57 protein-coding genes, 3 tRNA genes and 6 pseudogenes (1 of these 66 cut by a window edge) are annotated in these 55,504 nt (G+C 46.2%); 26 read left to right on the top strand and 40 right to left on the bottom strand.

The annotated features are described in order from the left end of the window. From cbiT to METMK1DRAFT_RS08840, 4 genes are all read left to right on the top strand, one after another. Positions 1-455, top strand: partial view of a precorrin-6Y C5,15-methyltransferase (decarboxylating) subunit CbiT gene (gene cbiT, locus METMK1DRAFT_RS08855; protein WP_009073123.1) — the 3' portion only. Its footprint begins 142 nt before the window's first position; the window shows 455 of its 597 coding nt (coding positions 143-597); its start codon lies off the left edge, out of view; its stop codon occupies positions 453-455. Then, positions 452-1,114 (top strand): cobalt-factor II C(20)-methyltransferase, encoded by a 663-nt coding sequence (locus METMK1DRAFT_RS08850; protein ID WP_009073121.1) that lies wholly within the window; start codon positions 452-454, stop codon positions 1,112-1,114. The genes cbiT and METMK1DRAFT_RS08850 overlap by 4 nt, the downstream gene beginning before the upstream one ends. Continuing rightward, positions 1,101-1,892, top strand: a complete 792-nt coding sequence (cobM, locus tag METMK1DRAFT_RS08845; RefSeq protein WP_009073119.1) for a precorrin-4 C(11)-methyltransferase — start codon at positions 1,101-1,103, stop codon at positions 1,890-1,892. Before METMK1DRAFT_RS08850 ends, cobM begins: the two co-directional genes overlap by 14 nt. A gap of 79 nt (positions 1,893-1,971) precedes the next feature. After that, complete coding sequence (locus METMK1DRAFT_RS08840; protein WP_009073118.1) at positions 1,972-2,163, top strand: hypothetical protein; 192 nt, start codon at positions 1,972-1,974, stop codon at positions 2,161-2,163. Between the two features lie 257 nt (positions 2,164-2,420). Here METMK1DRAFT_RS08840 and METMK1DRAFT_RS08835 read toward each other — a convergent pair. From METMK1DRAFT_RS08835 to METMK1DRAFT_RS08820, 3 genes and pseudogenes are all read right to left on the bottom strand, one after another. Then, positions 2,421-3,704, bottom strand: a pseudogene (locus tag METMK1DRAFT_RS08835) (RNA-guided endonuclease InsQ/TnpB family protein). Next, positions 3,685-4,245: pseudogene (locus METMK1DRAFT_RS16550) on the bottom strand (IS607 family transposase). The pseudogenes METMK1DRAFT_RS08835 and METMK1DRAFT_RS16550 overlap by 20 nt, the downstream one beginning before the upstream one ends. A 161-nt stretch (positions 4,246-4,406) precedes the next feature. Continuing rightward, a tRNA-Lys gene (locus METMK1DRAFT_RS08820) sits at positions 4,407-4,483 on the bottom strand. 105 nt (positions 4,484-4,588) lie between these two features. Here METMK1DRAFT_RS08820 and METMK1DRAFT_RS08815 point away from each other — a divergent pair. After that, positions 4,589-5,512 carry an NAD-dependent epimerase/dehydratase family protein gene (locus tag METMK1DRAFT_RS08815; RefSeq protein WP_009073106.1) on the top strand — a complete coding sequence of 308 codons (924 nt, stop codon included), beginning with the start codon at positions 4,589-4,591 and terminating at the stop codon, positions 5,510-5,512. Between the two features lie 19 nt (positions 5,513-5,531). Next, positions 5,532-5,720 carry a hypothetical protein gene (locus tag METMK1DRAFT_RS08810; protein ID WP_009073102.1) on the top strand — a complete coding sequence of 63 codons (189 nt, stop codon included), beginning with the start codon at positions 5,532-5,534 and terminating at the stop codon, positions 5,718-5,720. Positions 5,721-5,722: 2 nt separating this feature from the next. Here METMK1DRAFT_RS08810 and METMK1DRAFT_RS08805 read toward each other — a convergent pair. The 11 genes from METMK1DRAFT_RS08805 to argC all read right to left on the bottom strand — a co-directional run bounded on the left by METMK1DRAFT_RS08805 (position 5,723) and on the right by argC (position 13,417). Continuing rightward, positions 5,723-5,814: transfer RNA gene (locus METMK1DRAFT_RS08805), tRNA-Lys, on the bottom strand. A gap of 658 nt (positions 5,815-6,472) precedes the next feature. Continuing rightward, positions 6,473-6,745, bottom strand: a complete 273-nt coding sequence (locus METMK1DRAFT_RS08800; protein ID WP_009073100.1) for a hypothetical protein — start codon at positions 6,743-6,745, stop codon at positions 6,473-6,475. Further along, positions 6,742-7,128 (bottom strand): 30S ribosomal protein S8e, encoded by a 387-nt coding sequence (locus tag METMK1DRAFT_RS08795; RefSeq protein WP_009073097.1) that lies wholly within the window; start codon positions 7,126-7,128, stop codon positions 6,742-6,744. Before METMK1DRAFT_RS08795 ends, METMK1DRAFT_RS08800 begins: the two co-directional genes overlap by 4 nt. A gap of 39 nt (positions 7,129-7,167) precedes the next feature. Beyond that, complete coding sequence (gene uppS, locus METMK1DRAFT_RS08790) at positions 7,168-7,929, bottom strand: polyprenyl diphosphate synthase (RefSeq protein WP_009073095.1); 762 nt, start codon at positions 7,927-7,929, stop codon at positions 7,168-7,170. Then, positions 7,914-8,954, bottom strand: coding sequence for an N-acetyl-lysine deacetylase (locus METMK1DRAFT_RS08785; RefSeq protein WP_009073093.1), 1,041 nt, complete (start codon positions 8,952-8,954; stop codon positions 7,914-7,916). Before METMK1DRAFT_RS08785 ends, uppS begins: the two co-directional genes overlap by 16 nt. Beyond that, positions 8,905-10,065 carry a [LysW]-aminoadipate semialdehyde/glutamate semialdehyde transaminase gene (gene lysJ, locus METMK1DRAFT_RS08780; protein ID WP_009073091.1) on the bottom strand — a complete coding sequence of 387 codons (1,161 nt, stop codon included), beginning with the start codon at positions 10,063-10,065 and terminating at the stop codon, positions 8,905-8,907. The genes METMK1DRAFT_RS08785 and lysJ overlap by 50 nt, the downstream gene beginning before the upstream one ends. Continuing rightward, entirely contained in the window at positions 10,062-10,913 is an 852-nt protein-coding gene (gene lysX / locus METMK1DRAFT_RS08775) for a lysine biosynthesis protein LysX (RefSeq protein ID WP_009073089.1), read from the bottom strand. The genes lysJ and lysX overlap by 4 nt, the downstream gene beginning before the upstream one ends. After that, positions 10,910-11,080, bottom strand: a complete 171-nt coding sequence (gene lysW/argW, locus METMK1DRAFT_RS08770; protein ID WP_009073086.1) for an alpha-aminoadipate/glutamate carrier protein LysW — start codon at positions 11,078-11,080, stop codon at positions 10,910-10,912. The genes lysX and lysW/argW overlap by 4 nt, the downstream gene beginning before the upstream one ends. Before the next feature lie 66 nt (positions 11,081-11,146). Next, on the bottom strand, positions 11,147-11,572 hold the full coding sequence (gene lysM, locus METMK1DRAFT_RS08765) for an HTH-type transcriptional regulator LysM (protein WP_048087896.1): 426 nt from the start codon (positions 11,570-11,572) through the stop codon (positions 11,147-11,149). Between the two features lie 5 nt (positions 11,573-11,577). After that, positions 11,578-12,366 carry a [LysW]-aminoadipate/[LysW]-glutamate kinase gene (locus tag METMK1DRAFT_RS08760; RefSeq protein ID WP_009073083.1) on the bottom strand — a complete coding sequence of 263 codons (789 nt, stop codon included), beginning with the start codon at positions 12,364-12,366 and terminating at the stop codon, positions 11,578-11,580. A 1-nt stretch (position 12,367) separates the two neighbouring features. After that, positions 12,368-13,417: an N-acetyl-gamma-glutamyl-phosphate reductase gene (gene argC / locus METMK1DRAFT_RS08755; RefSeq protein WP_009073080.1), complete on the bottom strand. Its 1,050-nt coding sequence runs from the start codon at positions 13,415-13,417 to the stop codon at positions 12,368-12,370. Positions 13,418-13,473: 56 nt separating this feature from the next. Here argC and METMK1DRAFT_RS08750 point away from each other — a divergent pair, with 56 nt between their 5' ends. Further along, positions 13,474-13,899, top strand: a complete 426-nt coding sequence (locus tag METMK1DRAFT_RS08750; RefSeq protein WP_009073079.1) for a hypothetical protein — start codon at positions 13,474-13,476, stop codon at positions 13,897-13,899. On the opposite strand, the gene cedB is transcribed toward METMK1DRAFT_RS08750, so the two are convergent. The 3 genes and pseudogenes from cedB to METMK1DRAFT_RS19670 form a co-directional block, all read right to left on the bottom strand. Next, complete coding sequence (gene cedB / locus METMK1DRAFT_RS08745; protein ID WP_009073077.1) at positions 13,873-15,663, bottom strand: DNA import protein CedB; 1,791 nt, start codon at positions 15,661-15,663, stop codon at positions 13,873-13,875. The genes METMK1DRAFT_RS08750 and cedB overlap by 27 nt on opposite strands. 82 nt (positions 15,664-15,745) lie before the next feature. After that, a complete protein-coding gene (gene hxlB / locus METMK1DRAFT_RS08740) occupies positions 15,746-16,393 on the bottom strand; it encodes a 6-phospho-3-hexuloisomerase (RefSeq protein ID WP_009073076.1) in 648 nt (215 codons plus the stop codon). A gap of 109 nt (positions 16,394-16,502) precedes the next feature. Beyond that, positions 16,503-16,698 (bottom strand): annotated as a pseudogene (locus METMK1DRAFT_RS19670) (hypothetical protein). Positions 16,699-17,048: 350 nt separating this feature from the next. On the opposite strand from METMK1DRAFT_RS19670, the gene METMK1DRAFT_RS08735 reads away from it, so the two are divergent. Further along, positions 17,049-17,330 carry a hypothetical protein gene (locus METMK1DRAFT_RS08735; protein WP_009073073.1) on the top strand — a complete coding sequence of 94 codons (282 nt, stop codon included), beginning with the start codon at positions 17,049-17,051 and terminating at the stop codon, positions 17,328-17,330. After that, positions 17,320-18,117, top strand: a complete 798-nt coding sequence (locus METMK1DRAFT_RS08730; RefSeq protein ID WP_009073071.1) for a carbohydrate kinase family protein — start codon at positions 17,320-17,322, stop codon at positions 18,115-18,117. The genes METMK1DRAFT_RS08735 and METMK1DRAFT_RS08730 overlap by 11 nt, the downstream gene beginning before the upstream one ends. Here METMK1DRAFT_RS08730 and METMK1DRAFT_RS08725 read toward each other — a convergent pair. Both METMK1DRAFT_RS08725 and METMK1DRAFT_RS08720 read right to left on the bottom strand, forming a co-directional pair. Then, complete coding sequence (locus METMK1DRAFT_RS08725; RefSeq protein ID WP_009073069.1) at positions 18,077-18,952, bottom strand: NAD(P)-binding protein; 876 nt, start codon at positions 18,950-18,952, stop codon at positions 18,077-18,079. The two genes, METMK1DRAFT_RS08730 and METMK1DRAFT_RS08725, sit on opposite strands and share 41 nt — an antisense overlap. A 296-nt stretch (positions 18,953-19,248) precedes the next feature. Further along, entirely contained in the window at positions 19,249-19,557 is a 309-nt protein-coding gene (locus tag METMK1DRAFT_RS08720; RefSeq protein WP_009073067.1) for a hypothetical protein, read from the bottom strand. Between the two features lie 65 nt (positions 19,558-19,622). Between METMK1DRAFT_RS08720 and METMK1DRAFT_RS08715 the strand changes: the two genes are divergently transcribed. Together METMK1DRAFT_RS08715 and METMK1DRAFT_RS08710 are read left to right on the top strand one after the other, a co-directional pair. Continuing rightward, positions 19,623-19,850, top strand: coding sequence for a hypothetical protein (locus METMK1DRAFT_RS08715; RefSeq protein ID WP_155812386.1), 228 nt, complete (start codon positions 19,623-19,625; stop codon positions 19,848-19,850). 69 nt (positions 19,851-19,919) lie between these two features. Next, positions 19,920-19,994: transfer RNA gene (locus METMK1DRAFT_RS08710), tRNA-Val, on the top strand. Positions 19,995-20,193: 199 nt separating this feature from the next. Here METMK1DRAFT_RS08710 and METMK1DRAFT_RS08705 read toward each other — a convergent pair. The 3 genes from METMK1DRAFT_RS08705 to METMK1DRAFT_RS18220 form a co-directional block, all read right to left on the bottom strand. Continuing rightward, positions 20,194-21,009, bottom strand: a complete 816-nt coding sequence (locus METMK1DRAFT_RS08705) for a class I fructose-bisphosphate aldolase (protein WP_009073062.1) — start codon at positions 21,007-21,009, stop codon at positions 20,194-20,196. Between the two features lie 25 nt (positions 21,010-21,034). Next, the gene (locus tag METMK1DRAFT_RS08700) at positions 21,035-22,555 is read right to left on the bottom strand and encodes a hypothetical protein (protein WP_009073060.1); all 1,521 of its coding nucleotides are present in this window, start codon (positions 22,553-22,555) and stop codon (positions 21,035-21,037) included. Between the two features lie 63 nt (positions 22,556-22,618). Next, entirely contained in the window at positions 22,619-22,783 is a 165-nt protein-coding gene (locus METMK1DRAFT_RS18220; RefSeq protein ID WP_009073058.1) for a hypothetical protein, read from the bottom strand. Between the two features lie 745 nt (positions 22,784-23,528). Between METMK1DRAFT_RS18220 and METMK1DRAFT_RS08695 the strand changes: the two genes are divergently transcribed. Together METMK1DRAFT_RS08695 and METMK1DRAFT_RS08690 are read left to right on the top strand one after the other, a co-directional pair. Next, the gene (locus tag METMK1DRAFT_RS08695; protein ID WP_009073057.1) at positions 23,529-23,945 is read left to right on the top strand and encodes a CBS domain-containing protein; all 417 of its coding nucleotides are present in this window, start codon (positions 23,529-23,531) and stop codon (positions 23,943-23,945) included. 183 nt (positions 23,946-24,128) lie between these two features. After that, on the top strand, positions 24,129-24,893 hold the full coding sequence (locus METMK1DRAFT_RS08690) for a sugar phosphate nucleotidyltransferase (protein ID WP_048087769.1): 765 nt from the start codon (positions 24,129-24,131) through the stop codon (positions 24,891-24,893). Between the two features lie 110 nt (positions 24,894-25,003). On the opposite strand, the gene agl3 is transcribed toward METMK1DRAFT_RS08690, so the two are convergent. The 3 genes from agl3 to METMK1DRAFT_RS08675 form a co-directional block, all read right to left on the bottom strand. Then, positions 25,004-26,158 (bottom strand): UDP-sulfoquinovose synthase, encoded by a 1,155-nt coding sequence (gene agl3, locus METMK1DRAFT_RS08685; protein WP_048087894.1) that lies wholly within the window; start codon positions 26,156-26,158, stop codon positions 25,004-25,006. 100 nt (positions 26,159-26,258) lie between these two features. Beyond that, on the bottom strand, positions 26,259-27,206 hold the full coding sequence (gene htpX / locus METMK1DRAFT_RS08680; RefSeq protein ID WP_009073051.1) for a zinc metalloprotease HtpX: 948 nt from the start codon (positions 27,204-27,206) through the stop codon (positions 26,259-26,261). 288 nt (positions 27,207-27,494) lie between these two features. After that, on the bottom strand, positions 27,495-28,928 hold the full coding sequence (locus tag METMK1DRAFT_RS08675) for a gamma-glutamyltransferase family protein (RefSeq protein ID WP_009073050.1): 1,434 nt from the start codon (positions 28,926-28,928) through the stop codon (positions 27,495-27,497). A 36-nt stretch (positions 28,929-28,964) separates the two neighbouring features. Between METMK1DRAFT_RS08675 and METMK1DRAFT_RS08670 the strand changes: the two genes are divergently transcribed. Genes METMK1DRAFT_RS08670 through METMK1DRAFT_RS08660 form a run of 3 tightly spaced genes read left to right on the top strand, consistent with a single transcriptional unit; the run spans position 28,965 to position 31,864 of the window. Beyond that, positions 28,965-29,324 (top strand): hypothetical protein, encoded by a 360-nt coding sequence (locus METMK1DRAFT_RS08670; protein WP_048087767.1) that lies wholly within the window; start codon positions 28,965-28,967, stop codon positions 29,322-29,324. Beyond that, positions 29,314-29,574, top strand: coding sequence for a MazG nucleotide pyrophosphohydrolase domain-containing protein (locus METMK1DRAFT_RS08665; protein ID WP_009073047.1), 261 nt, complete (start codon positions 29,314-29,316; stop codon positions 29,572-29,574). Before METMK1DRAFT_RS08670 ends, METMK1DRAFT_RS08665 begins: the two co-directional genes overlap by 11 nt. Further along, entirely contained in the window at positions 29,564-31,864 is a 2,301-nt protein-coding gene (locus METMK1DRAFT_RS08660) for a tRNA(Met) cytidine acetyltransferase TmcA domain-containing protein (RefSeq protein ID WP_155812385.1), read from the top strand. The genes METMK1DRAFT_RS08665 and METMK1DRAFT_RS08660 overlap by 11 nt, the downstream gene beginning before the upstream one ends. A gap of 29 nt (positions 31,865-31,893) precedes the next feature. Here the strand turns inward: METMK1DRAFT_RS08660 and METMK1DRAFT_RS08655 are convergent, their stop codons facing one another. The 3 genes from METMK1DRAFT_RS08655 to METMK1DRAFT_RS16545 all read right to left on the bottom strand — a co-directional run bounded on the left by METMK1DRAFT_RS08655 (position 31,894) and on the right by METMK1DRAFT_RS16545 (position 33,926). Continuing rightward, a complete protein-coding gene (locus tag METMK1DRAFT_RS08655) occupies positions 31,894-32,670 on the bottom strand; it encodes a hypothetical protein (protein ID WP_009073043.1) in 777 nt (258 codons plus the stop codon). Between the two features lie 76 nt (positions 32,671-32,746). Next, a complete protein-coding gene (locus METMK1DRAFT_RS08650) occupies positions 32,747-33,331 on the bottom strand; it encodes a CpaE/TadZ family protein (RefSeq protein ID WP_009073040.1) in 585 nt (194 codons plus the stop codon). Positions 33,332-33,704: 373 nt separating this feature from the next. Beyond that, positions 33,705-33,926: a hypothetical protein gene (locus tag METMK1DRAFT_RS16545; RefSeq protein ID WP_009073039.1), complete on the bottom strand. Its 222-nt coding sequence runs from the start codon at positions 33,924-33,926 to the stop codon at positions 33,705-33,707. Between the two features lie 253 nt (positions 33,927-34,179). On the opposite strand from METMK1DRAFT_RS16545, the gene METMK1DRAFT_RS08645 reads away from it, so the two are divergent. After that, positions 34,180-34,503 carry a hypothetical protein gene (locus tag METMK1DRAFT_RS08645; protein ID WP_009073037.1) on the top strand — a complete coding sequence of 108 codons (324 nt, stop codon included), beginning with the start codon at positions 34,180-34,182 and terminating at the stop codon, positions 34,501-34,503. A gap of 191 nt (positions 34,504-34,694) precedes the next feature. After that, complete coding sequence (locus METMK1DRAFT_RS08640) at positions 34,695-36,095, top strand: APC family permease (RefSeq protein WP_009073035.1); 1,401 nt, start codon at positions 34,695-34,697, stop codon at positions 36,093-36,095. A gap of 44 nt (positions 36,096-36,139) precedes the next feature. Here the strand turns inward: METMK1DRAFT_RS08640 and METMK1DRAFT_RS08635 are convergent, their stop codons facing one another. Genes METMK1DRAFT_RS08635 through METMK1DRAFT_RS08620 form a run of 4 tightly spaced genes read right to left on the bottom strand, consistent with a single transcriptional unit; the run spans position 36,140 to position 39,667 of the window. Further along, on the bottom strand, positions 36,140-36,907 hold the full coding sequence (locus METMK1DRAFT_RS08635; RefSeq protein ID WP_009073033.1) for an ABC transporter permease: 768 nt from the start codon (positions 36,905-36,907) through the stop codon (positions 36,140-36,142). Further along, a complete protein-coding gene (locus METMK1DRAFT_RS08630; RefSeq protein ID WP_009073031.1) occupies positions 36,904-37,857 on the bottom strand; it encodes a daunorubicin resistance protein DrrA family ABC transporter ATP-binding protein in 954 nt (317 codons plus the stop codon). Before METMK1DRAFT_RS08630 ends, METMK1DRAFT_RS08635 begins: the two co-directional genes overlap by 4 nt. A gap of 39 nt (positions 37,858-37,896) precedes the next feature. After that, positions 37,897-38,289, bottom strand: a complete 393-nt coding sequence (locus METMK1DRAFT_RS08625) for a universal stress protein (protein ID WP_009073028.1) — start codon at positions 38,287-38,289, stop codon at positions 37,897-37,899. A gap of 58 nt (positions 38,290-38,347) precedes the next feature. Continuing rightward, a complete protein-coding gene (locus tag METMK1DRAFT_RS08620; protein ID WP_009073027.1) occupies positions 38,348-39,667 on the bottom strand; it encodes an MFS transporter in 1,320 nt (439 codons plus the stop codon). Positions 39,668-39,893: 226 nt separating this feature from the next. Between METMK1DRAFT_RS08620 and METMK1DRAFT_RS16540 the strand changes: the two are divergent. The 5 genes and pseudogenes from METMK1DRAFT_RS16540 to METMK1DRAFT_RS08600 all read left to right on the top strand — a co-directional run. Further along, positions 39,894-40,148: pseudogene (locus tag METMK1DRAFT_RS16540) on the top strand (transposase family protein); the annotation flags it as partial. Positions 40,149-40,287: 139 nt separating this feature from the next. Next, positions 40,288-41,229, top strand: coding sequence for a 2-hydroxyacid dehydrogenase (locus tag METMK1DRAFT_RS08615; RefSeq protein WP_009073023.1), 942 nt, complete (start codon positions 40,288-40,290; stop codon positions 41,227-41,229). Further along, the gene (locus tag METMK1DRAFT_RS08610; protein WP_009073021.1) at positions 41,216-43,396 is read left to right on the top strand and encodes a tRNA(Met) cytidine acetyltransferase TmcA; all 2,181 of its coding nucleotides are present in this window, start codon (positions 41,216-41,218) and stop codon (positions 43,394-43,396) included. The genes METMK1DRAFT_RS08615 and METMK1DRAFT_RS08610 overlap by 14 nt, the downstream gene beginning before the upstream one ends. Before the next feature lie 96 nt (positions 43,397-43,492). Beyond that, positions 43,493-44,635, top strand: coding sequence for an MFS transporter (locus tag METMK1DRAFT_RS08605; protein WP_009073018.1), 1,143 nt, complete (start codon positions 43,493-43,495; stop codon positions 44,633-44,635). A gap of 216 nt (positions 44,636-44,851) precedes the next feature. After that, positions 44,852-45,217 (top strand): hypothetical protein, encoded by a 366-nt coding sequence (locus METMK1DRAFT_RS08600; protein WP_009073016.1) that lies wholly within the window; start codon positions 44,852-44,854, stop codon positions 45,215-45,217. A gap of 2 nt (positions 45,218-45,219) precedes the next feature. Here METMK1DRAFT_RS08600 and METMK1DRAFT_RS08595 read toward each other — a convergent pair whose 3' ends face one another. Continuing rightward, positions 45,220-46,113: a pirin family protein gene (locus METMK1DRAFT_RS08595; RefSeq protein ID WP_009073015.1), complete on the bottom strand. Its 894-nt coding sequence runs from the start codon at positions 46,111-46,113 to the stop codon at positions 45,220-45,222. Between the two features lie 97 nt (positions 46,114-46,210). Between METMK1DRAFT_RS08595 and METMK1DRAFT_RS08590 the strand changes: the two genes are divergently transcribed. Next, positions 46,211-46,591, top strand: coding sequence for a putative metallopeptidase (locus tag METMK1DRAFT_RS08590; protein ID WP_009073012.1), 381 nt, complete (start codon positions 46,211-46,213; stop codon positions 46,589-46,591). 78 nt (positions 46,592-46,669) lie between these two features. Then, on the top strand, positions 46,670-47,770 hold the full coding sequence (locus METMK1DRAFT_RS08585) for an acyl-CoA dehydrogenase family protein (protein ID WP_009073010.1): 1,101 nt from the start codon (positions 46,670-46,672) through the stop codon (positions 47,768-47,770). Positions 47,771-47,931: 161 nt separating this feature from the next. Here the strand turns inward: METMK1DRAFT_RS08585 and METMK1DRAFT_RS19120 are convergent. From METMK1DRAFT_RS19120 to merA, 5 genes and pseudogenes are all read right to left on the bottom strand, one after another. Beyond that, a pseudogene (locus tag METMK1DRAFT_RS19120) lies at positions 47,932-48,377 on the bottom strand (hypothetical protein). Between the two features lie 27 nt (positions 48,378-48,404). After that, positions 48,405-48,995, bottom strand: a pseudogene (locus METMK1DRAFT_RS19115) (hypothetical protein). A 185-nt stretch (positions 48,996-49,180) separates the two neighbouring features. Further along, positions 49,181-49,942, bottom strand: coding sequence for a hypothetical protein (locus METMK1DRAFT_RS08575; RefSeq protein ID WP_009073002.1), 762 nt, complete (start codon positions 49,940-49,942; stop codon positions 49,181-49,183). 195 nt (positions 49,943-50,137) lie between these two features. Then, on the bottom strand, positions 50,138-50,563 hold the full coding sequence (merB, locus tag METMK1DRAFT_RS16530; RefSeq protein WP_009072998.1) for an organomercurial lyase: 426 nt from the start codon (positions 50,561-50,563) through the stop codon (positions 50,138-50,140). A 139-nt stretch (positions 50,564-50,702) separates the two neighbouring features. Then, a complete protein-coding gene (gene merA, locus METMK1DRAFT_RS08570) occupies positions 50,703-52,136 on the bottom strand; it encodes a mercury(II) reductase (protein WP_052300212.1) in 1,434 nt (477 codons plus the stop codon). A 105-nt stretch (positions 52,137-52,241) separates the two neighbouring features. Here merA and METMK1DRAFT_RS19500 point away from each other — a divergent pair, with 105 nt between their 5' ends. Then, positions 52,242-52,358, top strand: coding sequence for a C2H2-type zinc finger protein (locus METMK1DRAFT_RS19500; protein WP_148206561.1), 117 nt, complete (start codon positions 52,242-52,244; stop codon positions 52,356-52,358). Between the two features lie 1,061 nt (positions 52,359-53,419). On the opposite strand, the gene METMK1DRAFT_RS15665 is transcribed toward METMK1DRAFT_RS19500, so the two are convergent. Both METMK1DRAFT_RS15665 and METMK1DRAFT_RS08560 read right to left on the bottom strand, forming a co-directional pair. Next, positions 53,420-53,977, bottom strand: a complete 558-nt coding sequence (locus METMK1DRAFT_RS15665; RefSeq protein ID WP_009072991.1) for a hypothetical protein — start codon at positions 53,975-53,977, stop codon at positions 53,420-53,422. Positions 53,978-54,147: 170 nt separating this feature from the next. Next, on the bottom strand, positions 54,148-55,170 hold the full coding sequence (locus tag METMK1DRAFT_RS08560) for an IS256-like element ISMye1 family transposase (protein WP_009072989.1): 1,023 nt from the start codon (positions 55,168-55,170) through the stop codon (positions 54,148-54,150). Positions 55,171-55,504: the final 334 nt, after the last annotated feature.

Genomic DNA, 55,504 nt, shown 5'->3' with positions numbered 1-55,504 from the left:
GTTGTGGTACAGGTTCTGTGGCTGTGGAGATGGCTCTAGCTGTGGGTCCAGAGGGAAGAGTATACGCTGTGGATAGGGACCCTAAGGCGGTGGAACTCACCACCAGGAACCTGGAGAGATTTGGGGTGACTGACAGGGTTCAGGTGATCTCTGGAGACGCCCTCGAAGTGCTCAAAGGCTTCAACGAGGAACTAGATGGGGCCTTCATAGGAGGGGGCTCCGATGAACTCGAGGAGATAATACGTTCCTTGGACAAGATGCTCAGGAGGGGGGCTAGGATTGTGGGAGACGCCATTCAACTCGAGACCGCCAACAAATTGGTGAAGTCCCTCGAGTCCTTGGGCTATAAAGTGGAAGTGGAATTGATTTCCATCAGCAAGGGAAGAAGAACCAGCACAGGGTACGCCATGATAGCTAGAAATCCTATCTTTATTATAGTTGGTGAGAAGAAATGAAGGTCTACGCTGTCGGAGTGGGACCTGGAGATCCAGAACTCGTGACCGTGAAGGCCGCCAAGTTACTCTCTGAAGCAGGCGTTGTGGTGGTTCCCTTCTCCTCAAACAAGGTAGCGAGTTTGGCGGAGAGGGTGATCTCCCCTTACGTGAGGGGAAAGATCGTCAGGGTTAAGTTGCCCATGAGGAGGGAGGTTGAGGAAGAAGAACTGAACACCATAGCCAACAGCCTCTGTTCGGAGCTGAAGGACTTCAAGGAGGCAGTTTACGTGACCTTAGGAGATCCGACGTTGTATAGTACCGTGTTCAGGCTCATTGATAGGATGCCCTGCGTGGAGGAGAAGGAACTGGTGCCCGGAGTGACCAGTTTTACAGCCTGTGCCAGTAGGGCGAGCATGAGCTTAGCTTTAGGAGGAGACGCCGTGGCAGTGGTTCCCGCTGACAGGAGAGACGTCCTGTCAAAAGCCGTCGGCGTGTTTGAAACCATAGTGATCATGAAGGGTAGTATGGGACTGAGGGAGTCCATGAGGCTTTTGGAGGGATATGACGTGATCTACGCCAGGAGGTGTTTCATGGACGAGGAGACTCTCGGAAAGGAGATAGTAGAGGAGGACTACTTCTCCATGTTAATAGCTAGGGTGAGGAAGGATGCAAAGAGGTAGAGTCGTTTTCGTGGGCGCAGGACCTGGAGATCCAGAACTCATTACAGTGAGAGGGAGGAACTACCTTGAAGACGCTGACGTAGTGATATATGCAGGCTCTCTAGTGAACCCTGATATAGTGAGGAGGTGGGCCAGGAAAGACGCAGAGGTCGTTGACAGCGCAAGTCTGACGTTAGAGGAAATAACGGAGCTCATGATTAGGAGGGCAAAGGAGGGAAAACTGGTCGTGAGACTTAAGTCAGGAGACTTCTCCATATACGGGGCTCTCATGGAGGAGATCTGGGCACTCCAAGACGCCGAGGTGCCGTACGAGTTAGTTCCAGGAATAACTGCTGCCCTTTCAGCAGCGAGTGTTGCGGGAATAGAGTTAACCCTACCCAAGGTATCCCAGACCCTGATCATAACTCGGGGCTCCGCTAGGGTTCAAATGGAAGGCAGTATAAGGGATTACGCGCCCTTCGTGAATAGGGGAGCTAGCTTAGCCATCTACACTGGAGTCCACATCGTGGACAAAGTTGTCAGGGAACTCAAGGAAGGAGGAGTCACTGACGATACTCCAGTGGTTGTGGTGTATAAGGCAGGTTGGCCAGATCAGAAAATAGTAAGAACCACGGTAGATCAGCTGGTCTCTAGAGTTAAAGAGGAAAAGATATTCAAGGACGCAGTGATAATCGTGGGTAAAGTAGCGAATCCCGAGAGATATAGGGACGAAGTTAGGTCCAGCGTTTATGACCCAAGTCATGCCCACTCCTTTAGGCCCAAGAGGAGAGAGGAGTGAGGGCCTAAGCGTCCTGGGCTGAATCCTTTTTCACGTTGATAGAAATCTTTATTATATTTGTTTATAATAAAATAAATTTTTGTTGATAAAGGATGATCTCTCACTCGATGTGGGCTATGCCCAAAAGGGTGGGAGTGATTGCAGAGATGTGAGCCCCGTGCCGTTGGGCTCTAAGGAGTCCCATGACCCACCTACCGTAAGTAGGTGGTTGAGGGCTAAGTCCCTATACTCGATCATGATTGAACATAAAATGAGTGAAATGAGAGCGTAGGGACAAACGGTCAGACCTGCGTAGGTCACTTGGGAACCTCGATAAATCTCCCAACTCTGTAAATATGGTGGAGCTCACTGAATCTCCAGGAGCTGGGACAGCTCCACCACTCCTAACCCTCATTATTGCCTCAACTAGCTTTATCAGCTAACAGCAGTTATGGGATTCTCCCTTAGGTACCGCCCTGTAATCTAGGTGAAATCTAATAACTGCTGTCAGCTAATTGGATTTCGCTTTAACTACAAGGGGTTCAGGCTTCATAGAATTTCATAATATTTAATATCAATTCTCAGCCCTTGAGCTTCACCGGAGTCGCGGGGAAACCCTTACTCCTCCGCCCCCTTAACGGGGTAACCCCAACCCACCTACTCCCAGTGGGAGTGAGAAAGAGGTGGGGAAACCCACACATCTTGAGGAAGATGTTGAGGGATGCGTTCAGTTGCCTGTCCAGGGTGAAACCACACCTCTCACAACGAAAAGTCCTACCTTTCGGGAAACCCGTCCACATCTGGGGCAGGACTTGGAGGTGAGGTGAGGGTTCACCTCCTTAACTAGGGAGCCGTAAAGTGGGGCCTTGTGTTTAAGAACGCGGTGGATCGACCTCCATACAGTCCTGGAAATCTTCTTAGACAACTTGTCATTAGCGTCTTGGAACATCTTTTGTTTGTTCAGTTTCTCAACAGCAATCGTAGTGAGAGGGTACATCTCCAACAGTTTGTTCACAAACTTGTGAACGTAATCCAGGACGCGATTTCTTTCACGGTGGGAGTACTTCCTCATCAACAACTCCCCTTTCCTACCGTGCTTTGAAGCGAAGGACTGTATTCTACCCCTCTTCAATTCCATCCCAAACTTGAGGCTGTACAACTCCCTCATGGAAAACGTGACGAACTTCTCGCCGTCGTAAGCGTCCAGAGTGTAGAGGTTACTGTCGATTGCTAGATAGTCTAGGGGAGTTGACCAGGGTAATCTATGACGGAATGGTAGGTGAACCTTGTCCTCCTTTATCACGGGCTCACTCAGTTCTAACCATTTAACCCGTGGAGAGAACCAGGTGTGGGACCAGGAGAAGGTAATGTACTCGTACGGTCTTACAGTAATCCTAACACTCTCACCCTCAACCTTCCTCAGAGTAGACTTAACCCTTACGTAAACTCTCTTCAGTTTAGGTTTCCTCAACGACGCTTTTCCCTTCTCGGCCCTCCTCTTCCAGCTCCTCAAGATTGAGCGTCGCTTATGGCCTTGTCAGCGTAGTGGGAAGCTAGGACGTTGACCCCCTCCAGTTCATCCCTCAACGTCTTGTACACTCCCTTCTTCTCGGGGAGGGTTATCTTGACCTTCGTGATGACTTTCTTACCCCTCTTCACTTCTCTCCTCTCAACCTTGATCCTCTCCCACAACCAGTCTAACGCTTTTTGTAGTAATGTCTTATAGTTCTCTAGTAATATCCTGCTCTCCTCCCCCTCGTCGTTCTTCAAGGAATACGTTAAGTAGACGTACTCCTCCTCTGGCTGAAACGATTTAAGCCTTAATTTCTTCAAGGCACTTCCTCACCTTCTCGTACTCACGACTCCCCATACCGTACAGTTTCCCGAACGAGACCAAGATGGAAATTAAGTCTATCAACTCTTGTCCTGTTGTGTTGTCCTCCTTGTTCAACACCACGAGCTCACAGTTGTGCGCGCTCTGCATACCTCCTCTACCATCTCGAAGCCGAACCTCACCAGCCTGTCCGGGTAGGCTACGGCTTTCGACACTTCGTTGTTTACTATCATCCTCAGTTGAGGAACCCCCTCCTCTTCACGTTCAATGAAGGTCCCACGTCCGTGATGACCTGCTCGTGGTCCTTAACGTTCTCCTCGAGGTACTTAACTTGCTTTGCCAACTCGTCCTTTCGCGATGACACTCCACCGTATAATACAACTTTCTCTTCCTCACAATTCCCATCAACTTTTCCACGTCCTCCCTGAACCTCCACTTCCCGCTCTGTAGTACTGGTTTTATGTATCCCTTCTTAACATATTCTCTAATTATAGCATAGGATATTCCTAAGCGTTGGCGGACTTCCTTATGTCTCAGCATCATATAAGAGTTTATGATGAAATAATATAAACTTTACGGTCTATCGGAAACTGTTGACTACGGCTCAAGCTGTATACCACCTCTGTATGTACTATAATACTTGCAAATTTAACGCAGCTATACATGAACGTAAAATTTCTTTTAAAGAAGAACGTTAGATGTGGCGGGCCCGCCGGGATTCGAACCCGGGGCCTACGGGTTAAAAGCCCGCCGCTCTACCTAGCTGAGCTACGGGCCCAACCCCTAAGTGTTAGGGTAATGCATTGGTATTAATTTTTTCCCCTTCCGCCACCACAGCACAGAATACCGTTATTTATTTGGGTTTCAGGAATATTCGAAGCATATGGTATCAGTAGTCACTGGAGGAGCAGGCTATATCGGGGGTCACTTGGTAGATAGACTGGTGGAGCTAGGGGAGAACGTGGTCTCCTTAGACGACTTTTCCTCAGGTTCATATGTGAACAAGAAGGCCAAGATCATCAGGATTGATCTCAGAACAGAAATACCTAGTATAGAGGACTGTCAGACAATCTACCACTTAGCTGCTAACCCAGACGTAAGGACATCAATGCAAGACATTGAAGAGCACTTTAGCAGGGACGTTAAGGTAACTCTGAACACCCTGGAGATGGCTAGACGTTCAGACTGTTCCACAGTCTTCTTTTTCTCGTCTTCAACAGTCTATGGAGAGGCATCCAGGGTTCCTACTCCTGAGACCGAGATCATGAAGCCCATCTCCAATTATGGTCTATTTAAGCTCCTGGGGGAGGAGATGACAGAGTATTACTCCAGGACATATGGCATGAGGGCCGTCTCCTTGAGATTAGCCAACATAACGGGAGGTAGGGTATCTCACGGCGTAGTCGTGGACTTCGTGAGGAAGTTGAGGAGAAATCCTTCAGAACTGGAAATCCTCGGAAACGGGAAACAGAGGAAGAGCTATCTTTATGTTCAGGACCTCATAGACGCAGTGCTCCTCCTCAATCAGAAATTCAAGGGTAATTACGACGCGTTCAATGTAGGCAATGACGATTGGGTCACAGTTGAGGAGATAGCGAGGATAGTGGAGGGCGTGATGGGTCTCACGCCCAAACACATTTATGTTGATGATGGAAGTGGTCGAGGGTGGGCAGGAGACGTTAGGTTTATGCTCTTAGACATACAGAAGCTGAAAGGCTATGGATGGAGACCCTCAATGGGCTCGGCACAGGTTATTGAGAGGGCCTGTAAGGACTTGTTGGAGATGTGGGGGAGTGTTAAGATTTAGGTTATTTGGCCTCAGCCTGATGATCCTCTCCGTAACTGCGATAGTTTTGGCCTACTTCTCCTTGTTTCTAGGCTACAGAATTCCCTACCTTAACATCAAGCTTCCCTCACTGGTCCTTCATGTGATTAATTTCCTGGTGGTGGTGATAGTCTTCGGTTTCATCGCCTACGTTGGGTATGTGATATTCTTCACAACAAATAAGGAATAGTGTGGCGGGCCCGCCGGGATTCGAACCCGGGACCTACGGGTACCTCCCGTATTGGTTAAGAGCCCGTCGCTCTACCTGGCTAAGCTACGGGCCCAAGGTAGAGCTACTTATCAATGAGATGACATTTATTTAAAGTAAACTGACTGCTTCCCTCGGGCATCCTCAAGTGCAGATCTTTGAGGGCGTCTCAAGAAATTCTGCAAATTTATTTTAGTGTATAGTAAGCGAGAAATTGTAAATAGTAACACGTTAAAACCTCTACAAGGTCCATTTAATTATAGCAGTTATTAGATTTCGCCTTGATCACAGGACAGTACCAAGGGAAAGTCCCGTAGTTGCTATAATTATAGCGCTTATTAGATTTCCCTTGATAACAGGGCGTTAGTTAAGGGAAAGTCGCATAATTGCTATAATTACTTTGGATTTGCAAAGGAGTAAAAGCCTCTCCTTTTGGGCGGAGAGGAAGCCAGAGAAAGGTGAACGCTAAGGGCATCCTTCATTGAGACAGATTTTCTCAGGGAAATAGAAATATTCACTTCAATACTCGTCGATTTAGGGGGGACAAAAGGTTCTCATCGAGTGAGTTCTGCCCTAAGCGACGAGAACGAAATGCAGTGTGTGTCCTGAGCCCTAACTCCAGGAGACCGTGAACCCACACCTGGTTAAGGTAACGTTATTTAGAGGGTAGTCCCTTCACTTGACCGTCCTAAGGTAAAATCGGGCAATCACGTGGAACCGGCTGAGTCAAGAGCTCACTTGAGGGACCTCAAGGCCTCGTATATCGCCTTGAGAGTCCTGCCCTTTCCTCCAAACCCCTTATCCACTGCAACGGCACCCCTGATTCTACTTCCTGGGTGGATCTTATCCAAGACCTCTGGGTTAAGATTGAGTTCCTTGGTGACCTTCTCCAGTTCAGCTAGACCTACCTTCAGTGACGGAAAAAGCCTACCCTTCCTCCTGGAAGGGGCTGTGAAGTAAGCGAGCCAGACGACTACCTTCTTCCCTTCATAGTCGCGTAGGCTCATTGTTGAATCAACACTGCATTAACTACGCCGTCTTGGCCAGGTCTGGAAGTAACTATGGCCTCTCCGGCCTCAGTCCTTATCCTGGAACCCTTAACTATAATCCCTCTTCTGGCATACTCCCTGTTGGCAGGGGTAGATATCACCTCAAGGATCTTGACCTTCTTTGCAGAGCCGTCAGAAGTGTTTAGCACGTTAGCGAATCCTGCATAGGTTAGCCTTACCTTTTTATTTCCACCCATGACTCTGACTTTCTCCCTCATATCGTTGTCGTGAAGTTTGGTCTCTGTGGGCTGACTACCTATTTCGAACTTCCTTTTTCCCCTAGATCTATTCTTTAGACCACCTGTGACCTTCCTGAGATCTCTACCCTGGTAAACACCCATTCTCTCTCCCCTCGTTTTATCCACAGGAAATAAAAAAGGTTAAGCCCCGAACCTTCTCACTCTTCTCTGATACGCCCTTATAGCTCTCCAAAGGTCTATCTTTCTGAAGTCTGGCCAGTAGGCCTCACAGAAAAAGAGCTCAGAGTAGGCTAGATGCCATAGTAAGAAGTTGCTTATCCTCATCTCTCCTGAAGTCCTTATTACCAGGTCTATATCGCTAAGTTCGTTATCATAGAAGTACTTCCTGAACTCGTCCTCGGTTATGGAACTTATGTCCTTCCTCTCTCTAACCAGTCTGGACACGGCGTCAAGTATCTCCTGTCTCCCCCCATAACATATGGCCAAGGTCAGCTTACGCTCAGAGTACTTGGAGGATCTCTCTGTTACTACCTCCACGGTCTTCCGCAGGTCCTGGCTAACCATCTCCAGCTTCCCAATGGCCCTCACTTTTATTTTAAACTTGTCCACGAACTCCTCAGTGAGGAGTTCCTCCAGCCCTCTCTTAATGTAATTCATTACTAAATCTAGCTCCGACCTGGACCTCCTTGTGCAATTCTCCGTAGACAGTGCAAAAACTGTAACGTTCTTAACTCCCAGTTCCAGCAACCAGATGAGTACGCTCTTCAGTTTCTTGTACCCCATCATATAGGCCTCATTGACTGAGGAGTTGTTCGATCTGGCCCATCTCCTATTGCCGTCTGGTATTATCCCCACGTGATTAGGAATTGGCCCCTCTCTGATCTGTCTCCAGAGCAGCCTTTCGTATACTGGGTAAAGCGGTGTGGTTAGCTTCTCAAGCATAACTCTCCTATTGCGTTGTAGTAAGTCATTGTGGATATATATAGTTCATCTAAACTCACGACTTCTCTGTCGGTATGCTCCAAGGTAGCGTCTCCTGGACCGTAAGTCGCTATACTGCCGGTGATCGTTGCTAAGATGTTCATGTCGCTGGTTCCCCCCTTTCTGACGAGTGAGGGTTTGATACCTTGCTTCAGTAATCCTCGCATTAAGGCCCTCACGATTTGTGTGTTCGGGGAGACTCTTACGGGTTCTATACGTTCTCTGATCTCCACTTCACACTCGCTAAACACTTCTCTAAAAGAAGAAATCAGGATATCCCCGGACGTTCCGTATGGAAATCTCACGTCGAAGAACGCCTCCAGTTCCCTAGGTGTCACGTTCAAGGCCTCACCAGCCCTAACAACCGTGGGCATTACAGAAGGCTCATCAAAGGAACCAGGTAGTTTGGACACTTGTAAGATCTTTGGCATGTACTTGAGAATCACGTTTGAGGACGATGAGGACGAGTGCTCCTGTGCACCTCTGCATTTTACTGAGATCCTCAGGAGTCCTCTGTACTCAATCGCCACGTGGATAGCATTCGTGGGTTCTCCGATTACTATATGTTCGAACCTCTTACTTTGTCTTACCAGCTCCTTCGCTCCACTGCTTAAGTTCTCCTCGTCAGAGAGGCCTGCGACAGTTACCTTACATCCATTCTCATTTAACATCCAGCCTGCCAAAAGCATGGCTGTGAACGGTCCCTTAGCGTCCACCGCACCCCTTCCGCTTATGGACTCCTCCGTCACCTTGGGCTCTAAAAAGCCAGGGACGGTATCTAGGTGGGAAGCTAAGAGGAACTTGCTGTCGGATCCCAACAAAAAGGACTTAGTCTCCGTTACCCTTAGGTCAAGGTTTAGCTCAGATGAGATCTTCTCCATCACAGGAATGAGGGCATCTTCTCTCCCTGACGGGGAGTAAACTCCCACGAGTGAGCTAAGTACCTCCTTTGCTTTCCGTCTCAGAAACTCCTTTTCTGACAGCATTGACTGCCAACTCCATGTCCTGATTGGTGATCATGAACGGGGCTAAGAACCTTATCACAGTTATACCCGCCTTCAGTGCTAATACTCCTTGTTCCTGAAGAACCTTAATGGCCAATCCCGGGTTTAGTCTCAGATCAACTCCTATCATGAGGCCTAATCCCCTTATCTCCCTCAAGGATTTAAAATCGGCAAGGGCATCCCTCAGCATCCTCATGAACAGCTCTCCTTTGACTTTGGCTTGCTCAGGAACCCTCTCCTCTTTGAGGACTCTCGTAGCAGCCGTCACGGCAGCTGCAGCTAGCGGATTTCCTCCATAAGTTGTCCCATGATCACCCTCACCTAGTCTGTTGGCTATATCGTCTGGAAGGAAAACAGCACTCACTGGAAAACCTCCACCTATCGCCTTCCCAGCCGTAAGTATGTCAGGAGTTATGTTGAAATGTTGATAAGCCCATACCTTCCCGGTTCTGCCGAACCCAGCTTGTACTTCGTCCGAGATAAGGAGAACTCCTTTCTTTTGGGTTTCCTCCCTTAGAGCCTTAGCAAAATCATTAGTTGCGGGTATTACACCTCCTTCCCCCTGTACCGGCTCAAATATGACTGCTGCAGTTTCGTTGTCTATCTTCTTAAGATCCTCAATTTTATTGAACTCCAAGAAGTCTACTGGTCCAACCAAAGGCTCAAAGGGGTCCCTATATTTTTTGTTCCACGTTACAGATAAGGAACCCATAGTCCTGCCGTGGAATGAGTTCCTAAAGGCGATAAACTTCTTTCTCCCTGTGGTCTTCCTCGCCACCTTCATCGCCATCTCCACGGCCTCGGTTCCGCCGTTGAGGAGAAACACGTTATCCATTCCGTCCGGTTTGACGTCATCTAGTTCCCTCAGCATCTCCTCCCTAATGGGATTGTCGAACGCCGTAGTCAGTGTCATTATCTCATCCATCTGGCTTTTGATGTACTCTACGACCCTCTTGTTCCTGTGCCCTAGGAACGCCACACCGTGACCAGAGTGAAGGTCGAGGTATTTTTTTCCCTTATCGTCCCACACGTATTGGTTCTCGCCTTTGACTATCCTCAATCCTCTACTTCCGTAGAACGTAATTAGCTTCATTTCCTTAACACCTCTCCCAACTTCCTTAAAAGGAAACCGCTCACGTTAAACTGGTTAACCCTCGCGGTGTTCTTATACTCTGGAACACCGTTTACTTCTCCAACTAGGTATCCCCTCTCTCTATCTTCGAAGACGTCGATCCCGAGGAAGAACCCCCCTATCACCTCCCTTACTTTAAGGGCAAGTTCCCTGAGTTCCTCGTCTATCTTTAGGGGCAAGGCTGTTGCTCCCAACGCTGTGTTAGTCTTCCAGCTCTTCTCGTTGACCCTATAGATTCCCACGGGAGCTTCATCCCCTATAACGAATATCCTAATGTCTCTGTTAGGTTTCTCCACGAACTCTTGTATATAGTAGACGGTCTTGAAGGGTACAGTAGTGAATTCCTGGTACTCCATGAGACTCCTCAAAGAATCCTCATCCTGCGCTCTAGCTACCATTCTACCCCAACTTCCCTCCACAGGCTTTATTACCACAGGGTAACCCAGTTCCTCTGCTATTTCCAGAGCCTTCTCCCTCGAGAAGGCTATGGCGGTCTTAGGGACTGGTATGCCGCTTTTACTCAGTAAGCTGGTAGTGTGTAGCTTATTCTCACATCTGATGAGCGTCATGGAGTCGTTATATACCCTCAAACCGTGGGCTTCGAATATCAGCGAGGAGGACAGAGCCCTGCTGTGACTGGTGTTCCTTTGAAGTATTGCCTCAGCCCCGAGTAGTCCCAGGTCCTCCCCCGTGACGAAGGCCATATCCTTGGTGAAAACAGGAACTATCTTGTGACCCTCTTTTCTGGCTTCATCTATGAGGTTCCTCTCCTCCCACCTGAGGAGGTCGTAGGAGACCCCAAGAATCACTCTCCCCAGTCCTCGCCGATTTGTTCGGCCAACCTGAGAGAGAGTCTACCGTGGTCGTTGTAGACCTCCAATTGGGCCCCACAATCGTGTTCAACTATCTCCCCAGGTAGTGCGTTGTCTTCCACTTCTACGTTTCCTCCACAGACTGGACATTTTAGAGATACCATACGTGATCAATTAACCTTACAAAGGTTCAGTGCTCAAAAGCTTTCATGAAAATGATTAGTTCGAACTTAGAACCATGTCCTAAGGATTATAGTACTATTAGTACCCATAACTCCCTGTATACTCCTAATTTCATCAATGGTCCTATTTATAGAAGAGATGTTTATTCCCCTGACTATGACGATGATGTCATAATCGCCCGTCGTCTCATAGACCGTCTCTACGCCCTGTGTTCTTGCGATCTTCTTAGAAATCTCAGGGGTGGGAATTTGAGGAGTAGACTTAACCATGACTATGGCCTTAACTTCATTCTCAAGTTCATACTCTATAGTAAACCTCTTTATTACTCCTAACCTTATCAGCTTCTCTATCCTCTTCCTCACAGCAGCCTCACTTACTTTGAGGTCCTTGGCAATCATGGTGTAGGGAGTCCTTGCGTTCTTCTTTAGCACTTCAAGGATCTTTATGTCACTGTCGTCTATCTTGTTTCCCATCTTGCTCATGATATCACCGTCCCCCTTCCTTCTAAGGCCGAGTTAATGGCATTAGGCACCAACCCTGAAGCAATTATTACTTTGCTTACGCCAGCTCTCACGCTCTCGCTGGCCATGAGGAGCTTCCTGTTCATTCCAGGTCCAATTTTAGCAGAGAGGTTAGCTGCCTCATCTGGACCTAACCTCCCTACCACCTTGCTGTCTACTAAAACTCCCTCGACGTCTGTGAGGAGCAATAGAGCTTCTGCCCTGACTGCCTTTGCCACGTTGAAGGCCATCTGATCCCCATCAACGTTTAGGGCTACTCCCTCTTCCATATCCACTGCTATAGGGGCTATAACTATCAGCTGAAAGATTTCGTTTAGTCTCATTAAATATTCACTGTTGACTGAATTTATCTTCCCGGTGTATCCTCCGTCAATTATCCTCTTCTTCCCCCTCTCGTCTATTATCATTATCCTCTTCTTCCTGGTAGCCATCACAGTCGGTCCATCCATCCCGGAGATGCCTATAGCCGATTTACCCTTTGATACCAATCGTGTGACAATGTTTTTATTTACTAAATTCATCCCCATGACGTAAACGTCCAGTTCCTCTCTTCCAGTATATCTACTCCTTATTCCTTCCGGTGACGTCACGAAGACTGGCTCGATCCCCATTCTTTTACTAAGATCCGTTACTATGTCTCCACCTCCGTGAACCAGTATGGCCTTACCTCCGTAATTCACTAGACTCTCAATGATGTTATCCAAAGCGTTTTTGATGACTCTTCCTCCAACCTTAACGACGATCATCTTAGGCAGGCCTCAGGGGAGGAGTTCTAAGACCTTCATCTTCCTTAAAGCCCCTGGAGATGTTGAAGCTCTGTACTGCTTGACCTGCAGCGCCCTTCATAAGATTGTCAATTGCCGAGAACATTGTCAACCTGAGGACTCTCTTCTCATTTGCGAATCCTACGTCTGCGAAGTTGCTCCCGACAACATACTTTGGATCCGGATATGGATGTATTCCCCCTCTAATGATCCTGATGAATCTCTTCCCCTTGTAGAATTCCGCTATCTTCTTCCATATGTCCAGATCATCCAACGTCTGGTCAAGCCAGGCGTGAGATGAGGCGAGAGCACCCCTTACACTACTTATGGCGTGGGGCACTATGCTTACTTTCACCTCTCTCTTCCCAAGTCTCGATAGTTCTTGTTCGGCCTCTGCTGCGTGTCTGTGACCCTCAGCCTCGTAAGGTCTGATGGCATTTTGTCTCTCTGGGTGATGGCTCCCTTCGGAGGGTTTAGCTCCACCTTCACTGCTGGACACCTTAACGTCACTAACGAACCTCGGATTAGAGGCCATGTTCCAGTGAACTACTGGAGCCAACGCTAGAATAGTTGCAGTGGCATTACAACCTGGAGACGCTATTAGTTTCGCTCCCTTCAACTCCTCCTCATGAAGCTCCGGTAAACCGTAAACGGCCTTGTCGAGGAGATCTGGATAAGGGTGCTCTATGCCGTACCAAAACTTGTAAAGTTCCGGATTCTTGAGTCTGAAGTCGGCACTTAAGTCCACGACCTGTAAGCCCATCTCAAGTAATTTCGGAACGTAGTTTAGGGAGACTCCGTGTGGAAGTCCTAGAAATACCACATCAGCCTTGTCGCCTATCTTATCCAGGGAAAACTGAGAGAAGTTCATGTTCAGGAAGCCTTTAAGGTTCGGATGAACTAGTGATACTGGCTTACCAGCATATTCCCTTGAAGTCACTGTAGTTATCTCAACCTGGGGATGCACAACGAGTATCCTGAGTAACTCTCCTCCAGTATAACCCGAACCACCCACGACAGCAGCTCGTATCATCCTTTCTCATAACGAATACCCTACTTATAAATAATATTTCTGTCGAACTTTACCCTGTGGAGGCAAACACAGACGAATTAAAGAAGTTTCTAGAGAACAAGATCTCCTCACTGAAAAAGGAACTGGAGTACTATGAATATTTATTGAGCTTAGTTGAGTCAGGCTACGTTCCCAACATGAGGGGGGGAAAGGTGAGCCTGGACTACATCAAGAATAGGAAGGGGGAGATCATAGCGGAGATCTACTTCGGTAAACCTACTATGAGGATCATAGTGAGAAAGTCCCTTAGCATGAGTAAGGCACTATTCAATGCGTTGAGTAAGATCTTGGAGGACTCCAAAACCTCAGATAAGGTAGAATATAACATTGTCATGGATAAGGAAGACCTCAAAGAGATCGTAATTAACGGTGTGAAAGAGGACTTCATTTATGGTAAGTTAAAGGCAGCACTTCAGTCAATCCTGGAGAGGGCCTCCAACTAGGGGTTCAGTCCTCACTAGAAGGGGTCTTGGGTCTCCCAAGAATCTGACCAGCATCTCTCCCCTGCTCAAGAAGGACAGCTTCGTGTCTACGTCCGAATCGAGAAGGGTGGCGTACCTCTTGACAACTTCAGTCCAATACTTCTTGTCCCCGTTGTTCATGAAGCATAAGGTCCCTATGTTCTCCATAAAGACGTCAAACTTCTCCCCTAAATCCTGAAGGTTTTGGGTAGCCATTAGGAGGGCTATCCCGTGACCTCTACCTCTCTTTATGAGGTCCATGACTATGCCCCCCAACTCCTCACCCCTCAATATTGTCCAAGCCTCATCTATCACTATGGCTATCCTTAGCCCTTCATCAACGGTCTTGGAGAATCTAGCGTAAAGCGAAGATATTACTGAGTACATTACGAGTCTCCTCAGGCTCTCCTCCCTGATCTGACTGAGATCTATCACGTTTATTCCCTTCTCTATGTTATCCAATAGAGGAGGCCCGTCGTGGTCCAACTCAGATACCACGTTTATCACCCTCTCCAGGACGCTCCTCAGTCCGCTCTCCTGACTCCTCAGGTTAGCTAGGACTGAGCCCCAGGTCAATTTATCTCCGTTATTTCCCCTTACGGTTTCTGAAATAGATTTGAATAGCGTAGCCATCTCCACCTTCGTGAGACCAAACGACAAACCGACGATCTTCTCTATGGTCAAAGGTTTCAGTTGATTGGGCAAATCTGGCAAGTTCAAGAGGTTTATACTATAAAACAAAGGATTCAGAACTTTGGACCTCAACCCGTACTTGAAGAGCCTAGCTCTTATGTCTCCCTTACTGTCAAAGAAAACTGTGGGGACCTGATAAATCAGTGACAGCAAAGCGCCCTCCTTAATCAAGAACTCGGTCTTTCCAGACCCGGTGGGTCCTATCACAATGATATGGGGATTCTCCAGTCGTTCAACGTTCCAGAACACAGGAAAACCCCTCTCTATTTCCCTCCCCATGTAAATTCCACCTTCCCATAAGGTGACCTTAGGAGCCTTAGTGATGGCGAATGGAGTCATGAATGGCATCTGAGAAGGGAGGGCTACATTCCCCCTTGACCACGGCTTCAGGACAAGAAGGTCATATATCTCATCCCTGGTAGCTAATCTCGCCTTCATATTGAGGCTTTCCATGCCCTTGATGATCACCTGAGAGAGCCCTGTGACTTCCTTGGTGTCCTTTCCGTGTATCAAGAGGAAGAACTTAAACGAGAAGGGGACCTCTCCAGAGTTGATCCTATCTAAAACGGACTGAAGTATCTCCAGTTCCCTCTTAGCCTTAGCGTTAGAGGGATCGTTCTCTATTACTATCCTCAAGTTCTGTATTTTATTGAGAACGTCCTTTAGAAATGATCTCTGATCCACGTAGGTTCTTTTAAGGACCACATCTACCTGTGTACCCAGGTTCAACACCTTATGAAAGGAGTTTATCGCGGATCTCAGGGAAGAATCACTCAAATCCCTGTAGTCGAAGGGAACGTCTTCTATTGAAACCACTCCGATTACTCTATCCTTGGAGATCACTAGGCCATCCGTCACCTGGATGTCTGGCAATTGCTCTCCCCTTCTCCGCATATTGGAGAGAAAACTGGGCCACGTTACGAACCCCTTATATATCAATAAGGCGATGATGAGCACAGTAAGTCCCAAGAACACGGGAGACCTGTATATTATGGCGATAGCTATTGTAAGGAATAAGATGAGTAAGGGCGTGTAGCGATTTACGTTAATCATGTGTCTCCATACTAGTTTAAAGAGATCCCGGACTCCACCGACTCTAATACTGAAGGGGACTCAAAATACCAAGGATTCTGAACTAAAGTTCTATGTTTGCGTGAACTAGCCTTAGATCTTCTTCAGTCTTCTTGAGCCTCATCATAAGCTCCGCCACTATGCCGTCCAGGAATATCTGTGCGGTGTCCTCGAACAGTGTACCTAATGGAGCTAAAGGTTCAGTTATCCCCAGTATCTGTCTAGCAAAGTAGTCCTCATTCATGGAATATTTCGTCCTTCCAGGGATCTCAACCACTACATCCGCTATCTTCCCCAGAGGGCTATCATAGTAACTCGTTAGAGCTATGAGGGAAGCCTTAGCTTCCTTTGCAGCCTCTGCAGCCGTGAGGATAAGCTTGGTTCTCCCAGAACCGGAAATTGCTATAGCTATGTCTCTCTGGCCAATAGCAGGCACTATAGTCTCGCCCAGTACATATGCGTTATAGCCAAGATGTAGGAGCCTCATAGCGAAGGCTCTTCCTACCAGCCCACTCCTACCAGCCCCCATCACCAAGACCTTACCGCTCTTATTGGTGTTGTAGAAATCCACAAGTAGCTCGACCATTTTCTCCACTTGCTGAGGGTTTATCATTTCCACAGACCTTATCACGAACTCGGCGATATCGTACATGGTCTTCATACTTAAGGGGAGATTTAGAACTTGAGATGAATGCACCCTACACTCATCCATCGTAATCACAGTTTGAGTTTTAAAGTTTTCTTACACTTTAATGCCAAGAATTATAATGAATAACAAAGACCGAAATACATTATCCACATGGTGGTGGGAAGGGTTGTGTTTACCCGTGGCGTAACTTACCTTCTTTAACCACTTCTAAATATGCCACGGGCACCCATCCTAGGGATCATACACGGTCACCCTTAAGTCCTTGGGGCTAGTCGAGGGAAACTTCAATACCCATCCAACTTCTCCCACCCTCGTGAGCAGTGCCCGTCATCAGTTGGGAGATCATTAAGAGAGAATTCTTGGGTAATACTACATGAACATGACCGACGTCAAAACGATATTTATAAAATTGAAAATAACGAGTAGTTACGTGAAAGAGTTACAGTCTCGACCCATTTGAACACCTTAAAGAATCAATTCACCCTTCTGGGTAAGTTCGTTGAAATCGTCTCACTCACGTCGTTCAGCTGACCTTAAGTTCAGTATATTTGCTATGTACTGTCTGTCAAGACAACCTTTTATCGAGTATGGAGACCCAGCTCTCCCTAGATTCGACATTTAACGTTTATTAGATAGGCTGGCATAATTCCAATAAAAAATGATGAGAGCTACAAAATATAAGCCAAAGGATAAAAGACTCGTCCGAGACAACACTTAGATGACAAGTAGATGGATTCCAAGGTGGGAAGTGAGGAAGATCAAGCTTAATCAGAGAGAGGAGGAGGTATGTTTTGATCTGGAGACCAAGATGTTTGCATGTCCCAGGTGTAGTCCCATATGTTTGAAGGGTGGCATTCCTGATTCTGGCTCGTACTTCTTCAACGAGAAGGATCTAACGGAACACCTCCTAGCCCACAAGTACTCTCTCTGGACCAAAAGGAGAGTCCAGGAAAGAGAGCAGGAGGAGGAAGAGGAGGAGACTGAGGGAAATGAAGACTAGGGTGGCGATAATCGGTGCGTTCACTATCGACGAGATAGTAAACGGACAGGGACTTGTGGAGAGACCTGGGGGGGCTCCCGTCTATGCAGGGATGGGCGTAGTGAGCTCTGAGGGAGAAGCTGGGGCATATACGGCTTGGGGAGAGGACTTCCATTTCTCTCGGCCAAGTTACCTGACCATAATAAGGCAGTTTCTCTTTAACAAGACTATAAGGTTCAGAATAGGCTTCGAAGGAGACAAGCGAGTCCTGGTGCTCAGGGCGATCCATGATAGGATGCCCGTAGATATTGGAATCCTAAGAGGATGGGAAGGATTGATACTGAATCCCGTGTGCAACGAGCTCTCATGGGGAGACCTGGAGATCGATAAGCCCGTAGGGGTAGACATTCAAGGATTCATCAGAGTATGTGAGGTGGACAAGCCAATAACCTACACGCATTTAAGAAGGGTAAAGGTGTCCAGCCCTCTGACAGTTTTCCACGCAAATGCAGAGGAGTTGAGCTTAGCCGACCTTTCAGTCGAGGATATCCATGAGATGGGATTCAAGGAGGTACTAGTATCTGATGGTCAGAATGGCTTTGTCCTTCACGTAAAGGAAGGACCAAAGGAAAAATTCGCTCCTCAGAGAGTGGGCAATTATGAGATAGGCAATGGAGACTACCTTCTGTCTACTTACTTTACCCACAGGGTCAAAGGATTGGACGAATTAGCTTCAGCACGAATAGCCTCAATTTTGACCCAGGAGTTTAGCATCTCAGGGCCGACTCTACCGCTTCCTCAAGGCTGAGGTTATCCCAGAGGCCCAGCCTGCCGCACTCCCTGAGGAAATTAGGCCTGTTCTTCTCCTTCTCACCGGCAAGGATACACTCGCGGATGTATCTTACCCTCATGGTGACAACGTCCTCTTTAGTGAGCACAGAGGCTCGCTTGAGGTCACCCAATATCCTGTCAGCATCTAAATGCTTGCCACCCCTCGTGAAGGCGTAAACGTGGTATACATCGTGTTTTTCGTCAATCTCCCTCCTGAACACGTGACTGAAGGATATCCCCGCACTACCATGGAGTAGTACGTCCCACTTATTAATTCCCCCTCTGCTGACTATGACTGCAAGGAGACAACCTATCTTCTTGAGGTCTTCTTCTACTCCTATGAGCCGATTAAGTTCCTCTCTGGATCCAGTGTTTATGATCTCTGAGAACTCTAGGATTCCCCTATTGGTAAACAACTTTCCTTCTCGTACCCTAAGAGGGTACCCCCTCACTATCTTCACTTTGCTCCCCAATTCCAGGAGAGCCTCTGGGAGATTGTGAACTAGGTACCCCTCTTTCACATCTAACCATGTAGGGAGTTCGTCACAGAAGGGACAAACCTTCATCTTAAGGTGTTCCTCCTTAGTTTTCTTGATTATTGGTCTCCATTCTTCCAACTTCAGGTCAGGAAGGATCTCTGCTAATCTCTTTATAGAAGAGACTACGGGAGGGATAATAGTCAGAGTGAGCCCACCTACCTCCTCTATGGAGTAGAGTCCGCCAACGCTCGACTGTTGTTCCAAAACCACAGTGTCCTCCAACTGTGAGGCTACCGTTAACCCGGTGATGCCTCCCCCTATTACTATCCTCACAAGTGTTTGATTTGGCCAGGAGGTTAAAGCATCAGCTGTATTGGCTCCAAATCACGGAAGGGTGGTCACAGTCGTTTGGACTGGAATCGACCTTAGTACAGAACTTCCCTGGTCACAAAGGCTAATCTTGAGGATCAGACAGAGCTAGGGTCATCTTCTCTTTCTGTCCTCTGATTCAGAGATGAGCTGACCCTAATCTGGAGAGCTTTCCGCTCACATAGGAGGCCCAGAGAACATGACTAGTTCAACTAAACTTTGTGCAATGAGTCGAGGACAGGCTAGAGGACTTCGAACAATTATGACGCCCAAACTCCGTCTGAAAGTATTCCATCCTTACTATGCATACGAAGTTTTGGCGTTCCTTGCATCACGTTCTCGCCCCTCAGCAATCTCCTCAATTGCTCTTTGGCCTCGTTCTCGTCGTAATATTCGAGGACGATCTTTCTCCCGTCAATTTCCAAGGTTGGAGAGCTGAGGTCGTAGAGGAGGTCAGTCTCCACTTCTATGTCGTAATTCTTGTTGCCGATCCCCCTCACAACCTCGTACAGCAGATTCAGGAGGCCCTCGTCGCCTTGGAGTCCAAATACCACCCTGACGGTGTGCATCTTGAAGTATCTCTTAACCTTAAGTAGAAATATAAACGATGAGATCTGATATTACTCAGAGCCCATTGAGGTCTGTATTCGGACCTACCATACTGGCAGCCTCTGGAGTTTTCTACGTGGGAAGGAGCAGGGATGAGGCTGAAAGAGAGCTCAGGAGAGCTAAAACGATCTACCCAGATTTCAAGGTGGTCCTTGCCGATCTGTCTATCAAGGAAGATAAGATCCTCGCTGTTGATGTAGACCCTGACCTAGGGGACTTGGATGAAGGATACGCAGTTCTGGTCCAGGCGTGACTACCTAACCATGTAGCCATCCTCGGCACTAAATAATTTTTTATGGGTCTCCATATCTAATTAAGGAGAGGACCCGTCGTCTAGCCTGGTTAGGACGCAGCCCTCACACGGCTGAGGTCGAGGGTTCAAATCCCTCCGGGTCCATACCTTACCATGGCGTTGAAACGAAGTACCTATTATAAAGAGGTCAATGTAAGTCTCATGTAGTCGGGTGCTAAAACCCCATAAACATTCAAACCCATCGTCCCTGCTTTGAAGAGTAATTCGCAAGCACTCGATCAGTGACGTAAGCGAAGGATTGGAAAGAGGTTGCCCCCAAGAACAAAGTTTCACTGACGCGTCTCTAGCCCTTCAGGGATTCAGCCACTTGCTTTGGGTCCTGATTCTCATGAACTACTTTGGAGATCGCTAAAGCCAACTTTTCAGGATCTGAGGATTGCCACAAGTTTCTTCCCACCGTCACTCCTGAGGCCCCTGCGTCCACTGCATCCCTAAGCATAGATAGGAATTCCAGTTCGTTTGTGGTCTTGGGACCTCCTCTGATCAGTATTGGGCTGAACGACGTCTCTACAACCTGAGAGAAACCTACTTTATCCCCGCTGTAATCCACCTTTAGGACATCTGGTCCTATCTCCGACGCCAGCCTAGCCACGTACTTCACTATGCTCGTCTCCTTGACGGAATCAGACACCTCTCTCCTGACGAACAGCGGTTCTACCACGAACGGAATGCCGTAATCGTGTGCCTCATTTCTTAACCTCGCAATCTGCTCCAGGTTGTATCCCTCAACTCTATCGTCGCCGTAACCGACTACCAAGTAAGTGACCACGGCGTCTGCCCCAGCCTCTATTGCGTCCCTCACAGTATACACGGGGGAATAATATCCCTGCTCGTACTTCCTGGCATCCCTCCATACGTTAGCCGTGTCCAATCTTGCTATCAACATGGGGGAACCCCTGCTGTAGAAGTTCTCTTCCACCACCTTCAGCATGGCAGGCGTCATCTGCAGTGCGTCTGGGACGTTTTTCAGTTTCCCGACTATCTCGAGGGGTCTTTCTATTCCCCTCATGGGCCCCATAACCAGCCCGTGATCGAGGGCGACCACGAACGCCTTTCCTTTATGAAAGAGTCTCTTGAGCCTTATCTGAAGTCCCGACATCTCAGTGAAGACTTCAAAATCCCTACTATAAACTTAGTGACTGGAATGCCTTCTTGATGAGAAGTCTAGCGTATGGGTTCAGGGAAAGGTTTAGTACGATGAAGGGGACCACACCCGCCAATACCCTATAACTTAAAACTTCAACGTCATTGATGAATCCCCTTGGATTGATTGAAACGAAGTTGGAAAATCCTAAAACAATGCCTATCACTAGGGCAGAGACTATAGGAACTATTATTTCCCTTACAGGGATCTTGAGGGAATACACTTCCTTCGCTGACCTCATGGATGTGTAGAGAATAAACATGGAATTTAACGCCACTCCTAGGGACATGGACGCTGAAAGTAGGGCTATCTCCATGTTCGGTAGGAAAAGCGGAGGGAAACGGTTGGAGATTTCATTAAGAAATAACATAGTTAACACCGACGATGTCACTCCCACCAGTGAGAACAGGGAATTCGTGCTGGCTAGTCGGGCCACTCTACCCCTGAGTTCTCCTCTACTCGTGACCCCAAGTGATTCATCGCTCATGAAGACTCCGGTGTAAAATACTTGAAAGAAGCCCCTCATGAGGTTAGACACGGAGAGAATTATTACGGACAAATAGGCTGCAACGTATTCCGGTCTTAATATGCTAAGCAGAGGCAAGCCGTCTACTAGACTCACCAGGAGGAATAAGGAACCTGCCAGGGAGAACAACTTGAGGCTAGTCTCAAGTAGAGAAGGATCCTTGGACTCACCTAATTTGTTCACTAGACCTCCAATGGAAGCAGTTGACCATGCAACGAGGTTAGAGACTATGACTGCCGACTCGAAATACGATGCAGGTACTGTATCCCTGACAAGGAATATCGCAACCCAAACGAGAGTCGCTTCGAGGATGTATTGAATGTAAGGTATGATGAATACTATAGATTTCTTCACAGCAGTAGTAGCTACCTTGAAGTCGACGGAAAAATTGGCCTTCACGAAGAGTAGGTTGATCAGGATCTGAGCCAAGTAACCTAAAGAGTAAGCTAAGATCACTGCCTCTATGGATAGCCTGAGGAGGTACATGGCATAAATCCCCGCAGAGAGCCTCACAAGCTGGAATGCAAGTGCGGATATTGCGTTGACTCGAGGGCCTCTCCCAGTGGAGATGCTGGAACTAGCCTTGTAAAGGTAAATCATGAAGATCATGAGAACACCTATATAGAAGAAGAACGGTTCCCTATAGTTCGAGATTGAAACAAAGTAGGGAACTAATGCCAGGTATGTAAAGGAGGAAATACTGGCGGAAATGAGGTTGAAGAGGAGTATGCCCCCCACAGGTTTACCTTCGGCAGTATACCTTGACGTTATATTACTGAATAAATCTCCAGGTATAGTGAAGTAACCTGTGACCAAAACGAAGATAAATTGCCAGGCACCGAAGGTTGTTATAGAGATGGCAGAAAGGTACCTGGCGACGAGGACTGAGAAGATGAACGATATGGGCGAGCCTAACAGTCTTAGTCCAACACTGAATATTCCTATCCTAGCTATACCTGGCCTTCTGTCTGGCAACCCTCATGCAGTAGAGTTTTTGTTGAAGTCTATTAAAAAACTGCTCACCTTCTCCGTTTGTCCCTACGCTTTGATTTCACTCATCTTATGTTCAATAATGATGGAGTGTAGGGACTTAGCCCTCAACAACCTACCAAGCTTAACGGTAGGTGGGTCATGGGACTCCTTCGAGCCCAACGGCACGGGGCTCACATCCCAGATCACTCCCACCCCTTGGGCAGAGCCCACATCGAGTGAGAGTTCATCTTTTATTAATAAAGTTGTAATAAACGAATATAAAACATTTCTGTCATCATGAAAAAGGATTCAGCATACCCTGAGGGCTAAGGTTCCCCGAGTTAAGGGTTACATCCCTTTACGGCTGTCACTAGATTGTGGTAGACCAGCAAGGAGAGTGTTCTCTATTGTTTAAACCACCACGTCGGTGGCCTTCTTGAGGACGTGCAGCGCTCCATTCAGGTTGGAGTGCAGTCTGTGTCCTATAGGACAGTGAACCACACACCTCTAGTTCATCTCTCGATTTCGACGTTATCATGAGCACAGTCCTTGGAGGTGTTGTACTCCACGACCTCGGACACCTTCATGTGGGGACCTGGGCCTCCAATTCGATCGTATGCATCGGTTTAGGGTAATACCACTCCTCTGGCGGGCGGGAGAGATCTGCTCAGCTCCCCAGGAAGTTGACCAGAGGAATGCATCTTGAGAGGGATTAGAGCCTTAAAACCTTAATACGAGGGGCTTCCATCCCCGCTCGGAGAGGCTTGATCTCTCCCCTTTTGAACCCCTTCTATAACTCTTTTCCGAACGAACAGCTACTTATCACAACCGACCGCTTGCATCTCTTCGTGGACCAAGACTAAATTAAGATTAAATCTAGCCACGAGACGAGCCGGGAAGTTTCCGCTCTATGGCGTGTTATGGATTTGTCGACGAGAAGTTCAAGTCAGAGTGGGGAACACCTTAAACTTAAATAATGAAAGTCGTAGACACAGACATGGTAGAGCTTATAAAAGACTATATGAAGACCTCTGTCATCACGGTGACGCGGGATCTCCCACTAAAGGACGTGGCTGTCGTAATGACAGAAAAGAATGTAGGTTCTGTGATAGTTACTGAAAATGGAAAGCCCGTTGGAATAATAACTGAGAGAGACATAGTTAGAGCTATCGGATCAGGGAAAAGTCTAGAGATCCCGGCTGACAAGATTATGACAGCGTCGCTGATAACCATAAGGGAAGATTCGCCCATCACAGGGGCGTTGAGCTTGATGAGATCTTATAACATAAGGCATCTTCCCGTCGTAGATGGGGAAGGTAAGTTGGTTGGAATAGTATCAATAAGAGACATAGCTAGGGCGCTGGATGACCTCTTTGAGGGAGATATGGAGTGAGAGCTCTGATTAAGTCGCTGTGCTCAAATTGAGCTATTTACAACTTTCAAGTCTTTTTGTTTACCTCAGGGTTTAATAGCGATTTACGTAAATTTAATGGCCAGTGATGACTATATAAGGCAGAACCTCAACCATGATGTTACGGAATAAAGATTTATTCTACGCTCATGAAAGTTGATTACCTTGGTTAAGAAAAGTGTGATCACGGCTGCAGGTAAGGGCAGTAGAATGAAGTATATTACCTCTGTTTTGCCCAAGGCATTGCTTCCTCTCTTCACGAGAGAGGATGGAAAGTTCGTGATGAGGCCTATAGTGGACTTGATCATTGACTCTCTCACCTCGGTAGGTGTTGAAAGACACTGTATTGTCGTTGGGAATCACGGCAGGCTTCTCGTGGACTACCTCTCTGAAAGGGGAGTAACGTTTGTTACTCAACATATACCTAAGGGCTTTGGCGATGCCGTGCTTAGGGCTGAGGACTTTGTTGGAAGGGATCCCTTTTTCGTTCATGCGGACGATGGAGTACTCACAGGCGGTTACTCTGAAAGTTCAGCTCTTTTTGATGAGATTAATCCAGACGCCGTCCTCCTAGTTAGGAGGGTGACCAACCCGCACAGGTACGGTATAGTCCAAGTTATTGATAAAGGAAATTATAAGACTCACAGGCTTTTCCAGGTAAAGGACGCCGAGGAGAAGCCTAAAGACCCCAAGTCCGACTTGGCCATATCCGCTGTCTATGTATTTTCATGGAAAATCATGAGTGCCTTGAAAAAGGTTGAAGTCAAAGACGGCGAACTAGAGTTGACGTATGGAATAAAGGAACTCATAGATGACGGAGGGGAAGTTTATGCCTTGCTTTTGGAGAAGGAAAGATGGCTCAACGTGGGGGATCCGGATAATTACTTCAAGGCCCTTGAGTACACATACAAGGGGTCAGAGCTTCGTTAACTTTCGTGGTTCCTTTCTCTTCTCAAAACTAATGGCGAAAACGCAAGTATAAACGAATTTCAACCTTTCCTAAGAGGGCCCAGTTACTTCACTTTAAACTTCCTAGCAAATTATTTCCAATGCGTTTTCGGCATAATCGCTTCCTTAAATCTCTCCAATCTATTCTTATATGGCAGAAGATCCTTGAGCATAACCTTCGTCTCTTCCTTTATGTTCTTTTTAGGTCTGAAACCTAGAGACGGAAGGACCTTTATCTCCGGGTTATAATAATGTTCCTCTGCCTCAACCCTTGGGTTCCTCACGTGAGTTATATCCACTCTCATTCCCAACTGTTCCGCGGCTTCCTTAACAATGTGTGCCAACTGTGTGACGTTGTAAATCTCTGCAAACTGATTAACCACCCTGTACTCTCCTTGTTTCGGCGGGTTCTCGAGTAAGATCCTCAGCGCTTCCACACTGTCCTCCAACGAGATGAAACCTCTGGTTTGTTTACCCTTACCGTAAGGAGTTAGGGGCAAACCCAGCACTGCTTCAACACAGTACCTATTAATCACAGTGCCCCACGTCTCGTCAAAGTCGAACCTTGTCCTCAGTGACTCATCCGTTATCTCCTCAGTCCTAGTGCCGTAAACGGGTCCCTGCATAATGTCAGTTATGGTGAGGTTAGAGAGTCTCCCCTTGTACAGGAGTAAGTAGGTGTCGAATATCTTACTCCAATGATAGAATGATCCTCCCCATTTCGGGGTAGGTATCACGTCCTTCTTTCCGTTCACTACAGCCTCAACGAAAGCGGATTCAGGTATGTCGAAATTGGGAGTTCCGTACTCTCCCATAGTTCCCATCTTGAGTATATGGATCGAGGGGTCTATTTCGGCAACAGAGTACAGAAGGTTCAACGTAGTTATAATATTATTTTCAAGTGTGTACCTAGCGTGCTCGTAATCTTTCATGGAGTATGGAGCAGATCTCTGTTCTGCGAAGTGAACTACGACGTCCGGTTTAAACCCCCTTATGGTTTCGTCCAGGAGGTTCTTGTCCCTGACGTCCCCAACAACGAACTTGAAGCTTCCGCCCAAGTGCTTCTTCACAGCCCTCTCCCTCTCTTCGGGAGAAGGTAAGGGGAAAGCCGAGTCAGCACCGACCTCATTGGAAAATCTCCTGGTCGACAGATTATCTATTCCCAGGACCTCATGACCTCTGGCCACTAACCTAAGGGCTAGGGCCCACCCTAGATATCCATCCACTCCCAAGATAACGGCCCTCATCTTTATCAACAGCCTTATGGTCTTGTCTACTTTAAAGTTTTTCATAATGTCTACTAAAAAGAAACTTTTACTTTATTTGAAAAAATTTGATCAATTTTGTTTAACTATAGACTTGCTTGAGCCTCTCCAGCATCTGAATTCTCTTGGCCGGATGGGGATGATCGCTGAATAAGTCTGCGTACCAAGGAACCTTAATTGACTTCCAATACCCTATAAGTTCGTCAACGTCTTGGGAGGGAACTTCCACAGGGCTGGAGAAGAAGAGCATGTTCATCACCTTGTTTCTGTACTTCTTGACAGCGTTAGGATCCATCATGAGGGTTATCTTGGCCAAGGCCCTCTGCAGGTTCTCGGCTCCTCCTGGTACAGTTAGAGCCGAGTTCAAGTCAGCGTAAGCTTCCCTTAGTCTGTTCACCGCTATCACAAACAACTGGAAAATGAAACTCACCACAAGAAGCCCTAAGCCTATAGCCCAGGCATATAGGGAGTTATTCCTCTGTCCACCTAAGAACCCACTCCACATGAGGGAATACCCTATCCAGTATATCAGCGTGGGGATGAGCCCTATGGCCATGAGTACCTCTACATCTCTATGTCTCAAGTGTCCTAACTCGTGACCTAACACCGCTTTTAACTCCTCTCTCGACAGGGATCTGAGTAAGGGGAGTGTTACGGCCACTCTCTTGCCTGCAATGGGACTACCATATGCGAAAGCGTTTGGGAAAGGTACGTCAGCCACATAAACCTTAGGCCTCGATATCCTGTTGTATAACGCCACCTCATCTACCAAAGGAACTAGCCATCCGTAGAGAGGGTCATCGGGATTTACTTCTCTGGCTCTATACATCGCATTAATAAGGTACGGCCCAGCGAGCCACTGAATTATATTAAGAAATCCGACGAAAATTAGAGCTCCTAAAACTATGTATGGAGTGAAGGATCCGTAAAGGTAGCCAAGGACACCGTAGACCAGCGCGAAGCCAGCTAATACCACAGCTAGGCCTAAGAACAACATGCCCATCTTTAGCTTCAGTGAAACCAGGTTCATTCGAATCAATGTAAAAGTATCTTGAGGGGGGTTATAAACATTCTCAAGAGATCACCTAACATCCAGGAGAGAGGGGATTAGGTGCGTAATGAGACTACACGTTCTCATGGGAGAGACAAACTCCGGCGGAGTACGAGTCGAGTGGAACAGGGTGAGATATGAAGATTGAAAATAAATAGTAGAAAAGAATTTTGAAAAAGGACCAGTTAGATAAGTTTGATCTAAACCCATGGCACAGAACATAGGTAGTTCAGAGTGACCCATGTCCTTTCCATGGAGGTGAGTAAGTCATACTGCGGGTATAGCGGTACCTTCACTTCTGGGATCTGCCACAGCTATGTATCTATCCTTCCTCCTCTTCAAGGCCTGAACTATTCCCACTTCCGGTGAGAAAGCCTCAAGCCTAGTTGAGGGAACTCCGAGCCGACTTTCGGCTATCACTTTATTCCCAGTGAACATGAACCTGGGAGCATTAACTGCTTCGTCAATCTCCATCATGTAGTCTATGTAATACTCTATGACCTCCGAATGAATTTGAGGTCTGAGATCACCACCTGCACAACCCACGATCACGTCTTCAGAGTCTTTCTCGAGGAGCGCTATGGAGAGTGTGTGCATCGGTCTCTTCCTCCCTTCAGGCTTGTTCTTACCTTCAGTGAAGTTGAACCCCCTATTGTTGAATACCACCTCTTCTACCACCAGCCCCGACCCAAAGGGATAGAAGAGACTTTGAATCATCCCTATCTCGTTTTCCCCATCTGCGACCACGAAGAACGTGGTGTCTCCGGACTCGTTAACTTTAGCCTCTATTCCAGCCTCCAACATCCTCTTACTAAGGTACTCTTTATCTAGCAAGAAGTCTGGAGCAGGGTGAAACCTCGGATCAGCAATGAAGTTGTTCCTATCCTCATAAGCCAGCCCTGCTATCCTGACGTGTTCATTTATTCTCCTTACGTCGTTATAGGGGTAATTGTTTATCCCAGCCATATCCACCATTTTGAGGATTTGAAGGGTGGTGATCCCTTGGGAGTTCGGTGGGAATTCCATCACTTTGTAGTCCTTATATTGGGTCTCCACTAACTTTACCTTCTCTGCTCTGAACTCGGAGAAGTCCTCTGCGTCAACCGGAACTCCCAGGGACTTGAGACCTGTGACCAACAACTCAGCGACTCTACCCTCATAGAATGATCTAGGCTCCTTGGCGATCTCCTTTAGTATCCTGCCTAGCTTTCGAAGTTGGAGGAAGTCGCCAAACCTCTTGTCTCCAAACACTCCTTGCCACTCTCTACTCAGCCTCTGAGAATTGATTATTGCGTGGTGGAGCCCCCTTCCTACGTAAAATCCATCAGAGGCCAACCTTATTGCAGGTGCCAAGAGGTCCCTCAGGTCCATGGTCGTGTAGTCCAACATTTGGTTCCAAAGCTCCACGAGCCCCGGAACCACTACAGTGAGTGGGCCCCTGTCGTTCTCTATTCTCTCCACATTCAGGTTCTTTGGGGCCCAGCCGGTCGAGTTGTAAGCTATAACCCCTCCTGGAGTCTTAGCTAATAGCATCCCATCTCCGCCAAGCCCGCTAGTGTGGGGAATCACTACGGATAATACAGCACTTACCGCGATAGCGGCGTCGAACGCGTTCCCCCCGTTCTCCAAGACTTTGGCCCCTACGTGAGAGGCTACATAATTTTGTGAGGCTACGATTTTCTTACCAACCGCTGCTGGCATACTTACTTAATAACTGCGGGGAAAATAAAATGTGAATTGAAGTTTCCCTCTGATCTCTTGTCAGAGCTCCAGGAAGGGATGTGCACAGTCTGCTGCGAGAGTAAGGTCGTCTGCTTGACTACCGACATTCCAAAGGTGGACAACCCTGAGGTTGAGCTGGAAATTGACAGGCAGGGAGAAGAGTTGTTAATCAGGAATATAGTGCTTGACGAACCTGAGAACCCACTTTACCTTGAATATTATGCTGACGCAACCTTTGTAGAGGGCATATCCCAGGAGGCGAAGATAGTGATATACTTTGTGGACCGAAATGGAGAGGTATTGAGAACCTTAAATGTACAGTTAAGTAGAGAGGTATTGAGACTCTTAAGGAGGGAGGTAGGACTTGGAGGTTAAGGAGGTTCAGCAGAGACTTAGGGAGAAATTTTTTGAGAAGGACAGTGAAAGGGGCCTGTTCGCAACGTATACATGGTTCGTTGAGGAAGTAGGTGAGTTGGCTGAGGCTCTCCTATCCGGTGACAAGTCCTCCATAGAGGAGGAGTTAGCGGACGTGTTGGCTTGGGCCATATCCATAGCTAACCTTGCCGGCATTGACGTAGAAGAAGCTTTAAGAAAGAAGTATGAGTTGGTTGATCGTGGAGAGTAGAGAGGATTTTCTGAGTAAGCTTAGGGAGGCCATGGTGGACGCAAGGAGGAGATTCTACAGGAACTTGGTGTTTATCGAGAAGGAGAACTTCATGGACGATTTGAGTGACGTAATATCGGCTTTCTTCGAGGGTGCAAAAGAGGCTAGAGTAGCTTATGCTTTCCACCCTTGGGCAGATGGAGCGAAGGAAAGGTTTGAACTCATCAGGGGTCAACTCAGGGGAAAGGTGGATGACATCGATTACTCCAGTTCTGAGTATTATTTAGGGAAGACCTACGATCTAGTTGTCCTCGACTTGGTGGATAACTTCCAGCCCAACTACCTAGGGAGGCTCACAGACTTAGCCAGTGGAGGAGGGCTGGTGATAATGTATACCAATGATCTGACTAAGGATAAGCTCTTCAGGAACTCCATTGCGAAGAGAGGTGTAATTTACGAATATTATGAGGAGAGGTTCAGGAGAAAATTAAGGGAACATGAGGGAGTCTTCCTGGCAGGTAGTGAGTACCTAGGGAAACCCTTCACCGGCGAAGTGAAGGTATCTCAAGCTAAATCTCTACCCAAGAGGATTTGGTTCCCAAAGGAACTGCACGAACTTTGTGCCTCTGAGGATCAGAACAAGGTTTTAGAAGAGTTCAGAACCCTGAATAGAGGTGGCTCCAGGGTACTCGTTCTAGTGGCCCCCAGAGGTAGAGGAAAGAGTGCTGTCGCCGGACTCGCATTGGCCGGCCTGACGTGGGAGAGAATGAATTCAGAGAGGAGGTTCAGGGCTGTGATTACGGCACCCTCGCTCTCTTCTGCTTCTCAGGTCATGGAATTCGCTAGGTTAGGTTTGAAATCGTTGGGAGACGAACCTGATGTCACTTTATCGGACGTAGGTCTGATAAGATCCCTAAAGGGAGACAACTATTCAATAGTCTATGTTAATCCAGAGACAGCTGTGAATGAGGAAGGTGAAGTCCTAGTAGTTGACGAGGCTGCAGCAATAGGTGTTAACTTACTCGCTCAATACGTAAACAACTGGAAGAAAGTGGCCTTCATCTCCACGATATATGGCTATGAGGGTTCTGGGAAAGCGTTTCTCAGATACCTCAGGAACCTAATGGCGGAGAAGAAAGTCTGGACACGTTGGCTAACAATGAACAGGCCTTTAAGGTATGCAGAGGGAGATCCTATAGAGAAGTGGCTTTACGATGCCCTAGTTCTCAATGCTGAGCCGATCTCTCCCAAGGATCTGGAACTCCTGGAGTACGAAACCTTAGACAAGGGTGAACTGTTTCGTGACGATTCTTCCCTGTCTCAGGTCTATGGGATATTGGTCTCGGCCCACTACCGGAACAACCCGGACGACTTGATGATAATGGGGGACGGACCTCATCACGTCATAAAAGCCATGAGGTCAAGAGACGGATACGTCGCAGTGTCCCAAATATCCGAGGAGGGGGGATTACAGGATACAATGATAGACCTCTCCCTGAGAGGTGGTACTTTCGACGGTGACCTGATTCCTGACAGGTTACTGAAGCACTCCAGGATAAGGGACATAGGCAACATGAGAGGTTGGAGGATAGTTAGGATAGCAGTAGTCCAGGAATCCCAGGGGATGGGAATAGGGAGTGCAATGCTTAACTTCATAGTCTCTGATGCTGAAAGACAGGGGTTGGATTGGGTAGGTTCATCTTTTATGGGCGATCCAAAGGTTCTTAGGTTCTGGGTCAAGAACGGCTTTTACCCAGTCCACGTCTCACCTAAGAGAAACGAGAAATTCGGGGACTTCCCAGTTGTGGTTATAAAGCCCCTCACTGACAGGGCCAGAAAGGCCGTTGGAGTCGCCACAGCGATATTCAAGGAGAAGTTGCTCAACACTATCCACGACGTTTACTTCAACATGACCCCCGACATGGCCGTCATTCTCCTGAGAGGTGCTAAAACACATAGGGAAATAGCGGTAAGTAGAGTGTATTTAGCCAAAATAGCAGCGTTCCTACAGGGAAGCAGTCCCTATGAGTCCTCAGCTGACGGAATTCACCTCTTGGTTCAAAAGTACTTCTGGGATTCCAAAAGGGATTGGGAACTAACTGAGGATCACGAGAGGGTACTGGTAGCTAAGGTACTCCAGGGAAGACCCTGGTCTTATCTGATCTCCACTATAGGGATGAGCAGATCTAGGGCTACTGAACTGTTGTATGAAGCCGTGAGTATATTAGCGAAAAAATATTATAACGTCACTGAAGAGTCTCAATTGGGCATATCGCTTGAAGACCTAGGTGATGAATTCACAACACTATGAGCTGTGATTTGATGCACCTCGCCTGAACGTTAGGCTACAATGGATAACGAGTTGAGTATTATGGCCACTACAGTCAGGAGCGAGAACAGTTGGTGAAATCCTACTGACGCTCCAGGCTTCTCTGGATTCCTGTTTATACTCCTGTAGACCCATAGTCCAGCTCCTATCTCCAGAATCGTGAAGACCAGGGTTAGCCAGTAGTGGAGATAAATCACGGCTAAGACGAAGATTATAGCTAAAACCCCGTGAATGGCCCAAGCCCACTGTATCCTTCCCTGCGGTTTCCTGACCTGACCTATAGGCCGAGACATCCTCCTGAGGCCCGTAACGACACCCCCCATGAAGATGACGAAGTATAGGAAATGAGGAGGAACTATTGCTTCGATGAGGAAATTGAGAACGTTCACCTTATATCCTAAGCCCTCAAGGAACATGAGTAGATAAGTGACGAAAGTGGTATAGGCAGCTATGTCATGAAGACCTTGAAAGACCGAAGGGAGCTTTCCCGCTAAGACGTAGAGGGTAGCCATCCCCAACAGGGCGGTAAATACCACGGAGACGAATCCAATGACAGTTATCACTGAAGGACTGAGAACTAACAGGGCGAGGGAAATCAACCCCACTACTGTAGCACTTATCCTATGCATTGCCTCTGGGTCTCCCTTAAGAGCGACCTGATGAATGTCCCTAGTATAAGGCCACTTAGTTCCCAAGGAGAGCCCGTACCCATAGCCCTCAACTATACCACCTAGCACTACGGTTAGACCAGCCAGAGCCGAGGCGATTACACCCAGTTGGTATAACATGTCATAAGGTGTAAAACCAGGACTCTAAAATACTTTCGTGAAAACAGCTTTAACGTCAAGCTAAATCTTCCTCTCTTTATGAAAACTTGGACGATATCTCAGTTATGTCCTCAACTATTCCTTTGAGAAAAGTCGAGAGATCGCTCGTGTCAATCAAAGGAACAGTGATCTTAAACAGGAATTCCCCTAATAGCTCTACAGGTATCCTATATCCCTCCGGAACCATATTGACTATGAGTGCATACTTGTTAGGGAAATTCATGGAGTAGTCGAGGGTGCTCCTTATGTTGGGGACGTCTGTGACGAAGACCGTAAGGGCATAGGCGTCTACCTTGACGAGATGGTTTTCCTGAGTAGCACAGGAGAAGTTGTCTATAACCACGAAGTCCCATCCGTTTCTATATACGTTTTCCAAATTCTCTAAGGCCTCCTTCAGATCGTTCTCTCCTATCCTGAAAGGTCTTTTGAACAACTTGAGCACGCAGAGTTTATCTTCGCACCAGAAGTCGTCTTGTCTACCTAACTTCCTCCACAGACCGCAGGATGGTGTCTTATCGACCAGAAGGGTCGTCCCCTTTGAGGACAGTCCTCTGGCTAGGCTCAAGGCCACGGTGGACTTTCCTACACCTTCCTTCACTCCTAAGACGTTAATCTTTATCAATGTCCGTTTACTTTTCGACAAAGGTGACTAAAAAGCATCAAACATCTTTGCACTGGCAGCAGTTATTAGATTTTGCCTTGACTTCAAGGCTACACCTAACGAGAAATCCCATAACTGCTGCACTGACTTGACTCCCTCAGCATCCTAAGCAAGAGGGTTTCCTGAAGCATCCGAGGGCTGTATAACCCTCTAACGAGAAATTTCGTCAGGGTATCAAGGGGCGCAGTTATGGTACCTCTAAACCGTTGAAGAGATATAAGCGGAAGTGAGTTGCTTAAAGTAGCTCTGTAGTAAGTTCACCGCATCATTGGCTCTCTTACGTCAAATGGAAGGCTGAGTGAAACGGTCTAGGTGGATGGACTAAAGCAGTGAACTACCCTGCCCTAACGGACGGGGCTTCCTGCTTCTTTGCCACACCTTGCCCAAAGGGTAGAGGGCGGAGCTCCACAGGCACTACGGGCCTCACCAGCCCCGAGCATTGAGTGAACCTGCGGTGTCCCCATATGGGACTGTTGATTGGGGCAGAGGCGTACCTCACCGACCCTCGCTTTGACCAAGGCGTCTCGGTGACGCTTACCCCCTCAGTGAGTGTCATTGATAGAATGTTTGAAAAAGAAGTATACAAGTGTTAACTACGAAGGGGGTTATCCATCCTCACGGTGAGGATCCTCCGCCCCCTTTGAACCCCCCCGTTATATAAAGGGGTATTGACGAACCAGGAGACACGTATTATAAGACCGTGGAGGTTGAAAGATGCATCAAGTGTTTCACATCTCATCAAAAAGGCTACTGTGTGAGGGTTTTTGGTCCATAAAAGCACTTTAAAGCCCGATCTGTGATGTTACCTTATGGCGGACATTGTCAGTAAGCTGTGGACCCTAATCGACCTTCAAATTCCCTTAGTTACTACGGATATGGAGACTTACTTGCTCAAGGAAGGTATATTTACTCAAGATGATCTAAACAAATTCAAAGAAATAAGCAAGTCCATTAAGAGAGCTTATTACGCCTTGCAAAGAGATCCAGAAGACGCAATTAAGACATTAAAGAAGGCTTTGGAGGAACTTAAAACTATTCAGCCTAAGAAACCGATGCCTCCAGAAATGAAGATACGATTTGAGGCCATCATGAGAGCATTAGTGGAGGCCACTTCATCTACCGAACCGAAATAATATACCTTTCTATTCGAATTGATAAGAAACAATGTACTTTAGAACTAGCTTTGTCCCCTAATTCGTTCATTCACCATTTAAGCTCATTGTAAACTTTTTCAGGGGATCACCCTTTAAGCTTATATGAAGAAGCCCTTTTGAGTCAGGGAAACTTTTTAACTATTTAGGATCGAAAAGCTTAAAGGGAGATTATGAGGCTAAGCCGAGGTTCAATCTCGCTCAAGGAAACTTACGGTCAAGCGATGGCAGTTACTGCCCCTCTAGGTAGTGTAGTCTCAACTTCGACGGCTGCAATCCTCTATGCAGGCCACTCCGTGGTCTTCACCACTTTGCTGGCTCTCATGGGTAGTGCCCTATGGATCTACACTCTTACGTCCTATACCAGGAGGATAGCCTCAGCGGGAGGGTACTACACTTTCGGTTATAGCGCCTGGAGAAACAAGTTTTTGTCATTCTTCGAGGCACTCACTGAGGTCTTTGCCTACTCTTTCCTTAATGCGGTCAACGTGATCACTCTTTATCTACTGATTAATATAGGTTTAGGCATACTCGGATTTACTCTTCCTTGGTGGAGTGAAGGGGTTATCCTAGCCTTTGGGATCTTATATCCGACCTTGTTGTCTCTCACACAGATAAAGAAAGTTCTTGGATATGTAGTTTCAGTGAGTGCCACAGCTGAAGTCGTTCTCCTTGTTGCGCTCTTCCTGGTTTCTCTTAGGGAACCCTTTCACTTAGAATATCTAACTCCTGACGGAGCGAGTCCAAATAATATTGCCCAAGCGTTTGTTCTCTCCATGGTCAGTATATCTGGTGCAGGTGCTGCTACTTATCTAGGAGAGGAGGCAAAGAAGCCTATGAAGACTATCACTCAAGGCATGTGGCTATCCCTGTTAATAGGTGGGCTCTCCATGTTTCTGGGAACCTATGCATTAGTAACCCTTTGGGGGGGTTCCTTGAGCGACCTGGCTAACTCTCCTCAACCCCTACTTTTCGAGATGTATAGATACGGATCTATACCCATGTTTATAGCATTAGTAATGTCTGCAAACAGTCTCTTAGCATCTAATATTGGGACTACGCTAGGCTCTGCCAGGATATTGTTTAATTTGGGAAGAGAAGGAGCTGCTCCGAGGTTCTTAACCAATGTCACTAAGAGTGGCGAGCCCCTGGTGTCAACGCTCCTAGTAGCTCTTTTATCAGCTTTGGTAGTAGCACTGTTCACCTCAGTTCTTGGCTTGTCCGACGCCTTCGCCATAGTGGGAGTTATTACAGGGATATTTTGGTTGATGGGAAGGGTTATAGATGGTTTTGGAGTCCCCGTGTTTTATGCCAGAATATCTCAGCTCTCCGTCTATACCCTACTAATACCCATAATTGCCACCAGCCTCAATGTTTGGGGCATAATTCAATCTATTCAGCCTAACTCCATATCCCTGTTCACCCTTGTAGCCCTTTTGTCGGTGATCGTTGTATGGTATAGTGCCAAGGGGAGAAGAGGAAGACCTGGGTCCCTAGTGGTTGATGAAGAGAATAGAGTGATTACAATCGAGGAGTACATGGATAGGTTAAAGAAGAAAGCTCCGGTAACTTAGCTCACGTTGGTTTAAAGAAGAGTTGGAAGTTTCAAGGTGCAATTTCACTCGGCATACAGGAACTTGTTAGTGAGCACGCTCCCCAAACTTAACATAACCAGTGCGAATACTGCCAAGTAAAGGAGGTAATTCCATGAGGGATCGTTGTAGAGCAACATTCCCCTGTTGAGCTCCGCCGCATAGGTCAGAGGATTGACATCGCTGATCAGCTTAAGCCAAGAGGGGAAGAACGCTTTCGGGAATAGAGCAGTGCTCGAGAACATGAGGGGAAGATTAATCAAGTTTGATATGACTCCTGGAGCCTGCCAATCTGCAGTCTTGAGTGTAAAAATGGAGTAAAGTGATGAGAACCCAATCCCCACGAAGGCCAAGGATAGAAATAATACCCCAATGGACAGCGGAGTCAGGTTCATCCTGACACCTAACACTACACTGACTGCTAGCAGTATCGGAGCCTGTATAAGTCCTCGCGTCATACCTCCTAGGACTTTGGCCAAGAACACGTCGTACTTGGGAGTGGGCGTTATGAGAACCCTCTTGAGATAACCAAATCTCTTATCCTGAATAAGACTCATGGAGCTGAACATCCCTACGAAGAGCATTGATATTGCTAACTCCCCCGGCAGGATGAAGGCAATATAATTATCAGTGTGAAAGAAACTTATCAGCACTTGTTTTGGCACCCCTGAAAAACTACTGCCGAAGAAGATCAGCCACATTACGGGCTGTGAAATCAACATGATCCACATGTAGACGCTCCTGAAAATCCTCTTAGCCTCCCTCATATAAAGGGCGTAAAGTCTATCCATCATCTTCTCGCCCTCCTTATCATGGCATAAAACCTCCTTGCGTCAAACTCCTGTTCCTCCATCGTTCCACCAGTCAGGTTAATGAAGACCACGTCCAGGCTGGACTTGTTCACCCTTATCCCCTTTATGTTATCTCCGCCTACAGCTCTTATCACGTCCATGAGGGCAGACTCTGCGTTGTTCACCCTTATCCTCACTCTACTGTCTGTGACTTGAGTGTTCTCCAGGCTCACGTTGAGTTTAGCGCCTGGCTTAAGCTCTATCTCTATTACATCTCCACCGTATTTATTCTTCAATTCTTCCGGAGTGTCCATGGCAATTATCCTACCTTTGTTGATTATTCCTAACCTATTACACAGCGAGTCTGCCTCCTCCATGTAGTGAGTAGTTAAGAGGACTGTAACCTCGTAGTCCTTGTTTATCTGTCTAATGAGATTCCACATGGTAGCCCTGGTGTTGACGTCCAAGCCTATGGTAGGTTCATCCATGAAAATAACCTCAGGGGAGTTCAGGAGTGCCATGGCTATCTCCAGCTTCTTTCTCATCCCAGTGGAGAACTTTCCCGCCTTCCTGTCCTTAAACTCAAGTATTCCAAAATATTTCAGGAGCTCTGTGGCTCTCTCCTTCCAATTCTTTACTCCAGTTAAACGGGCTTGTATCTCTAGGTTCTCCCATCCGGTGAGATCGTCATCGAGGATGACCTCTGACGAAATCCAACCTATCCTGGACTTTACCTCTATGGGATTCCTCACTATACTGAATCCAGCTACAAGAGCGTCCCCCTCGGTTGGTGGAGTCAGCCCTGTAAGCATCTTTATGGTTGTGGTCTTCCCTGCACCGTTAGGTCCCAGGAGACCGAATATCTCTCCTCTCTTTACAGTAAAGCTTATGTGGTCTACGGCAACGAAGTCACCGTACTTCTTTGTGAGATCTCTGGTTTCAATGGAGTACATAGACTAGTCTAGTGTGCAATAGTAAATAAAGATATATCGTTACTTTACAATTAGAACAGGTACATCTGACTTGTTGACCAATGCGCTAGATACGCTTCCCAATATTGCCTTCTTTACACCGGTTAAGCCCCTAGTACCTGTAACTATCATGTTACACTCTATTTTCTTGCAGTATTCCACTAGCGCTGAGGCTACGTCACTACCTTCGAGGATCTTAGTCTTTACACTGTAACCCTCAATTTCCCTCTTGATCTCCTCTAGCATTTTTTCCGCCTTAGTCTCACTTTCCACGATAACCTGCTCTGGACTTCTAGGGACCTCCTTCACCACGGTGACGACGTGAATTTCGTCCTTTTCTTTCATGAGCTTAAGTGCATAGAGTAAGGCCTTCTTCGAGTAATCAGAACCGTCGTACGCTAAAACTATTTTCATATATACATTTTAATCTAAATAATAATATAAGTCTTTCCGTAGCCCAGCTGAAAAGCGTTCATTTGGTTACGGGTAATTTACTTTGAGACGTAAGCTCTAAGGAAACTCTTTTCACATCGTATCCCTTGAGGTACCACCATATCGTAGCTCCGGCTCCCAAAGCCCATAATACGGTATTGTAAAGTACATAGGAGAACGGCGAGCTCAAGTAACTACTGTAATACACGGATAAGGAACTAAGGGTTATTGGAAACAACCTTACCATGCCTATCAAGAACGCCCTATTTGAGTTGGGGAGCAGTAGAGGTTCATATATGGTTCTAACTGCCCATCCAAACTCACTGAAGACCATATTGGCGAAGAGAAGGGAGTAGAAGAGAGCCGGGGAGACTCTCACAGTATTCAGGGAGAAGAGTATTGCCACGATCGTCAAAAATCCTCCAGTGAAAGAGAATAAGCTGAACGAGCTAGTTCTCTCCCTATCTATGATTAACGTAGCTAGGAATCCCGCCACACTCGCCCCCAGGTTCGCGATGAATACTATCATGTTCTCTTGGCTTGGGAAGTAGAAATCTCCGATGTAGAAGGCCATGAGACCGTAAGTCAGGTATTGGGACACTCCTATGACTACCAGAAATAGGAACCTAGAAGTTAGACTAACCCTTCTCACTTCCGACCTCTCCTTAAAGTCCTCGACCTTTGGGGAGATCTTCTTAATCTCAGAGCTCACAGCCTCCTTATTTCCCTTAATGTAAAGCCATCTAACTGACTCAGGCAGCTTCATTCTGACAACAATGAGGAAGGCCACTCCTATTACTGCCACTAAGGAGAGAGCTAGGAGCTGAACCGAACTGGACAAAGCACTCGATAGCAAGGCTAACCCAGAGGCGACCATTGCCCCGACGTTATCGAAGTTTGGAGCCAATATCAGTATCTTCTCCCTGTATTTCAGCGGCATCATCTCAGCTGCATAGGATAACATGACAGGCACCTCTCCTTCGACACCCAACACACCCAACACTATGCCCAAAGTAAGTAGGTAGAGTAAAGGTGGTTTAGAAGGACTCAAAGACGTAAGACTAGGCAAGATCGACGAGGCGACTATTATGATGGTACCTGCTCCATACATGGACATCGTCATGAGGAACGTCCTTTTTCTCCCGTATAATCTGTCAGACAGAAGAGGGAAGATCAGATCTCCCACTATTGTGGCTATTATTGGAGCAAGGATGAAATAGACGTTGTTGACAGATGGGTAGTAAAGTGGAGCTATGCTACTTATTGTCCCCCACATGAAAAACCCTAAACCTAAGGATGTGAACAGAAGAGTATGGACGTTATTCCACCTGGCCTTGTCGACTATTTCCAGAGGCTCCATGATCAGATTTATGATAAGTCGGTTATAAACTTACTTATTTAGACATAACATATTGCGAGGTGACATGTGCCTCTGTTAATAACTGGGCTGAAATCCCTTTCTTGCTAACGCTGACCCCTTCACTCTGCTCATGAGTATTACAGCGACTCCCTCGCCTTAGACCTTTACCTCTTCCCATAATTGAAATATTAGATCAAATATTTTTAGAAGAATGATTTTGGGTCTACCGAGATGTGGACGGGTTTCCCGAAAGGTAGGACTTTCAGGTATGAGAGGTGTGGTTTCACCCTGGACAGGCAACTCAACGCGTCCCTCAACATCTTCCTCAAGATGTGCGGGTTTCCACACCTCTCTCACTCCCACTGGGAGTAGGTGGGTTGGGGTTACCCCGCTAAGGGGGCGGAGGAGTAACGGGTTTCCCCGTGACCCCGGTGAAGCTCAAGGGCTGAGAATTGGATATAAATTCATGAAAATTCAATGAAGCCCGAACCCCCTCCAAACCCCTTCTATAACCGAACAATTTAGATAGGTCCTTTTAGACTACTACATTTTTATGATGTTCGATAATTAGTCGTGTATGTTGTAAGTTTCATTAGCTTGAAGTGGGTAACTTTAGGACGATGAAAGTTTTAGTCACGAGGAGGCTACCTGGAGGATGGATTGAAAGGTTGGCTGAGGAGGTAGATGTAGAGATGTGGCAAGGGGAAATTCCGCCCCCAAAATCATGGATCTTGGAGAGAATTCACGATAAGGACGGGATACTCGTGACGCTCACTGAAAAGGTAGATAAGGAGGTGATAGACGCAGGTAAGAAACTCAGGGTCATAAGCACTTACAGCGTTGGTTTTGATCACATAGACGTAGCTTACGCCAAAAGCAAGGGCATAATAGTTACTAACACTCCTGAGGTTCTAACTGATGCCACTGCTGATCTGATATTTGGACTCCTCATCTCAGTGGCTAGGAGGATAGTTGAAGGAGACAAGTTGATAAGATCTGGGCTCTGGGACAAACCTTGGCATCCGGAATTCATGTTGGGAAAGGAGGTTCATCATAGTACTTTAGGGATATTAGGAATGGGAAGAATAGGAAGAGCCATACTGAAGAGGGCGAAGGGTTTCGACATGAAGGTAATTTATTACAGCAGGTCCAAACACGATGTTGATGCAACTTTTGTCGACCTGGATACTCTACTGAAGGAGTCGGACTTTTTGGTAGTAACGGTAGATCTAAACAGGGAGACCTATCACATGCTCAACTACGAAAGGCTCAGGCTCATGAAGAGGACAGCCTTCCTGATAAACGCGTCCAGAGGTCCGGTAGTGAATGAAGTGGATCTGATCAGGATCCTCGAGGAAGGTAAGATAGCTGGAGCTGCTCTCGACGTATTTGAGAGAGAGCCCTTAGAAAGGGACAACCCCCTCACAAAGTTTCCAAACGTGGTTTTGACCCCGCATTTGGGGAGTGCTACAAGGGAAACCAGGGAAAGGATGGCAGAAGTTGCAGTGAAGAACTTGCTCTTGGCTCTTAAAGGGGAAAGGCCGATCTATGAAGTCAAGTGACGAAGTGAGGTCAGCCCTCGAAAAGGGTTTGAAGGGTTTCTTCAGAAACTTGGTCTTTATAGAAGGTAACCAGTTTCAAAGGGCGGTAGCTGATGTGGTGAAACTTTATCTCGACTTGAACCCTAGGGCCGAGGCAGCATATTACTTTCATCCCTGGGCACCTGGAAGTAAAGGAAGGTTGAGGAACTTAACCTCAGTCATGAATTCAGTAATAGATATTGATTACTCCTCCTCAGAGAGGTTCCTAGGACAGTCCTTTGACCTCGTGTTAATAGACGCATTAGATGATTTCAGGCCCTCCTACATCATGAGGGCTGCCGAAACTGCCCGCGGAGGTGGAGTAGTGATCATATTCACGGATAACCTTCAGACCATGAAGCTATACAAGTCAACCTTGGTGAGAGAAGGAAGGGTAGGAGACCTCTTTGAGAGGAGGTTCATTGAAAAACTAAAGGTTCACAGGGGAATTATAATAGTTAAGGACGATCAGGTCACGGTGAGGTCGTATTCTCCCTCTGAGACGTCTAGGCCCAGGAGGACTAGGATGGGAAAGCACCCAAAGATATCGGAGAAGTGTTTGACCGACGATCAGGTTAAGGTTGTGGACGAAGCTGACCTAGTACTGGAGGAGGGGAGAAAGCTGTTGGCAGTCACTGCCTCCAGGGGTAGGGGAAAGAGTGCCTCAGTGGGTTTGGCCCTCTCTGCCCTAATAGGGGAGACTAAGTATCCTATTTCCGTAGTCGTTACGTCTCCTTCATACTGGTCTGGAAGAGAGGTAATGAGATTCTCGGAGGTGGGGTTGAGGGCCCTTGGAAGGAGATACAAAAAGGTGGAATCTAAGGAAGGCAAGCTAATGGCGCTCGAGGTGGGGGAAAGCAGGATCAGGTGGCTCCCGCCAGATCTATCGAGAGATGCTGACGGAGACTTCATAGTGGTAGACGAGGCGGCAGCCCTGGGAATAGAAACCCTTGATTACTTGTTGAGGAAATGGAAAAAGGGCATCCTAGTCACCACGGTACACGGATACGAAGGATCGAGTAAGGCCTTCTTGAAGTATCTTAGTTCCCTTGAGGAGAGGTTCGACGTTCAGAGGATCAGGTTAGATCAACCCGTGAGGTACTCTAAGGGAGACCCATTGGAGTCTTTCTTATATGACGTCATGCTTCTTGATGCCGAACCGGACATCAACGAGCCTCCAAGAAGTTACGGAGAGGTCACTCCCAACGAGTTGTTCGAGGACGAAAAGAGGTTGAGGAGAATTTACGGCATCCTGGTATCTGCACATTACAGGAACACCCCAGACGACCTGATGATGCTGGGAGACGCAAGCTTTCAAAGGATATTCATAGGCCAGCCGGAGACCGCCGTGGCACAGGTTGTAGAGGAGGGGGGACTGGACGAGACCAGGTTGGAGGGAATATCGGAGGGAGGTGAGAACCTGGGTCATCTCATCCCACACAGGGTAGTAAAGTTCTGGAGATTAAAGGACTTCGGAAAGCTCAAGGGGTGGAGGGTGATGAGAATTGCGGTGGCTCCAGAGCTACAGGGGAAGGGAGTTGGTACTAAGCTGATATCGTATGTGGCCCGGAGGGCCGTGGAGGAGGGGATGGATTGGGTAGGTTCCTCCTTTCTTTCTGATATCAGAGTCTTAAGGTTCTGGCTCAAGAACGGTTTCATCCCCATCCACTTAGCTACCAAGAAAAACGAGAGCCTAGGAGGTTACTCTCTAATAGTACTGAGGCCTATAACTCCTGAAGCTTCAAAGTACTCGTTCCTTCTCTCCTCTTACCTTAAAGACAAGATTCTGAGAACGGCTCACCAGGTATATTTCAATGTTAACCCTGAGCTATTAGCTGAAATACTCTATAACACTCCTAGTACGCCAACAGACGAAATCCCCCAAGTGTATCTCGATAAGGTGAGAGCTTACCTCAGTGGAAATATACCCTATAATTCTGCTGCAGAGGCAGTTCATGCTTTAGCTGAGAGACACTTCAGGGAGGCTAAATTCAGGTTGGAGGGACCTGAGGCTGGCGCCATAATAGCCAGGACTTTCCAAGGTAAGAGTTGGTATCACGCAGGTTTATCGCTAGGGAAGACGAGCAAGGGAGTAGAGGAAGCGTTAAGGGAAGGGATGAAAAAGATACTTTCAGGTTACATTGGCTGAAGCTTATACAGACATAAAAAAAATTTAATCTTATACAAAGTTTTTTATATCTCATACAGGAGGGATGATGGGTTGAAGAGAGTCTCAAGTTCCTTGATGTATGTCGCGGTTATAATATCCTTGATGACTATCGCGACCAGAGCCACAAATAACATGGTAACTACTACTGTGGGCCCGCTGGCCAAGTATCAGTTCGGGTTCTCTAATGTGCAGGTAGGTATTCTCACCGCAGTGATGTATGCAACTACACTCTTCTCTACATCATATCTCAATCCAGTCCTAGTTTCAACCATGAGGAGGAAGTTGTTCATTGCGTCTAACGGCGCAATAGCGATACTTTTGTTGGCGTTCTTCGTGTCGTCCCCTATTCTCGTATGGCCCATCTCAGCTCTAGCTGGACTAGCTTTCGGTCTCGTGATGCCTAACCTTATAACTTCAGCGTCTTTAGTCAACGACAAAAGGTGGGCAGAGAGACTACTCTCCTTGTACTCAGCTAGTCTAAGCATCAGCTTAATCTTAGGGCCAGCCTACGAATCCTTCCTATTAACAAGATTCACGTACAAGTACGTGTTCCTAGCATTCATCCCTCTAGCTGTTCTAGCATTTATCCTATCGTGGAGAGTTAGCTTCCCTAATCTCTCTAGGGAGGTCCACGGCCTCTCGGCCCTCAGAAACAAGGGACTACTAGCGTCAGTTCTAGCTATCACCACGTATAACGTACCTTTCGCAGCAATAACTACCTTCCTCACAATACTTAGCATAGATAGATTCCGCGTACCCAGCGACTTGGCCTACTTCACGTTTTTCCCTTTCTTCCTAACCTCCTTCTTAACTAGGTTCTACATGACCGTCAGACCTTTCAAGTCCCTGAGGACACCGATGTTAGTCTCCGTGATCCTCACGGCTCTAGGTGTCGGCAGTGTTTTGGTTGCCCCCTCGTATTTCGTATTCTTGGCCTTGATGGCAGTTCTAGGAATACCACACGGCTCGGTGTTCCCTATGGCTACCATCATGATACAGAGGGCGACATCTAAGGAGGAACGTAATGCCGTGAACTCCTATTTCCTGGCTTACAACAACATCCTCTTCATAGTTGTCCCGGTCGCAGTAGGTTACCTCTCTCAGCTGATGGGCCTGAGCTTAGCTTTCTCCATTTTAGCTGTACCAGTGATTGCGTCCTCCGTAGCGTTCTTCTCACTCTTCTGGAGGGATCAGATAATGGGTGGGTCTAGTCCCTAGGTAATCGTCTGGCATGTCCTTATCAGCCTTGAGTAGGGACGCGGGATCGGATTAATTCCAAGCATACCGAGTTCAGACTAGAAGAACTCCAGGGACGGTGTCAATCTTATACTCTCTCATAAATCAATATATATTCCTATTTGAAATAAAATGGGACTGCTTAGTACATGATCGTAGGGAAAAAGTATATAAATTAACCTCCCTCAAGAACGGGTGATGTTAAGGCCATTAATAGCCATAGACCTCAATAGCGGACTGAAGTACTCCTCTCTGAGGAACTTCATTCTAAGGATCCTCAGGGCTTTCGGCATAGCCGACGTTGTGTTCATAATTGACGACAAGAACATAATGGAGTTTGCCAGTCATCAGGTATTTCCAATTTCTGACAGTGCGTCCATAGTGGAGCTTGTGAAGGACCTTAGGAAGATCTCTGAGAAGAGGGACGAGCTGGACATAGAACCCGTGATCTCCCTAAAGAGAGAGATGGGCAGGAGTATCCTCATCGTCATTTCAGATAGAAAAATAAAGCACACCCAAGAGTTGGTTTTCAAGTATAACGGGAAAAGGTTAGCTAGGGTATAAACTCACTCGTAGTCCTCCACTTCAGCTCTTGTCTTCACGAAAGTTCCCTCCTGAAGTTCCCTGAATGCCTCTCTTATCTCATACTCGTAGTTCATGACTATGGGGCCGTACCACGCCACCGGTTCCTCCAGAGGTCTACCGGACAGTAACAGGATCTTCAATCCTTCTTCTCCTGCCCTTATTGAGACAGCTCTCCCGTCCCTGTTGTAGACAGCTAACTCTCCCTCACGAAGTTTTTTACTCCCTGAGGGATCTGGATAGCCTTCCCCAGAGAAGGCGAATGCTAGCGCAGTATAGCCATCCTTTAAGTCGTGGATAAAGGTGGTCTCAGGGGGTATTTCCACCTCCAGGTACTGCGCATCCACGAGCGTATCCTTTATGGGTCCTACTACATCTCCTGCCTTTCCTACTACTACCTTCACCTTAACTCCATTGTCCAAGGTGATCTGAGGAATACTATTTGACCTCAAGTTCCTATACTTAGGCGTTATCATCTTCTTCTCTTGAGGGAGATTCAGCCAAAGCTGGAATCCCCTCATCTCACCGTCGGCGTTGACCTCAGGCATCTCCTGATGAAATATTCCACCACCTGCAGTCATCCACTGTATATCGCCAGTCTCTATGACACCGCTCATTCCTGTACTGTCCTCATGCTTAACCCTCCCCTTTAACATATAGGTTACCGTCTCTATACCCCTATGGGGATGCCAAGGGAATCCGGCAATGTAATCCTTTGGGTCGCTGGAGCCGAAGAAGTCGAGTAGCAGAAACGGGTCCGTAAGGTCCACAGTAGAAGGTCCACCGAAAACTCTGTACAGTTTGACTCCTGCTCCGTCCATCGTGTGGTGTCCCTTCAAGATTTGAATTGCTTTTCTCATGCTTTCCTGGCCGTACATAGTGTCAGATTTACTTCGGCAATTAAATATCTTTTGTAAAGTATGGTCTCAAGGGCCTCCGGGAAAACCTTTAAGGAGAGCTGGTCTCATATTTACGTTGAGGTACACCTACGCTAAGGACGTAAAGGAACTGGCTCTCTTTCTCAATTCCAGGTTAAGTCTAGGTCTGGACCTAGGTAAGGTAATATTTATAAGGAGTCAGGGATCCAGGTCTAGGGCACTGGCCAGGACCTTAGGGCTGCCAAGCCAATGGAGATTCATCCTAGGGGACTCGAGGCTTTACATCGTCGAAGTGATATCCGAAAAATACGATAGGCTCTCCTGTGAGGAGAAGGTTTACGTAATCTTGCACGAACTTATGCATATTCCAACGTCCATGAGCGGAGGATTAAGGCATCACGGATACAGAGGGTTCGGGAGCCTGAGGAGGTTGATGAGGATGTTGGACGAAAAGGAGATCGAGGCCTATTGTAAGTGACAATTAATTACTGTGTCTTTTAAAATGTAATAAATGTAAAAACCAAATGTTTAAAGACTTTCCAATGAGATTAGAGATATGGAATCCCTGATTGTCAAGCTCGCTAAAGACTTCGCCGACTCAGAGGTAGCACCTCTCGCGGAAAAGATAGACAGAGAAGATTGGTATCCCAGAGAGCTAATTGGGAGAATGGGAGAGATAGGACTCTTAGATCCTCTGCACCACGGCGTACCTCTAGCCGAGGCCATGTTCTCTCTTTTACAGATAGCCAGACGAAGTGGATCCGTAGCCCTCCTCCAAGACGTTCAAGGCGAGCTGGTGAACGCTCCTCTCAGATTGTTCCTAGGAGACAGGTACAGTGATTTATTGGAGGACATGGCATCAGGGAAAAAGATAGGGTCCTTCGCCCTCAGTGAAACGTGTTGTGGTTCGGACGCTTCCTCCATTCGGACGAGGGCGTTTAGGGATGGAGGGGTGTGGAGAATTTCAGGAGAGAAGATGTGGATAACTCAGGGGCTCTATGCTGACTTCTTCCTCGTTGTAGCCAGGACGGGAGATTTGAAAGAAAGGAGCAAAAACATCTCCATATTTTTAGTTCCCAGGTCAAGCTGTGTGAAGGCAGAAAAGGTAGAGGTACAAGGTAATCGGGGTACGGGAACTGCGAGGATAACTTTCGAGGACTGTGAGGTCGAAGCGTCTCATGTGATAGAGAAAGGCTGGGAGGCTGTGAAGTACGCCCTAGCTATAGGGAGGATCGCCATATCCTCCATAGCTTTAGGGCTGGCCCTAGGGGCAATGGAGGAAGCGTTGGTTTGGGCAAAGGAAAGAGAGGCCTTCGGGAAGAAGTTGATAGAGTATCAAGGACTTCAGTGGTGGTTTTCAGAGTCCTACGCAGATCTTCTGGCTCTGAAGTCCATGCTCCAGGTCACTTGTGACGAATTTCAGAGGAGTTGGAAGGAGGCGGAACCCTTCGTTTCCGCCCTGAAATTGAAGGCTTCCAACTCAGCCCATCGGATCATAGATAGAATGCTCCAGGTCATGGGTGGAATGGGATATGCAAAAGGTAGCAGGGTGGAGAGGGCATATAGGGACGTTAGATTGACGAGGATAGGTGAGGGGACAGATGAAATACAACGCATGATACTCTTCCGCTACGTCGAGAACAAACACCTTCTATGAATATCTAGTAGAAACCTCAGAGTCCGCGAGACGTTGTCTAGTTTGAGCGGAATTGGAAAACTATTATTACATTTCAGTCTCACGAGGGGTCGGACTTTCATAGGCAGCAGTTATGGGACTTTAACGTAACTTAAAGATTTTCATCAGCCCCGGCGGTCAGGCTAAACGGCGCTCGAGGATCTGAGGAACGCCTCCACGCTCCTCAGGTTAAGCTCCACTACCAGCTCCCTGACGACGTTGTTGATGGTGAAGATCGTGAGGTAGCCCTGAAGCCTCTCCCTCCTCCAGAACGAGGAGTCCTCCAGTCCCAAGGCCTTGACGTCCCTGTGGAGCTCCTCGATCTCCCACCTCATCCTCCAGGCCTCCTCGATCTCCTCCTCGCTGAGCGAGAGGTCGGTCGTGTAGAGGTACCTGGCCTGTGTCCCGGAGTCACGTTTATATTCCCGGACTAGCAACTTTACCGTAATAGCTCGGTCTCCCAGGGTCAGGTCGGCGTAGTAGAGTCCGGGGGTAAGTCTCCCACTGGGAGGTGTCCCTCCACCTCCTCGAGGGTCCCCTGGACCGACTCGACCCTGAGGAGCCTCCGGTTGGACTTGAGCTCAGACACCACGTTGTCCGTCACGAGCTTCTCTGACTAGTACCACGAGTCGAAGACGACCCTGGACACGCGGAAGTACCCCTTGAGCACGTCCAACATCTCCCTGGCCATCTCGATCTTGGTCTTGAACTCGGTGACCATCCCCAAGTCCAACATCTTCCTCACGGCGTAGGGGAAAGCTCCCACCATGAACGTCCTGCCCGTGGAGAGGTCCACTACGGCGACAGTGAGGAGCTGCACGCCCCTCTCGAACCTCCCGTGGGTGTGGCAGTAGATTCAGTAGTTCCCGTGGGGGCTCACGTCCCTCCCCCTGGAGTACTCCTTGTGGTCCACGGTGTCGTCTATGATGACGGCCACCTGACCCTTCACCGGCCCCGACAGGACCTCCAGGTAGTCCCTCCACGCGTCGTCGAGTTCTCCCAACGCCTCCAGCAGGTTTGCGTAGTCCAACCCGAACGTCTCGGCCGCGTTCCTCACGCTGGCCCTCCCACCTACCAGGACCATGAGGACTAGCGCCAACCCGACCTTCCTGCTCCTCCCGTTCCTCCTGACCACGCCCAGAACCTGGTTGACCGCCTTGACCAGCCTCTCCCTAGCCAACTCGATCGGTCCCTTTCCGTTCAGCATCTTTTCAGCGGGACGACGTCGAAAAATAAAAACTTCTCGCTAATACCGACTTTCCCGTATTACCTCCCTAAGATTCCCATAACTGCTGTTTAAGACAAAATATACTTTAGAAAATGGTCAGAGAATATGAGAATTAAAGCCGATATATTAATTATTAAAATACAAATTTTTCCTAACTTTTACTTTTAAATAATTTTTAAAAATATTTCCAAGAATATTGTAATAAAACCTATTATAAGCGATATATAATGGTATAAAGTAGATAGTGCTTGTAACTCTTCTTTTCCCCATACATTAGAAATGTAATTACCAGTCATGGTTCCTCCAATTATTAATATTAGCAAGTTAATTTGGAGAAATGATGGACCTATTTTTATTAATGTTATTATTACGTTAATTAACGCTGCACTTAGCGTTGCTAAGGCTAATTTTTCAAGTTTGTATCTTTCTAAATGACAATAGGGAAATCCATATGAAGAAGTTGAAAGTACTATTAAAGAGAAATATTTAGCTATCATAATTCCTAAGGGATTATATTCTTTTGGCCCTGTATTACCTAGATTTTTAATGCGTAATCTTAGCATATATAACAATGTAAATGATGTCGAAGCAAAAGAGTATAATACAAACCCTTCCTTACATCCATAAAATAATAACAATAAGGATCCGATACTTACAGGTAAAAGAATCTCAACTAATTCTGTAAAGTTAAGAGAAGATAAACGATTAATTTTTTGTTTGATGAATTTCCTTAATGCAATGCAATCGTTAATTTGAACGTTAGTAATTGCCAATAGTCCTAAAGGACTTGGTGGAAATAAAGGAGGCACAGTTAAAATAAGGAGTATACATAATAGTGGTGCATATTTATATCTTGTTTTATTTCTAAATAAAGATGTAAGCGCTGAAATAGGGAATACATACCAGTAATCTAACAAAAAATTCAACTATTATGACCTCTTCATATTTAAATGAAATTCACAGAAAAATTCTTAAATATCTTACTAAATATTATACTAAATATTAAGATAACTAATGCTCCTGCTACTGCCCTTAATCCATTACTATGTCCTAAACTTATCAGTATTAATCCTACAATTAATACTATAGTATTACTTATGAAAAGTGAGGAATTCATAATCTCATCCATTATCTAATGAAGAGATAACGTATCTTTTGATTATGAAGAGGGCCTCCTTTACACTTATGGGAATAACTAAATGTCTAATCTCTTCTGGGAGAGTGTTTCTCCAGCTTTCGAATTCCTCTAAATTAGTGAAAAATCTTGAATAAGGGCAAATAGTTGATGGTGTATTATATGAAGGTGGAAGTTTTTCTGCATCATGTGGATTTATAAATGATAATATAAGTTCACTGTTAGCATCTAATTTAAACCTGGTATTTTCACCCGATAATGTAGTTTCTACTATAATATCATTACAAGTAAGTGCAGCATATAGAAGTACATCCAATGCGCAATAGACATATATTTCCTTACTATCTTGCTCAATTATCTTAAAGTTAGTTGGTCTATGTGAAGTTATCTTATTGAGAATCTCTTCGCTCATGTAGTCTCATCTCTTATGTAAGTACAGGCTATTAGGGCGCATTTAGTTTCATCTTCACATTCAAAAATTCCGTAACCAGAATTGCAAATAAACGTTCTTCTTATCGTATAATATTTACTTCTTTTTATTGTCATAAGACTCACTCCACGCAGCAGCTCATCTTAGATGGATCTCTGATAAAGGATTGTGCAGCTAACTTTATGCTTTCTGATATTGTAGGAAATACATGAGTAGTTTCTACTAATTCTTCTAATTTAACTTTATTTTTTACAAGCATTACGCCTTCCATTATTATTTCAGAGGCTAGGGGAGAAAGGATATGAACACCAACTACTGTACCATCTTTAGGATTAACAACTAGTTTAACGAAACCCCTAGTATCTCCGATTAACCTAGCTTTAGCAACATAATCTAATTTTAAGATTCTACAAGAGCATACTTTTTCCCTCTTCATAAGTTCATCTTCCGTTAAACCAACAGAAGCAACTTGAGGATCTGTAAATACTACTATTGGCGTGGTAGAATAATCTATGGTTTCTATATTCCCTTTTATAGCGTTAGTAGCTGCTAATACACCTTCCTTGGCTGCAAGAGTTTCAAGCATTAAACTTTTAGCTATGCAATCGCCAGCAGCATATACTATAGGGTTAGATGTTTGTAAGAATTTATCTACTAAAATATAGCCTTTTTGATCTGTTGTTATTCCAGCTTTTTCAAGCTCTAAATTCTCTGTATTAGGTCTACGCCCTGTAGCTACTAATATCTCATCCACTTCTAGTCTTTGTTTTCCACGCTTAGTACTAATCTCTACTACTTTCGTGTCTCCTTCTTTACTAACCATAGTCACTGTAGATTTAGTGTAAATATTTAGTCCTTCATCTTCTAAATAATCAGTTAATGCATAGCTAATTTCTGGTTCAAAATAAGGACTAGGCAGTATTCTATCCATAACCTCTACTACTGTAACCTCAGATCCTAATCTAGCTAAAGCTTGCCCTATTTCAAGTCCTATAGCTCCACCTCCTATCACTAATAGAGAATGTGGAAGTTCTTTTAAATCCCAAACCGTATCACTTGTTATATAACCTACATTTTGAAGTCCTTGTATAGGGGGTATCGCTGGTCTAGAACCTACCCCTATTATAATTTTAGAACCACTTAATTCTTGTTCTCCTTTTTCTGTATTAACTCTTATTTTATTAGGTTCAATGAAAGTTACATCTCCTTTTATTAAATCCACATTGGAATAATAATTAAGAACTTTCTCATACTTCTCTTCTCTTAATTCCTTAACAACCTTTTTTAATCCACCCATAATATCAGTGAAATTTATTTTTGCAGATAATTCTAATCCAATAAATTTTTTTCTGGATAAGTAATATTTATTTGTAATTTCTATTAAATATTTACTTGGGACACAACCTACATTAACGCATGTTCCACCCAATAATCCCTTGCAGACTATCCCTATTTTAATCTTACCCTCCGTAAGTTCTGAAGCTTTTATTGCAGTAGCAAATCCGCTTGCCCCACAACCTATAATTAAAAGATCATATTTCTTCAATATTTTCACCTATGAACATATATTCATATATACAGTTATTTAAGCTTTTTCATTTACCACCATGGTGGTAAACTTTATATTTTTTAAAGATATGTTAATCTAGGTGAAATATGAATGGCAAAAGAGGAATACAAATGTGAGGCATGTGGAATGACATTCAAATCAAAAGAAGAAGCAGAGAAACACATGAGAGAACATCATTCCCATGAACATCATGGCCATTCTCACTAACATTGTTGTTAACGATAATAAGACATAAGTAGTTTTTTTATTAAATTATCTAATTAGATGAAAGAAAAGGTTCTTTATGAATCATTCAATTTTTCTCAGAGAGAACGATAACTAACTTTTAATCTGGATTAGTTTAGAATTTATTGCAATTCATCTAGCTTAAGAACTAAGAAAGTTCAACTAACCCACAAATCAAAGAAAGGGAATAAAATTTAATATTAATATCATTGGGAGTAATGTGTGGAAAGGAAAAGTAAATTCATTAATACTAAGATAGAGGTTATTTGCAATAAATGTAAAATGCCAGGCAGGCTTGCAATTAGATTAAGACAAAATATTGGCATAGAGTGTTATATATATCATGGAAAATGGCCTTTAGTATCTAAACATAGTGTTTCATGTAATGATTATAAAGATGTAGTTGATAAATTTATAAAACGATAAACATTTTTATACGATGTAAACATTTTATATAATAATCATTATTATAAATAATTTTTATTTTTAATTTTATAATCAATAGGTATCAAAGCTAATGACACATAATACATAGGGAATACACAAAATATAAACTAAGCATAAAAATTAGAGTTCGGCCTTCATCGTGACTATTAATCACTCGGCCTCATCACTCTTCTTCCCTCCCCATGCCGTCTACGGGACTAACTCCCTTCAAGGACATGGGGAGTTTCATTGGGTGCCTTACTCCGCCTCACATTGCTCATAGACTTCATAGTGGCACCCTTCAATAAAATGTTAATGTGAAGGTTTATAAACTTTGATAGTCACACTACACCAGCTTACTTAATAGCATTAAAAGATTTAGGAATTTTAAATGATGGTAAATAATCTAAATTTCACGGCTTATCGGAAACTATTGTCACGGCATACATCCTCAGCTTATTTGATAGTAATTAAAGGATTAGAAGTGGTTAAAGATAACGAATAATTGCGTAAAAATGTTATAGACTTTAATTGCAAGAAGAGAAGATAAGATAGTAGAAAAAATTAAGAAAATAACATAAGGAAGATTATATAATTATCCTTATTTTTTACAATCCTTAACTCCTTAGGACCCTAGCTTTCCTTAAAGCATTTGTAATATGATAAATTGCAAAAACAGAAATAGTGGGTAAAATGTAAAAAATTAGTGCATAGCCTATCGGATTTCCGAAAAATCTAAGAATTGTTAAAAGTAATGATGTATCAGATGAAAATATTGCTAATGTAATTATTGTTGGAACTGATGCACAACAAGTTGATGCCGAAGCTAGGCTAATTCCACCCACAACACCTAAAACTTTTTTCTGTCCCCTAACAGTTGAAAAACCATATCCTAGAAGACTTCCAATGATTATGCCGTAATATAGTATTATAGGTATAATATCTACTTCAATATCGCCTATGAAAAAGAATATAGCTGGACTAAAGGAAATATAATTTACAAAACTCCATAAGTCCCTGCTCGTATACACACTATAACCTATACCTGCGTAAAATCCATTGACAAATCCTGAGAGTGCCACAAAATAAATTCCGAAGATGAATAAATGAAAAATTAAATAAACTCCTAAAGTTATATAGAATATCTTATTTTTAACAAATATATTACCAATCAAGGTATAAGTTAAAATGAAAAGCCCTTCCCAAAATAATAAACTAGTTAAAAAAGATGTGATTAAAGATGGCTGAGCAAGCCAGAAAACTAGAGATGAAAAAGCCAGGGTGATTCAGGGCTCCTTTGCAAATTGTAATATATCTCTCGGTTTAGACTTATTCAATGAAGGAATTACTGAATATATTTGATCATATCACGAAGAAATAAGGGTTCTTGTAATATTATTACAATGATGAGATAACAGGTCGAGAGGTTGTAGTTGAGGGCTATGGCCCGGGCGATCTGGAGTATCCTCCAGGGGGAGTGGCACTTCCCGAACCTCCTCCTCTCCAGGAGGGAGTTGAAGGACTCGGCCAGGTTGTTCGACCTGAGGAGGGGCCAGAGCTCCCTGGGGGCGAGGAGGTAGGAGAGGAGGGGAGAGCCACGGGTGGGGACGGACTCGGCGAGGGAGAGGAGGAGGTCCAGCAAGACCCTCACCCTCCTGTCCACCCTCCGTTTGAGGTGGACCAGGCAGGTCTGCCTCGCGACCTTGATCCCGGAGCGGGAGATGGCCTCGTCCAGGGCCTTCACCCCGTCGGCTACGACCAGGGTGAGGTTGTACCTCCTCCACAGCCTCACCAGGAGGTCCCAGTAGCTCACGACGTCCTCCTCCCCGGTCAGGACCACGTCAAGCACGGCCCTCACACCGTGGTCAGTGAGTCCCAACGCGATTAAGAGGACCCCCCTCCTCCCTCCCCTCAACTTCACGTACTTCCCGTCCACGACCACGTACTTGAAGTCCCCCCTCACCTCCAGCTCCTGGGTCCAGAGCTTGGCGTTCAACTTCCCTCCCAACACGGAGTAGAGCAGGAGGAGGGCCCTGAGCACCACCCCCTCCTCCCTGAGCAGCTCCTCCTCCACCCTCGTCCTCACCCTCTCCCCTCCCCTGTACAGCACGGGCAACCTCACCGTGACCCACTCCAGCCCGTACACTACCCTCCTCCCCAGGAGGGAGACCCTGAACCCCTTCAAGAACCTGTACCTGGCGTAACCCCTCCTCCTCACCTCCTTCCCCCTAGCGTACCTGGGGGAGGTCCTCTCCGCCTCCTCCAGGGCCCTCCTCTCGATCTCAGCCACCGTTTCATTTAATAGCGCGTCCTTCCCAAGTAACTCGGGGACGAGCGAGGTCACCACGTGATTGGATAGAGATCTCATGGTATGACCTAGCGCTCGTCCCCTTTTTAGTGTTACTAATGTAGGATCAATTAAGTCACTTTCATTCTATAGAAACAAATAGAAATCGCAATGGAGCCCTGAATCGCCCAAAATCATCCCTTAGTCTTCTATTACCAATTAACATTGCTAAAGAGAGATTTGTTTGAGTATTGGGTTGATCACAATATGTGGGAGTGTTCTCATACGGTCATCCTATTCGATAAGTAGTGGAGCAATTATTAGAGATGGAAGTTCATCGTTGGCGAAAACTTGTTGTGAGAGGGCTACGAGAGTGTTTGGGTGAGCGAGAAAGAACCTCGTAATCCTCGCACAG

The organism is Metallosphaera yellowstonensis MK1, assembly GCF_000243315.1.
GTDB classification, from domain to species: Archaea; Thermoproteota; Thermoprotei_A; order Sulfolobales; family Sulfolobaceae; genus Metallosphaera; species Metallosphaera yellowstonensis.
The sequence above is the reverse complement of the archived record's forward strand: the minus strand, read 5'-3'. Positions and strand labels throughout refer to the sequence as shown.

Bases quoted from the DNA above. Each gene is read 5' to 3' on its own strand.
- METMK1DRAFT_RS08850 (WP_009073121.1), top strand. From the start codon at position 452: ATGAAGGTCTACGCTGTCGGAGTGGGACCTGGAGATCCAGAACTCGTG.
- cobM (WP_009073119.1), top strand. From the start codon at position 1,101: ATGCAAAGAGGTAGAGTCGTTTTCGTGGGCGCAGGACCTGGAGATCCA.
- METMK1DRAFT_RS08815 (WP_009073106.1), top strand. From the start codon at position 4,589: ATGGTATCAGTAGTCACTGGAGGAGCAGGCTATATCGGGGGTCACTTG.
- METMK1DRAFT_RS08810 (WP_009073102.1), top strand. From the start codon at position 5,532: ATGATCCTCTCCGTAACTGCGATAGTTTTGGCCTACTTCTCCTTGTTT.
- METMK1DRAFT_RS08800 (WP_009073100.1), bottom strand. From the start codon at position 6,745: ATGAGCCTACGCGACTATGAAGGGAAGAAGGTAGTCGTCTGGCTCGCT.
- METMK1DRAFT_RS08795 (WP_009073097.1), bottom strand. From the start codon at position 7,128: ATGGGTGTTTACCAGGGTAGAGATCTCAGGAAGGTCACAGGTGGTCTA.
- uppS (WP_009073095.1), bottom strand. From the start codon at position 7,929: ATGCTTGAGAAGCTAACCACACCGCTTTACCCAGTATACGAAAGGCTG.
- METMK1DRAFT_RS08785 (WP_009073093.1), bottom strand. From the start codon at position 8,954: ATGCTGTCAGAAAAGGAGTTTCTGAGACGGAAAGCAAAGGAGGTACTT.
- lysJ (WP_009073091.1), bottom strand. From the start codon at position 10,065: ATGAAGCTAATTACGTTCTACGGAAGTAGAGGATTGAGGATAGTCAAA.
- lysW/argW (WP_009073086.1), bottom strand. From the start codon at position 11,080: ATGGTATCTCTAAAATGTCCAGTCTGTGGAGGAAACGTAGAAGTGGAA.
- lysM (WP_048087896.1), bottom strand. From the start codon at position 11,572: ATGGGAAACAAGATAGACGACAGTGACATAAAGATCCTTGAAGTGCTA.
- METMK1DRAFT_RS08760 (WP_009073083.1), bottom strand. From the start codon at position 12,366: ATGATCGTCGTTAAGGTTGGAGGAAGAGTCATCAAAAACGCTTTGGAT.
- argC (WP_009073080.1), bottom strand. From the start codon at position 13,417: ATGATACGAGCTGCTGTCGTGGGTGGTTCGGGTTATACTGGAGGAGAG.
- cedB (WP_009073077.1), bottom strand. From the start codon at position 15,663: ATGATTAACGTAAATCGCTACACGCCCTTACTCATCTTATTCCTTACA.
- hxlB (WP_009073076.1), bottom strand. From the start codon at position 16,393: ATGGATGAGTGTAGGGTGCATTCATCTCAAGTTCTAAATCTCCCCTTA.
- METMK1DRAFT_RS08735 (WP_009073073.1), top strand. From the start codon at position 17,049: ATGACAAGTAGATGGATTCCAAGGTGGGAAGTGAGGAAGATCAAGCTT.
- METMK1DRAFT_RS08730 (WP_009073071.1), top strand. From the start codon at position 17,320: ATGAAGACTAGGGTGGCGATAATCGGTGCGTTCACTATCGACGAGATA.
- METMK1DRAFT_RS08720 (WP_009073067.1), bottom strand. From the start codon at position 19,557: ATGCACACCGTCAGGGTGGTATTTGGACTCCAAGGCGACGAGGGCCTC.
- METMK1DRAFT_RS08705 (WP_009073062.1), bottom strand. From the start codon at position 21,009: ATGTCGGGACTTCAGATAAGGCTCAAGAGACTCTTTCATAAAGGAAAG.
- METMK1DRAFT_RS08695 (WP_009073057.1), top strand. From the start codon at position 23,529: ATGAAAGTCGTAGACACAGACATGGTAGAGCTTATAAAAGACTATATG.
- agl3 (WP_048087894.1), bottom strand. From the start codon at position 26,158: ATGAGGGCCGTTATCTTGGGAGTGGATGGATATCTAGGGTGGGCCCTA.
- htpX (WP_009073051.1), bottom strand. From the start codon at position 27,206: ATGAACCTGGTTTCACTGAAGCTAAAGATGGGCATGTTGTTCTTAGGC.
- METMK1DRAFT_RS08675 (WP_009073050.1), bottom strand. From the start codon at position 28,928: ATGCCAGCAGCGGTTGGTAAGAAAATCGTAGCCTCACAAAATTATGTA.
- METMK1DRAFT_RS08655 (WP_009073043.1), bottom strand. From the start codon at position 32,670: ATGTTATACCAACTGGGTGTAATCGCCTCGGCTCTGGCTGGTCTAACC.
- METMK1DRAFT_RS16545 (WP_009073039.1), bottom strand. From the start codon at position 33,926: ATGACACTCACTGAGGGGGTAAGCGTCACCGAGACGCCTTGGTCAAAG.
- METMK1DRAFT_RS08645 (WP_009073037.1), top strand. From the start codon at position 34,180: ATGGCGGACATTGTCAGTAAGCTGTGGACCCTAATCGACCTTCAAATT.
- METMK1DRAFT_RS08640 (WP_009073035.1), top strand. From the start codon at position 34,695: ATGAGGCTAAGCCGAGGTTCAATCTCGCTCAAGGAAACTTACGGTCAA.
- METMK1DRAFT_RS08635 (WP_009073033.1), bottom strand. From the start codon at position 36,907: ATGATGGATAGACTTTACGCCCTTTATATGAGGGAGGCTAAGAGGATT.
- METMK1DRAFT_RS08630 (WP_009073031.1), bottom strand. From the start codon at position 37,857: ATGTACTCCATTGAAACCAGAGATCTCACAAAGAAGTACGGTGACTTC.
- METMK1DRAFT_RS08625 (WP_009073028.1), bottom strand. From the start codon at position 38,289: ATGAAAATAGTTTTAGCGTACGACGGTTCTGATTACTCGAAGAAGGCC.
- METMK1DRAFT_RS08620 (WP_009073027.1), bottom strand. From the start codon at position 39,667: ATGGAGCCTCTGGAAATAGTCGACAAGGCCAGGTGGAATAACGTCCAT.
- METMK1DRAFT_RS08615 (WP_009073023.1), top strand. From the start codon at position 40,288: ATGAAAGTTTTAGTCACGAGGAGGCTACCTGGAGGATGGATTGAAAGG.
- METMK1DRAFT_RS08610 (WP_009073021.1), top strand. From the start codon at position 41,216: ATGAAGTCAAGTGACGAAGTGAGGTCAGCCCTCGAAAAGGGTTTGAAG.
- METMK1DRAFT_RS08605 (WP_009073018.1), top strand. From the start codon at position 43,493: ATGTATGTCGCGGTTATAATATCCTTGATGACTATCGCGACCAGAGCC.
- METMK1DRAFT_RS08600 (WP_009073016.1), top strand. From the start codon at position 44,852: ATGTTAAGGCCATTAATAGCCATAGACCTCAATAGCGGACTGAAGTAC.
- METMK1DRAFT_RS08595 (WP_009073015.1), bottom strand. From the start codon at position 46,113: ATGTACGGCCAGGAAAGCATGAGAAAAGCAATTCAAATCTTGAAGGGA.
- METMK1DRAFT_RS08585 (WP_009073010.1), top strand. From the start codon at position 46,670: ATGGAATCCCTGATTGTCAAGCTCGCTAAAGACTTCGCCGACTCAGAG.
- merB (WP_009072998.1), bottom strand. From the start codon at position 50,563: ATGAGCGAAGAGATTCTCAATAAGATAACTTCACATAGACCAACTAAC.
- METMK1DRAFT_RS19500 (WP_148206561.1), top strand. From the start codon at position 52,242: ATGGCAAAAGAGGAATACAAATGTGAGGCATGTGGAATGACATTCAAA.
- METMK1DRAFT_RS08560 (WP_009072989.1), bottom strand. From the start codon at position 55,170: ATGAGATCTCTATCCAATCACGTGGTGACCTCGCTCGTCCCCGAGTTA.